The organism is Pantoea sp. X-Soil-OKNW-713, from assembly GCF_059730685.1.
In genome coordinates this window covers 518,377-576,047 of the sequence record NZ_AP035995.1, presented here as the reverse complement: position 1 = coordinate 576,047, position 57,671 = coordinate 518,377, and the positions used below count along the sequence as shown (strand labels likewise).

General features: G+C 53.7%; 53 protein-coding genes and 1 tRNA gene (2 of these 54 only partly in view). 25 read left to right on the top strand and 29 right to left on the bottom strand.

Annotated elements, in window-relative coordinates; translation table 11 throughout:
• The 5 genes in view from mlaB to mlaF are tightly spaced (at most 19 nt apart) and all read right to left on the bottom strand, a layout consistent with a single transcriptional unit that may run on beyond the window.
• A protein-coding gene (gene mlaB, locus AC6I8R_RS02565) for a lipid asymmetry maintenance protein MlaB (protein ID WP_021184250.1) crosses the window boundary here: on the bottom strand, nt 1-64 show its beginning. The gene continues 242 nt to the left of window position 1, outside the view; the window shows 64 of its 306 coding nt (coding positions 1-64); its start codon is at nt 62-64; its stop codon lies beyond the left edge, outside the window.
• Nucleotides 64-696 carry a phospholipid-binding protein MlaC gene (mlaC, locus tag AC6I8R_RS02560; protein WP_021184249.1) on the bottom strand — a complete coding sequence of 211 codons (633 nt, stop codon included), beginning with the start codon at nt 694-696 and terminating at the stop codon, nt 64-66. Before mlaC ends, mlaB begins: the two co-directional genes overlap by 1 nt.
• Before the next feature lie 19 nt (nt 697-715).
• Nucleotides 716-1,243: an outer membrane lipid asymmetry maintenance protein MlaD gene (mlaD, locus tag AC6I8R_RS02555; protein ID WP_021184248.1), complete on the bottom strand. Its 528-nt coding sequence runs from the start codon at nt 1,241-1,243 to the stop codon at nt 716-718.
• 4 nt (nt 1,244-1,247) lie between these two features.
• Nucleotides 1,248-2,030, bottom strand: coding sequence for a lipid asymmetry maintenance ABC transporter permease subunit MlaE (gene mlaE / locus AC6I8R_RS02550; protein ID WP_021184247.1), 783 nt, complete (start codon nt 2,028-2,030; stop codon nt 1,248-1,250).
• 4 nt (nt 2,031-2,034) lie between these two features.
• Entirely contained in the window at nt 2,035-2,850 is an 816-nt protein-coding gene (mlaF, locus tag AC6I8R_RS02545) for a phospholipid ABC transporter ATP-binding protein MlaF (RefSeq protein WP_021184246.1), read from the bottom strand.
• A gap of 226 nt (nt 2,851-3,076) precedes the next feature.
• On the opposite strand from mlaF, the gene AC6I8R_RS02540 reads away from it, so the two are divergent.
• The 11 genes from AC6I8R_RS02540 to npr all read left to right on the top strand — a co-directional run bounded on the left by AC6I8R_RS02540 (nt 3,077) and on the right by npr (nt 11,087).
• A complete protein-coding gene (locus tag AC6I8R_RS02540; protein ID WP_497831868.1) occupies nt 3,077-4,057 on the top strand; it encodes a calcium/sodium antiporter in 981 nt (326 codons plus the stop codon).
• Between the two features lie 16 nt (nt 4,058-4,073).
• Nucleotides 4,074-5,054, top strand: coding sequence for an arabinose-5-phosphate isomerase KdsD (gene kdsD, locus AC6I8R_RS02535; protein WP_021184244.1), 981 nt, complete (start codon nt 4,074-4,076; stop codon nt 5,052-5,054).
• 13 nt (nt 5,055-5,067) lie between these two features.
• Nucleotides 5,068-5,634, top strand: coding sequence for a 3-deoxy-manno-octulosonate-8-phosphatase KdsC (gene kdsC / locus AC6I8R_RS02530; RefSeq protein ID WP_021184243.1), 567 nt, complete (start codon nt 5,068-5,070; stop codon nt 5,632-5,634).
• A complete protein-coding gene (gene lptC, locus AC6I8R_RS02525; RefSeq protein WP_021184242.1) occupies nt 5,631-6,209 on the top strand; it encodes an LPS export ABC transporter periplasmic protein LptC in 579 nt (192 codons plus the stop codon). Before kdsC ends, lptC begins: the two co-directional genes overlap by 4 nt.
• On the top strand, nt 6,178-6,732 hold the full coding sequence (gene lptA / locus AC6I8R_RS02520; RefSeq protein ID WP_036626375.1) for a lipopolysaccharide ABC transporter substrate-binding protein LptA: 555 nt from the start codon (nt 6,178-6,180) through the stop codon (nt 6,730-6,732). The genes lptC and lptA overlap by 32 nt, the downstream gene beginning before the upstream one ends.
• A gap of 5 nt (nt 6,733-6,737) precedes the next feature.
• Nucleotides 6,738-7,463 (top strand): LPS export ABC transporter ATP-binding protein, encoded by a 726-nt coding sequence (lptB, locus tag AC6I8R_RS02515; RefSeq protein ID WP_021184240.1) that lies wholly within the window; start codon nt 6,738-6,740, stop codon nt 7,461-7,463.
• Nucleotides 7,464-7,511: 48 nt separating this feature from the next.
• Nucleotides 7,512-8,945 carry an RNA polymerase factor sigma-54 gene (rpoN, locus tag AC6I8R_RS02510; RefSeq protein ID WP_021184239.1) on the top strand — a complete coding sequence of 478 codons (1,434 nt, stop codon included), beginning with the start codon at nt 7,512-7,514 and terminating at the stop codon, nt 8,943-8,945.
• Between the two features lie 21 nt (nt 8,946-8,966).
• Entirely contained in the window at nt 8,967-9,254 is a 288-nt protein-coding gene (hpf, locus tag AC6I8R_RS02505) for a ribosome hibernation promoting factor (RefSeq protein WP_013507656.1), read from the top strand.
• Nucleotides 9,255-9,428: 174 nt separating this feature from the next.
• A complete protein-coding gene (gene ptsN, locus AC6I8R_RS02500; protein ID WP_415173157.1) occupies nt 9,429-9,911 on the top strand; it encodes a PTS IIA-like nitrogen regulatory protein PtsN in 483 nt (160 codons plus the stop codon).
• A 52-nt stretch (nt 9,912-9,963) separates the two neighbouring features.
• Nucleotides 9,964-10,818, top strand: coding sequence for an RNase adapter RapZ (gene rapZ, locus AC6I8R_RS02495; protein ID WP_013507654.1), 855 nt, complete (start codon nt 9,964-9,966; stop codon nt 10,816-10,818).
• Nucleotides 10,815-11,087 carry a PTS phosphocarrier protein NPr gene (gene npr, locus AC6I8R_RS02490; protein WP_013507653.1) on the top strand — a complete coding sequence of 91 codons (273 nt, stop codon included), beginning with the start codon at nt 10,815-10,817 and terminating at the stop codon, nt 11,085-11,087. The genes rapZ and npr overlap by 4 nt, the downstream gene beginning before the upstream one ends.
• 5 nt (nt 11,088-11,092) lie before the next feature.
• Here the strand turns inward: npr and mtgA are convergent, their stop codons facing one another.
• Nucleotides 11,093-11,815: a monofunctional biosynthetic peptidoglycan transglycosylase gene (gene mtgA / locus AC6I8R_RS02485; protein WP_497831867.1), complete on the bottom strand. Its 723-nt coding sequence runs from the start codon at nt 11,813-11,815 to the stop codon at nt 11,093-11,095.
• An 896-nt stretch (nt 11,816-12,711) separates the two neighbouring features.
• Entirely contained in the window at nt 12,712-15,045 is a 2,334-nt protein-coding gene (gene arcB / locus AC6I8R_RS02480) for an aerobic respiration two-component sensor histidine kinase ArcB (protein WP_021184235.1), read from the bottom strand.
• 902 nt (nt 15,046-15,947) lie between these two features.
• Here arcB and AC6I8R_RS02475 point away from each other — a divergent pair.
• Both AC6I8R_RS02475 and AC6I8R_RS02470 read left to right on the top strand, forming a co-directional pair.
• Complete coding sequence (locus AC6I8R_RS02475) at nt 15,948-21,479, top strand: glutamate synthase-related protein (protein WP_497831866.1); 5,532 nt, start codon at nt 15,948-15,950, stop codon at nt 21,477-21,479.
• A 63-nt stretch (nt 21,480-21,542) separates the two neighbouring features.
• Complete coding sequence (locus tag AC6I8R_RS02470; protein ID WP_021184233.1) at nt 21,543-23,300, top strand: sulfite reductase subunit alpha; 1,758 nt, start codon at nt 21,543-21,545, stop codon at nt 23,298-23,300.
• 38 nt (nt 23,301-23,338) lie between these two features.
• On the opposite strand, the gene sspB is transcribed toward AC6I8R_RS02470, so the two are convergent.
• The 6 genes from sspB to zapE form a co-directional block, all read right to left on the bottom strand.
• Nucleotides 23,339-23,824 (bottom strand): ClpXP protease specificity-enhancing factor, encoded by a 486-nt coding sequence (gene sspB, locus AC6I8R_RS02465; RefSeq protein WP_013507647.1) that lies wholly within the window; start codon nt 23,822-23,824, stop codon nt 23,339-23,341.
• Between the two features lie 3 nt (nt 23,825-23,827).
• A complete protein-coding gene (gene sspA / locus AC6I8R_RS02460) occupies nt 23,828-24,469 on the bottom strand; it encodes a stringent starvation protein SspA (protein WP_021184232.1) in 642 nt (213 codons plus the stop codon).
• Nucleotides 24,470-24,637: 168 nt separating this feature from the next.
• Entirely contained in the window at nt 24,638-24,772 is a 135-nt protein-coding gene (locus tag AC6I8R_RS02455) for a hypothetical protein (protein WP_021184231.1), read from the bottom strand.
• 24 nt (nt 24,773-24,796) lie between these two features.
• Nucleotides 24,797-25,189 carry a 30S ribosomal protein S9 gene (gene rpsI / locus AC6I8R_RS02450; protein ID WP_013507645.1) on the bottom strand — a complete coding sequence of 131 codons (393 nt, stop codon included), beginning with the start codon at nt 25,187-25,189 and terminating at the stop codon, nt 24,797-24,799.
• Between the two features lie 15 nt (nt 25,190-25,204).
• A complete protein-coding gene (rplM, locus tag AC6I8R_RS02445; protein WP_013507644.1) occupies nt 25,205-25,633 on the bottom strand; it encodes a 50S ribosomal protein L13 in 429 nt (142 codons plus the stop codon).
• A 235-nt stretch (nt 25,634-25,868) separates the two neighbouring features.
• Nucleotides 25,869-26,996, bottom strand: a complete 1,128-nt coding sequence (gene zapE, locus AC6I8R_RS02440; protein ID WP_415173136.1) for a cell division protein ZapE — start codon at nt 26,994-26,996, stop codon at nt 25,869-25,871.
• Nucleotides 26,997-27,180: 184 nt separating this feature from the next.
• On the opposite strand from zapE, the gene zapG reads away from it, so the two are divergent.
• From zapG to degS, 3 genes are all read left to right on the top strand, one after another.
• A complete protein-coding gene (zapG, locus tag AC6I8R_RS02435; protein WP_021184229.1) occupies nt 27,181-27,585 on the top strand; it encodes a Z-ring associated protein ZapG in 405 nt (134 codons plus the stop codon).
• Nucleotides 27,586-27,691: 106 nt separating this feature from the next.
• Nucleotides 27,692-29,062 (top strand): serine endoprotease DegQ, encoded by a 1,371-nt coding sequence (degQ, locus tag AC6I8R_RS02430; protein WP_036626367.1) that lies wholly within the window; start codon nt 27,692-27,694, stop codon nt 29,060-29,062.
• Nucleotides 29,063-29,148: 86 nt separating this feature from the next.
• A complete protein-coding gene (degS, locus tag AC6I8R_RS02425; RefSeq protein ID WP_021184227.1) occupies nt 29,149-30,210 on the top strand; it encodes an outer membrane-stress sensor serine endopeptidase DegS in 1,062 nt (353 codons plus the stop codon).
• 86 nt (nt 30,211-30,296) lie between these two features.
• Here the strand turns inward: degS and epmA are convergent, their stop codons facing one another.
• The 4 genes from epmA to efp all read right to left on the bottom strand — a co-directional run bounded on the left by epmA (nt 30,297) and on the right by efp (nt 32,464).
• Nucleotides 30,297-31,274 carry an elongation factor P--(R)-beta-lysine ligase gene (gene epmA, locus AC6I8R_RS02420; protein ID WP_021184226.1) on the bottom strand — a complete coding sequence of 326 codons (978 nt, stop codon included), beginning with the start codon at nt 31,272-31,274 and terminating at the stop codon, nt 30,297-30,299.
• A 199-nt stretch (nt 31,275-31,473) separates the two neighbouring features.
• Nucleotides 31,474-31,608 carry an entericidin A/B family lipoprotein gene (locus AC6I8R_RS02415; protein WP_021184225.1) on the bottom strand — a complete coding sequence of 45 codons (135 nt, stop codon included), beginning with the start codon at nt 31,606-31,608 and terminating at the stop codon, nt 31,474-31,476.
• Nucleotides 31,609-31,710: 102 nt separating this feature from the next.
• Nucleotides 31,711-31,842, bottom strand: a complete 132-nt coding sequence (locus AC6I8R_RS02410) for an entericidin A/B family lipoprotein (RefSeq protein WP_013507637.1) — start codon at nt 31,840-31,842, stop codon at nt 31,711-31,713.
• 55 nt (nt 31,843-31,897) lie between these two features.
• On the bottom strand, nt 31,898-32,464 hold the full coding sequence (gene efp / locus AC6I8R_RS02405) for an elongation factor P (RefSeq protein WP_021184224.1): 567 nt from the start codon (nt 32,462-32,464) through the stop codon (nt 31,898-31,900).
• 41 nt (nt 32,465-32,505) lie between these two features.
• On the opposite strand from efp, the gene epmB reads away from it, so the two are divergent.
• Nucleotides 32,506-33,534: an EF-P beta-lysylation protein EpmB gene (gene epmB / locus AC6I8R_RS02400; protein WP_021184223.1), complete on the top strand. Its 1,029-nt coding sequence runs from the start codon at nt 32,506-32,508 to the stop codon at nt 33,532-33,534.
• 100 nt (nt 33,535-33,634) lie between these two features.
• Here epmB and AC6I8R_RS02395 read toward each other — a convergent pair whose 3' ends face one another.
• The 4 genes from AC6I8R_RS02395 to AC6I8R_RS02380 form a co-directional block, all read right to left on the bottom strand.
• Nucleotides 33,635-33,982 carry a DUF4156 domain-containing protein gene (locus tag AC6I8R_RS02395; protein ID WP_021184222.1) on the bottom strand — a complete coding sequence of 116 codons (348 nt, stop codon included), beginning with the start codon at nt 33,980-33,982 and terminating at the stop codon, nt 33,635-33,637.
• A 194-nt stretch (nt 33,983-34,176) separates the two neighbouring features.
• Nucleotides 34,177-35,826 carry a chaperonin GroEL gene (gene groL, locus AC6I8R_RS02390; protein WP_021184221.1) on the bottom strand — a complete coding sequence of 550 codons (1,650 nt, stop codon included), beginning with the start codon at nt 35,824-35,826 and terminating at the stop codon, nt 34,177-34,179.
• Nucleotides 35,827-35,874: 48 nt separating this feature from the next.
• Nucleotides 35,875-36,168: a co-chaperone GroES gene (locus tag AC6I8R_RS02385; protein ID WP_021184220.1), complete on the bottom strand. Its 294-nt coding sequence runs from the start codon at nt 36,166-36,168 to the stop codon at nt 35,875-35,877.
• 196 nt (nt 36,169-36,364) lie between these two features.
• Nucleotides 36,365-36,817, bottom strand: coding sequence for an FxsA family protein (locus AC6I8R_RS02380; protein ID WP_021184219.1), 453 nt, complete (start codon nt 36,815-36,817; stop codon nt 36,365-36,367).
• A gap of 385 nt (nt 36,818-37,202) precedes the next feature.
• On the opposite strand from AC6I8R_RS02380, the gene aspA reads away from it, so the two are divergent.
• The 7 genes from aspA (at nt 37,203) to AC6I8R_RS02345 (ending at nt 43,497) form a co-directional block, all read left to right on the top strand.
• A complete protein-coding gene (gene aspA / locus AC6I8R_RS02375) occupies nt 37,203-38,639 on the top strand; it encodes an aspartate ammonia-lyase (RefSeq protein ID WP_021184217.1) in 1,437 nt (478 codons plus the stop codon).
• Between the two features lie 103 nt (nt 38,640-38,742).
• Entirely contained in the window at nt 38,743-40,044 is a 1,302-nt protein-coding gene (locus AC6I8R_RS02370; RefSeq protein WP_497831865.1) for an anaerobic C4-dicarboxylate transporter, read from the top strand.
• Between the two features lie 74 nt (nt 40,045-40,118).
• A complete protein-coding gene (gene cutA, locus AC6I8R_RS02365) occupies nt 40,119-40,442 on the top strand; it encodes a divalent cation tolerance protein CutA (protein WP_021184215.1) in 324 nt (107 codons plus the stop codon).
• Nucleotides 40,418-42,118 (top strand): protein-disulfide reductase DsbD, encoded by a 1,701-nt coding sequence (locus tag AC6I8R_RS02360; RefSeq protein WP_415173134.1) that lies wholly within the window; start codon nt 40,418-40,420, stop codon nt 42,116-42,118. The genes cutA and AC6I8R_RS02360 overlap by 25 nt, the downstream gene beginning before the upstream one ends.
• Nucleotides 42,119-42,183: 65 nt before the next feature.
• Nucleotides 42,184-42,762 (top strand): division control transcriptional repressor DicD, encoded by a 579-nt coding sequence (gene dicD / locus AC6I8R_RS02355; RefSeq protein ID WP_415173133.1) that lies wholly within the window; start codon nt 42,184-42,186, stop codon nt 42,760-42,762.
• Nucleotides 42,763-42,870: 108 nt separating this feature from the next.
• A tRNA-Phe gene (locus tag AC6I8R_RS02350) sits at nt 42,871-42,946 on the top strand.
• A 377-nt stretch (nt 42,947-43,323) separates the two neighbouring features.
• Nucleotides 43,324-43,497: a YlcI/YnfO family protein gene (locus AC6I8R_RS02345; protein WP_021184212.1), complete on the top strand. Its 174-nt coding sequence runs from the start codon at nt 43,324-43,326 to the stop codon at nt 43,495-43,497.
• A 168-nt stretch (nt 43,498-43,665) separates the two neighbouring features.
• On the opposite strand, the gene cydC is transcribed toward AC6I8R_RS02345, so the two are convergent.
• The 6 genes from cydC to kup form a co-directional block, all read right to left on the bottom strand.
• Nucleotides 43,666-45,309 carry a thiol reductant ABC exporter subunit CydC gene (gene cydC / locus AC6I8R_RS02340; RefSeq protein ID WP_415173132.1) on the bottom strand — a complete coding sequence of 548 codons (1,644 nt, stop codon included), beginning with the start codon at nt 45,307-45,309 and terminating at the stop codon, nt 43,666-43,668.
• A complete protein-coding gene (gene cydD, locus AC6I8R_RS02335) occupies nt 45,306-47,066 on the bottom strand; it encodes a thiol reductant ABC exporter subunit CydD (protein WP_415173131.1) in 1,761 nt (586 codons plus the stop codon). The genes cydC and cydD overlap by 4 nt, the downstream gene beginning before the upstream one ends.
• Before the next feature lie 7 nt (nt 47,067-47,073).
• Nucleotides 47,074-48,120 (bottom strand): cytochrome d ubiquinol oxidase subunit II, encoded by a 1,047-nt coding sequence (locus AC6I8R_RS02330; protein ID WP_021184209.1) that lies wholly within the window; start codon nt 48,118-48,120, stop codon nt 47,074-47,076.
• Between the two features lie 16 nt (nt 48,121-48,136).
• On the bottom strand, nt 48,137-49,579 hold the full coding sequence (locus tag AC6I8R_RS02325) for a cytochrome ubiquinol oxidase subunit I (RefSeq protein ID WP_021184208.1): 1,443 nt from the start codon (nt 49,577-49,579) through the stop codon (nt 48,137-48,139).
• A gap of 1,398 nt (nt 49,580-50,977) precedes the next feature.
• Nucleotides 50,978-51,589, bottom strand: a complete 612-nt coding sequence (locus tag AC6I8R_RS02320) for a DUF2913 family protein (RefSeq protein ID WP_021184207.1) — start codon at nt 51,587-51,589, stop codon at nt 50,978-50,980.
• A gap of 184 nt (nt 51,590-51,773) precedes the next feature.
• Nucleotides 51,774-53,639, bottom strand: coding sequence for a low affinity potassium transporter Kup (gene kup / locus AC6I8R_RS02315; protein WP_021184206.1), 1,866 nt, complete (start codon nt 53,637-53,639; stop codon nt 51,774-51,776).
• Between the two features lie 213 nt (nt 53,640-53,852).
• Between kup and AC6I8R_RS02310 the strand changes: the two genes are divergently transcribed.
• Entirely contained in the window at nt 53,853-55,280 is a 1,428-nt protein-coding gene (locus AC6I8R_RS02310; protein WP_497831864.1) for an alpha,alpha-trehalose-phosphate synthase (UDP-forming), read from the top strand.
• 125 nt (nt 55,281-55,405) lie between these two features.
• On the opposite strand, the gene AC6I8R_RS02305 is transcribed toward AC6I8R_RS02310, so the two are convergent.
• Both AC6I8R_RS02305 and AC6I8R_RS02300 read right to left on the bottom strand, forming a co-directional pair.
• A complete protein-coding gene (locus AC6I8R_RS02305; protein WP_021184204.1) occupies nt 55,406-56,683 on the bottom strand; it encodes a TonB-dependent receptor in 1,278 nt (425 codons plus the stop codon).
• A gap of 101 nt (nt 56,684-56,784) precedes the next feature.
• Nucleotides 56,785-57,671: the 3' portion of an FAD-binding oxidoreductase gene (locus tag AC6I8R_RS02300; protein WP_208724677.1), read on the bottom strand. The gene runs 505 nt beyond the window's last position; 887 of the gene's 1,392 nt are visible here — the last part of the coding sequence; the start codon falls outside the window, past its right edge — the gene reads right to left on this strand; it ends in the stop codon at nt 56,785-56,787.

Below are 57,671 nucleotides of genomic sequence, written 5' to 3'. Positions count from 1 at the left end.
GATCCAGTTTGCCGCTCAGGGCCAGTGTGCTGCCAGTGCGCTGCCAGCGTAATGGTTCGCTCATTATTGCTGCTTATCCAGAGAGATAGGCTGCGCTGCTGAGGCTTTCAACTGCGCGGTCAGACCATCAATACCTTTGGTGCGCAGCAGATCGCCCCACTCATTCTGTTTGGTGGTGATCATACTGATACCTTCAGCCACCATGTCATAGGCTTGCCAGTCACCGGTGCGGGTGTTCTTACGCCACTGGAAATCAAGGCGAACCGGCGGGCGACCATTAGGGTCAATAATTGTGACACGAATTGCCACGATATTGGCATCGCCAATCGGCTGTTCCGGTTGGATTTGGTAGGTCTGACCGTGATACAGGGCCAGAGCCTGACCGTAAGCCTGCGCCAGATAATCACCAAAAGCAGCAAAGTAAGCATCACGCTGCGCAGGGGTCGCATCACGATAGTAACGGCCCAGCACCAATGCACCGGCGTATTTGATCTGGACATACGGCAGCAATTCCTGGCGCACGATATCGCGCAGGTAGTTCGGGTCCTGCTTAATCTTCGGCTGTTCGTTTTTCAGGCGAGTAAAGGTTTTCGCCGCCGCTTCATCCATCAGTTTATAGGGATTGCTCTGGTCCGCGGCCGTAGCGGCCAGGGGAACGATGGCCAGCATGGCAATCATCAGTAAACGTTTTAACATCGTGTTGTACCTCTTGGGATTATTCCGTTACTGCGGGTGCGCTCTCAGCACCCTGTTGTTTATTATCGTTTTTATTGTCGCCGCTCTTATACAAGAACTGGCCAATTAAATCTTCCAGCACCAGCGCCGATTTGGTATCACGCAGCGTACCGCCATCTTTCAGCATCGCTGATCCGAGATCCGGGTCATCAAAGCCCAGATTCAACGCCAGGAACTGTTCACCCAGTAATCCCTGGGTGCGGATCGCCAGTGAACTGGTGTCCGGTATTTTGTCAGCGTATTGATCGCTGATCGCCATCGTCACGCGCGGCGACAGGGTTTTATCATCCAGAGAGATTTCGGTCACTCGACCAATCACCACGCCGCCAATCTTGACCGGCGAGCTGACTTTCAGGCCGCCGATATTATCGAACGTGGCATACAGCTTCCATGTAGGTTCAGTCCCCAGCGACTTCAGGTCAGCAACACGCAGGCTGAGAAACAGCATTGCCAGCAGAGCCAGCAGCATGAAGACGCCTACCCAAATTTCGTTTTTCTTGCTTTGCATTGCATCATTTCCCAAACATCAGTGCTGTCAGCACAAAATCCAATCCGAGTACCGCCAGTGAAGCGTGCACCACGGTACGCGTCGTCGCCCGACTGATCCCTTCCGAGGTCGGGATGGCATCATAGCCATTGAACAGCGCAATCCAGGTTACCGTAATGGCGAAGACTGCGCTTTTGATAATGCAGTTGATGACATCAGTACGGAAATCCACGGCATTTTGCATCGCGGACCAGAAGAACCCTGGATCGATCCCCTTCCAGCTGACGCCCACCAACGCGCCGCCCGCAATCCCCACAGCCGTAAAAATCAACGCCAGCAGCGGCATGCTGATAAAACCGGCCCAGAAACGCGGTGACACCACGCGGCGCAGCGGGTCGACTGCCATCATCTCCATGCTGGAGAGCTGCTCAGTCGCCTTCATCAGGCCAATTTCCGCCGTCAACGCCGATCCTGCACGCCCGGCAAACAACAAGGCGGTGACCACCGGGCCAAGTTCACGCAGCAGCGACAGCGCCACCAACATGCCAAGGCTGGTTTCCGCGCTGTAGGTGGTGAGAACCAGATAGCCCTGCAATCCCAGCACCATACCGATAAACAACCCGGAAACCATGATGATCAGCAGTGACATGACGCCCACGCTGTAGAGTTGCTTAATCAGCAATGGCGCGTGTTTGCGAAACGCCGGTTTACCCACCAGCGCATGAAACAACATCATTCCTGCGCGACCAAACGCCGCACAGGTGTTTATCCCCTGACGTCCAAGTGACGCCAGCGCCTGTAACAACATCAGTTTAGGTTCTCCCTGCTTGGGTCAAATCAGCCAGATAATCCCCGGCCGGAAAGCGGAACGGCACCGGGCCATCCGCATGCCCCTCAATAAACTGGCGCACGCGTGGATCTGCGTTTTGTCGCAATTCAGGCGCACTTCCCTGAGCAATAACTTTTTGCCCGGCAACAATATAGGCATGATCCGCAATGCTCAAGACCTCTGGCACATCGTGCGAAACCACAATGCAGGTTACGCCCAGCGAATGGTTTAACTCATCAATCAATTTTACCAGCACACCCATAGTGATCGGATCCTGACCAACAAAGGGTTCATCAAACATGATCAGATCCGGCTCCAGCGCAATCGCGCGCGCCAGCGCAGCACGCCGTGCCATACCGCCCGACAGTTCCGCCGGTTTGAGTTGTGCCGCGCCGCGCAGCCCCACCGCCTCCAGCTTCATCATCACCGTGCTGTGTAGCAGCTCCGGCGGTAATTGCGTATGCTCACGCAACGGCCAGGCGACATTGTCAAAGACGCTAAGATCGGTAAAAAGTGCCCCCGACTGGAACAACATGCTCATTTTTTTACGCACTTCATACAATCTGCTGCGCGACAATGAGGGAATGTTCTCATCGTGAAACCAGATTTCACCTTTATCCGGTTGCAGCTGACCACCAATCAGACGAAGTAATGTGGTTTTACCAATACCTGACGGCCCCATGATGGCGGTGACTTTGCCCGCCGGTACCGTTAAGGATATGTCGTCGAAGATGGTGCGATCTCCGCGCGAAAAGCTCACGCCACGAACCTCAACCAGATTCGCTTGTTGCTGGATCATCTTTACCTCTTAATGGGGATCGGGCGTTATCGTGTCCGGGGATGGTAGCCTGTAAGGCCGCAATGCACGAGAGTTTTACAGAAACTTACCCACCCGGTGTGGCGAAAACCGCCTTAAAATTTACTTTTGCCTCTCAGACAGTCAAAATCAGCGCCTGTTTCAATGCGCTAATGTTTTTACCCGTCGGTCAAGGTGTGCCGACACCCCCGGCCATCAAGGATTTTTCATGTTCGTAGCCACTGCCCTGCTGTTCATTGGATTGATTTTACTGGCTTACGGTGCTGACCGATTAGTTTTCAGTGCCGCGATCCTCAGTCGATCCTTTGGCATCCCGCCATTAATCATCGGTATGACGGTGGTCAGCATCGGCACTTCGCTTCCAGAATTGATCGTCTCTTTCTCCGCCGCGCAACATGGGCAGATGGATTTAGCAGTAGGCACAGCTCTGGGTTCGAACATCACCAATATTTTGCTAATACTGGGCGGCGCTGCGCTGCTGCACCCCTTAACCGTCCACTCCAATCTGATTCGTCGCGAACTCCCGTTAATGCTGCTGGTCTCACTGCTGAGCGGCATCATGTTGTTTGATAATCATCTTAGCCGCCTCGATGGTTTGGCTTTGTTGCTGATTGCGCTGGTTTATCTGTTGGTGGTGATCCGCATCGCGCGCCGGGCCGAACGCGAGAACAATGACACCCTGACGCGCGAACAATTAGCCGAGCTACCACGCGATGAAACCGGTAATACCGTGGCCTTCCTGTGGCTTGCCGTGGCGTTGCTGATCCTGCCTATGTCGACCCGGATGGTGATCGATAACGCGACGGTCTTTGCCGACTATTTCGGGGTGAGTGAACTGGTGATGGGCCTGACGCTGATCTCGGTAGGTACCAGCCTGCCAGAGCTGGCGACTGTGATTGCCGGGGCCATGAAAGGCGAGGACGATATCGCCATCGGCAACCTGATCGGTGCCAACATTTATAATCTGGCTATCGTACTGGGCCTGCCTGCGTTGATTCATCCGGGCAGTATTGATCCCCACGCGTTTGCCCGGGATTACTGGGTCATGTTGGGGGTTAGCGTGTTGTTCGCCCTGCTGTGCCTGCAACCGCGACGCCGAATTGGCCGGGCAGCAGGCACCTTGTTGTTAGCTGGATTTATCGTGTGGGTGTGCTGGCTGTGGCTTAGCCCCATGTTTACCCCAAGTTAATAAGGACAGACTGAGCATGTCACATCAGCGACTGGATTTTGACTTTCAACAGGCGGGCAAAGCGGTGCTGCGCATTGAGCGCGAAGGACTTGAGCAACTCGATCAATATATCAATGACGATTTCTCCCGCGCCTGCGAAATGATCTTTGCCTGTCGGGGCAAAGTGGTGGTGATGGGTATGGGCAAGTCCGGACATATCGGCAAAAAAATTGCCGCCACGTTCGCCAGCACCGGAACGCCAGCGTTCTTTGTTCATCCGGCGGAAGCCAGCCACGGTGACCTTGGCATGGTCAGCACCGATGATGTGGTGGTGGCCATTTCTAATAGCGGCGAATCCAACGAAATCCTCGCGCTAATCCCGGTTCTTAAGCGACAGAAAGTCCAGCTGATCTGTATCACCAGCCGCGCCGACAGCGCGATGGGACGTGCCGCCGATGTGCATCTGTGCGTCAAAGTGCCACAGGAAGCCTGTCCTCTTGGGCTGGCCCCAACCACCAGCACCACCGCAACGCTGGTGATGGGCGATGCGCTGGCCGTCGCGCTGCTGGAAGCACGCGGATTTACCCAGGAAGATTTTGCACTGTCCCATCCCGGTGGGGCTCTCGGACGTAAACTGCTGCTGCATGTCAGCGACATCATGCACAGCGGCGACGAGATCCCGCATGTCTCTCGGGATGCCTCACTGCGTGATGCGTTGCTGGAGATCACACGTAAAAATCTCGGCCTGACGGTGATCGTTGATGACTTGATGAAAATCGAAGGCATCTTTACCGACGGTGACTTGCGTCGGGTGTTTGATATGGGTATCGATTTCCAGTCAGCCAGCATCAAAGATGTGATGACACGCGGCGGTATTCGCGTACGTCCCAACCTGCTGGCCGTTGACGCCCTTAATCTGATGCAAAACAAAAACATCACTGCGCTGCTGGTGGCCGATGACGATCGCCTGCTCGGTGTGGTACATATGCATGACATGCTGCGCGCTGGCGTTGTCTGAACAGGAAAAGAACATGAGTGTTGAAACAGCTGCGATCGAGACCTGCTATGGTCCGGTGAGCGCAGAAGTGATGGCGCGCGCAGCGCAGATCCGCCTGCTGATTTGTGATGTGGACGGCGTAATGTCAGACGGCCTGATTTATATGGGCAACAGCGGCGAAGAACTGAAAGCTTTCAACGTGCGCGATGGCTATGGCATTCGTTGCCTGCTGACCTCCGGCATTGAAGTGGCTATTATTACCGGCCGCAATGCCAAACTGATGGAAGATCGCTGCAAAACCCTCGGCATTACGCATCTTTACCAGGGACAATCGGATAAGCTTTTGGCCTGGCGCGAACTCCTGGATAAACTGTCATTATCTGCGGAACAGGTGGCGTATATCGGTGATGACCTGATCGACTGGCCGGTAATGGCCCGCGTGGGTCTGAGTGTAGCGGTCGCCGATGCGCACCCGATTCTGTTGCCGCGCGCGCATTACGTCACCCGCATTGCCGGTGGCCGCGGTGCGGTACGTGAACTTTGCGATCTGATCTTAATGGCGCAGAACAAATTTGAGGATGCCAAAGGGCAATCAGTATGAGTAAAAGCAGGCGTTGGATAACGCTGATTCTGGCCCTAATCGCTCTGGTGCTGATTGGCTGGAATCTTACCAACCAGGATGAGAGCAAAGCGCCGGTTACCACCAACGACCAGGAGCCGACTTACACCAGTTCGACTTCTCACACCGTGGTGTACAATCCAGACGGTGCGCTGGCCTACAAACTGATTTCGGATAAAGTGACCTACTTTGCTGCCGATGAACTGAGCTGGTTCGATAATCCGGTGATGACCACTTACGACGTGAATAAAATTCCGACATGGTCTGTGCGCGCCGATAAGGCAAAGCTCACCAAAGATCGTATGCTTTATCTTTACGGCCACGTTGAAGTGAACACCCTGACGCAGGATTCGGAGCTGGAACGCATTAAAACCGATAATGCGGTGGTCAATCTCGTCACCCAGGATGTTACCTCAGACGATCAGGTCACCCTTTATGGCCGCAGTTTTAACTCTACTGGCATGAAGATGCGCGGCAACTTACGGACGAAAAATGCCCAGTTGATTGAAAAGGTCAAATCCTCCTATGAAATCCAAAATGAAAAACAACAGCCTTAAATTACTGCTGGTCAGCGCCCTGTTAGCCACCAGCTTGCCCGCTCTGGCATTAACCGGGGATTCTGACAAACCCGTGAATATCGATTCAGAGAATCAGTCGCTGGATCTGCAAGGCAATGTCGCTACCTTTACCGGCAACGTCATCGTGACTCAGGGATCGATCAAGATCACCGCCGACAAAGTCGTCGTCACTCGCCCGGGTGGTGACAGCAAAAAAACCATCGTTGATGCCTGGGGCAACCCGGCAACCTTTTATCAGATGCAGGACAACGGTAAGCCGGTACAGGGTCATGCGGCCAAATTGCACTATGAACTGGCGAATGACTTTGTTGAGCTGACGGGTAACGCCTACATTGAACAGTTGGATAGCAATATCAAAGGCGATCGCATCACCTATCTGGTGAAAGAACAGAAAATGCAGGCCTACAGTCAGGGCCAGAGCAAACGCGTGACCACCGTGCTGGTGCCGTCGCAGTTGCAGGACAAAAACGGTTCATCCCAGAGCCAAAAGAAGAGTAACTAATTTCTATGGCCACACTGATCGCTGAAAACCTGGCGAAAGCCTACAAAGGCCGCCGCGTGGTAGAAGACGTTAGCCTGCAAGTTAAATCCGGCGAAATTGTCGGATTGCTTGGCCCCAACGGGGCCGGTAAAACCACCACCTTCTACATGGTGGTCGGAATTGTGCCGCGCGATGCCGGTCGTATTGTGATTGATGATGAAGACATCAGCATTCTGCCGCTGCATGCGCGTGCACGTCGCGGCATTGGTTATCTGCCGCAGGAAGCCTCGATTTTCCGTCGCCTCAGCGTTTACGACAACCTGATGGCCGTATTGCAGATCCGTGACGATCTCAGCGAAGAGCAGCGTCAGGATCGAGCCAACGAACTGATGGAAGAGTTCCACATCGAACACCTGCGTGACAGCATGGGTCAGGCACTCTCCGGCGGTGAACGCCGTCGTGTCGAGATTGCCCGCGCGCTGGCTGCCAATCCTAAGTTTATCCTGCTGGATGAGCCTTTTGCCGGTGTTGACCCGATTTCCGTCATTGATATCAAGAAGATCATTGAACATCTGCGCGACAGTGGGTTGGGTGTGCTGATTACCGACCACAACGTACGCGAAACCCTTGCCGTTTGTGAACGCGCTTACATCGTCAGCCAGGGGCATCTGATTGCTCACGGCACACCCGATGAAATACTTGCAGATGAGCAGGTTAAGCGTGTTTATTTGGGCGAAGAGTTCAGACTCTGATAAGGTGTCGGAACCTCCGACGTTTGCTTAGGAAATTCAATCCGGATTATGAAGCAAGGTTTGCAACTCAGGCTCAGCCAACAGCTGGCGATGACACCCCAGTTGCAGCAGGCAATTCGCTTGCTGCAACTCTCTACGCTTGAACTCCAGCAGGAATTACAACTGGCGCTGGAAAGCAACCCATTGCTCGAACAATCAGAACTCCATGAAGAAGTAGACGCGCGCGAATATCAGGAAAGTGAAGCCCTCGACACCCGCGAGGCGCTGGAACAAAAGGACATGCCGGAAGAGCTGCCGCTCGATGCAACCTGGGATGAAATCTACACCGCCGGAACGCCTTCCGGTACGGGTACCGATTACCAGGATGATGAGCTGCCGGTCTATCAGGGCGAAACCACGCAGTCGTTGCAGGATTATCTGATGTGGCAGGTTGAGCTGACACCGTTCACCGATACCGACCGCGCCATTGCGACTTCGATTGTCGATGCCATTGACGACACCGGTTATCTCACCGTGACGCTCCAGGATATTTGCGACAGCATCGGTGATGAAGAACTGACGCTGGAAGAAGTGGAAGCGGTATTGAAACGCGTACAGCGTTTTGATCCGGTCGGCGTTGGCGCACGCGATTTGCGCGATTGCCTGCTGGTGCAGCTGTCCCAATATGCCGCCGATACGCCGATGCTGGCGGAAGCACGGTTGATTGTGAGCGATCATCTTGATCTGCTGGCCAATCACGATTTCCGTAGCCTGATGCGCATGACGCGTCTGAAAGAAGATGTGCTGAAAGAGGCAATGTTGCTGATTCAGTCGCTTGATCCGCGCCCAGGTCAGTCGGTCAACACCAGCGAGCCTGAGTATGTCATCCCGGATGTGCTGGTACGCAAGGTCGGCACCCGCTGGACAGTTGAGCTAAATGCCGACAGCGTACCGCGTCTCAAAATTAATCAGCACTACGCGGCGATGGGCGGTGCGGCGCGTAATGACAGCGACAGCCAGTTTATCCGCAGCAATTTACAGGAAGCCAAATGGCTGATTAAGAGCCTGGAGAGCCGTAACGACACGCTGCTGAAAGTGACTCGTTGTATTGTCGAGCAGCAGCAGGCGTTTTTTGAACAGGGCGAGGAGTACATGCGTCCGATGGTGCTGGCGGATATCGCCCAGGCCGTGGATATGCATGAATCCACCATTTCCCGTGTTACCACGCAGAAGTACTTGCATAGCCCGCGTGGCATCTTTGAACTGAAATATTTTTTCTCCAGTCATGTGAATACCGAAGGTGGCGGTGAAGCCTCCTCGACGGCAATTCGTGCGTTGGTGAAAAAATTGATCTCTGCGGAAAATCCCGCAAAACCCTTGAGCGACAGCAAACTGACCTCCATGTTATCTGAACAGGGCATCATGGTGGCCCGCCGTACGGTTGCTAAGTATCGCGAGTCTTTGTCCATCCCGCCCTCGAATCAGCGCAAGCAGCTGGTTTGAATGTATTGAGAAGGAAGACCTATGCAAATAAACCTTACCGGACTGAATGTAGAGATTACCGAGCCGCTGCGCGAATTTGTAAATAGCAAATTTGCCAAACTGGAACACTATTTTGATCGGATTAATCAGGTCTATATTGTTCTGAAAGTGGAAAAGGTAACGCAGATTGCTGATGCAACACTGCATGTGAACGGCGGTGAATTGCACGCGACATCGGAAGCGGAAGACATGTACGCGGCGATTGACGGATTGATCGACAAGCTTTCCCGTCAGTTGACCAAACATAAAGATAAACTGAAAAAACACTAACCTTCACGCTTGCAGAGTACTGATAGGTTCGGTACTCAGAGCACAGAATGGGGCGGGCTGACCGCCCCGTTTTGTCATCTGCGCAAGCGCCAACAGGAGACACTGCATTTTTCCCGTGATAAGGGGTAAAGTGGGTGATCCTCGCGGCTATGTGAACTCGCAAGTGAAACGATGATGAACAACGATCTGACACTGGAATTGAGCTCGGTCCTTACGCTGGACTGCACCCGCAGCGGCGTACACTGCCAGAGTAAAAAACGTGCGCTGGAAATAATCAGCGAACTGGCAGCCAAACAGCTCAATCTGCCTCACCAGACGCTTTTCGAAGCGATCCTCACCCGTGAACGCATGGGCAGTACCGGTATTGGCAATGGTATTGCCATTCCACATGGCAAACTGGAGGAGGACACGCTGCGCGCCGTAGGCGTGTTCATTAGCCTCGATCAACCTATCGCTTTTGACGCGGTGGATAACCAGCCTGTGGACCTGCTGTTTGCGCTACTGGTGCCCGCAGACCAGTGTAAAACCCATCTGCATACATTATCGCTGGTGGCAAAACGTCTGGCAGATAAAACCGTCTGTCGCCGTCTGCGCGCTGCGCAGAGCGATGAAGAACTCTATGCCATTATCACAGAAGCGCAGGAAGACCACTCTTAAGCGACAGATACTTTTACCGGCCAATGCGCCGGTTTAAAACGGGAGAAATGTGATGGTGCTGATGATCGTTAGCGGTCGGTCAGGCTCAGGAAAATCAGTCGCGTTGCGTGCGCTTGAGGACATGGGGTTTTACTGTGTCGATAACCTGCCAGTGGTATTGCTGCCAGAACTGGCCAATACCTTAAGCGAACGCAACATCTCTGCTGCCGTCAGTATCGACGTGCGCAATATGCCGGAATCACCGGAGATTTTCGAAACCGCGCTTAACAACCTGCCGGACTCGTTTTCGCCACAGTTGCTGTTCCTCGACGCCGATCGCAACACGCTGATCCGTCGCTACAGCGACACACGTCGCCTGCATCCACTCTCCAGTAAGAATTTGTCACTGGAAAGCGCGATTGATGAGGAGAGCGACCTACTTGAACCACTGCGTTCACGGGCCGACCTGATCATTGATACCTCCGAGATGTCGGTGCATGAGTTGGCTGAAATGCTACGCACCCGTCTGCTGGGTAAACGCGAACGCGAGCTGACGATGGTGTTTGAATCCTTTGGCTTCAAGCATGGTATTCCGATTGATGCCGATTATGTGTTTGATGTGCGTTTTCTGCCTAACCCACACTGGGACCCAAAACTGCGTCCGATGACCGGCCTTGATCGCCCGGTGGCCGCGTTCCTCGACCGGCATACTGAAGTGCACAACTTTATCTATCAGACACGCAGCTACCTTGAATTGTGGCTCCCCATGCTGGAAACCAATAATCGTAGCTATCTCACTGTCGCAATCGGTTGTACCGGTGGTAAGCATCGTTCGGTCTATATCGCCGAACAACTGGCCGACTATTTCCGTTCGCGCGGTAAAAATGTGCAATCCCGTCATCGCACCCTGGAAAAACGCAAATCATGACCGTGAAGCAAACCGTTGAGATTCGGAATAAATTGGGCATGCATGCGCGCCCGGCGATGAAGTTGTTTGAACTGGTGCAAAGTTTCGACGCAGAAGTGCTGCTGCGTAATGAAGCAGGAACGGAAGCGGAAGCCAGCAGCGTAATTGCGCTGCTGATGCTGGATTCCGCCAAAGGCGGCCATATTGAGATTGAAGCCAGCGGCCCGGAAGAAACCCAGGCGCTGGCAGCGGTGATTGAATTGTTTGAAGCCGGTTTTGATGAAGATTAACCGTTTCAGTGCAATTTGTAGCGGTTAAGGAAACCTTCCCCACCCAGTTGCCGCATCTGACGCATAATCCATTGCTGTCTCTGACGAATGTAACCTGAAGGGGCATCGGCGCGAAAACGGATCGGATTAGGCAATACCGCCGCCAGCAGCGCCGCTTCTGCTATGGTCAGGCGACTGGCGGGTTTGTGAAAATAGCGCTGGGATGCCTCTTCTACCCCAAACACACCGTTGCCAAATTCGGCGATATTCAGATAGACCGTAAGAATGCGTCGCTTGGTCCAGACCGTTTCGATTCCTACCGTCAATCCCGCTTCCAGCCCTTTACGAACCCAACTACGTCCATCCCACAAAAACAGGTTTTTCGCGGTTTGTTGTGATAGCGTCGAAGCACCACGCATCCGTTCATCGCCCTCGTTATCCAGCACCGACTGAATCGCGGCAACGTCAAATCCCCAGTGTTCTGGGAACTTTTGATCTTCAGAGGCAATGACCGCCAGCGCCATCCACGGTGAGATCTCATCCATGCTGACCCAATCCGAATGTGCCACATAGCCAAAATTGCCGTGCAGCCAGGCACCCAGCTGTCGTTCAACCATCACTGCGGAAAAAGGCACGGGCAAGAAGGAAAATAACAAAATCCCTGCCAGCCAAATACCCAGCCAGGCGAGAAGAAATTTTGCGATCCACACTTTTACACGTTGCCAAAGTTTCCCTTTATTCTTAGCCATCTAATTATCTCTTACCTGTTCCCTGTGTTAATCAATCACCAAGGTCACCATAGCATTCGATGATAGTCGAATACCAAGAACCGCTGTCTGACCAGTTGATTTATCGAACAAATTCATTGCCTGCGCAACCATCGTTCCTTTAATAGAGCCAAATACATCAAGCACTTCCGCTAAAAAGGAATCGGTTCCATGCTTAAATGCGTATTGGAAAAATTGCTGACAGACACTTCATTGAACGTGATCCAGATCACACAAAATGATTCACGATGCTTAACATTTAAATTTCACAGTGGTTGATTCCTCTCATTGATTATTGAGAGCATTCCGAAAAAAATGTGTAAATTATCCGCAAGGGCTTTGCGCTATCTTCGAATTCTGGTTAAGCAATTTGCCTACTTTTTGGTTTACATCCATCGTTAAAACCTGAATCTGGAACTTTCTATCGATGGTTTCCAAAACGTTTTGGATAACCCGCGCTACCAACCATGTTTCATGCCATATTTCATGCATTTACTACGAAAAAAAGCGAATTTTCCCTGACCAGGAGACTTTCGTCACACTTACGGGGTTTTTACGTCACTTCAGCGAGTTAAAACCCGACCAAAAACAGAACGACTGGTCAAAATTAATGCAATGAGTCAAAGAAATTAATTCCTTGCTTGACTGTGTCAGCAAATTAATGTTTTCTGTATTTAAACGCTGCTCAACATCACACAATTTAATGAATCTTGTCACAAGTGGTGACGAATTTGCTAAGGTGGTTTTGAAGCGTTAACCAATACCACGCTGTTGCTCAGGATAGACCTCAAATAATAGCAGCAGCGCCATTTTCCCTGGTGTTGGCGCAGTATTCGCGCACCCCGGTTTCGACTGGGGTCATTTTTTTCTGGTCCTTGTTACTTTTCCCGCGCTGCAACCCATTCACGTAAGACATTCACGTCATGCTGCCATTCTTGTTTTAATTCGTCGATCCACTCCTGAACGTTGTCCCACCACGCAGGCAATTCGGGTGACTGGATCTGTTTGGCCAGCTTTTGCAGATGCAGCAAACCGACCGAACCCGCTGCACCTTTGATTTTGTGACCCTCTTCGGCAATGCCTTTCTGGTCGCGCGCCATCATGTTCGAGTCAAGCACGTCGAGGTAGCCTGGCATCATCTTTTCAAACATCGTCAGGCTTTGCGTAATCAACCCAGGCCCCACCAGCTCGATATACTGTTCCAGCATAGGCACATCCAGCAGCGTCCGGTTTTTCTCCTCTGACGGTTCAGCCATCGGGGCGTCGGTTTCCGCCTGATAATCCCAGAACTTTTTGATCATCGCGGTCAGTGCAGGGACGGCCAGTGGTTTGCTCAGCACATCATCCATCCCGGCATCCAGATACTCTTTTTTATCTTTCAGCACGTTGGCGGTCAGAGCCACTAACGGTGGCAGCATCTCTCCGGCGTGTCGCTGATGAATGGCACGCGACACATCAAGGCCGGTCATATCCGGTAACTGGATATCCAGCAGCACCAAATCAAACTCCTGCGGGTCGAACATCTCCAGCGCGGCGGTGCCGGTCATCGCCACCTCCACGCTACAACCGAGCTTCTCCAGCACCGAACGCGCCACAATCACGTTCAGCTCAATATCCTCAACCAACAGGACATGCAACGCCGGCAGAGGCATCGCATCGTCCAGATTGTCGTCCTCAACCTCTTCCGCGACCCGTGGTGCCTTGATCTCGACGGTGAAGCAGGAACCCTGCCCCTGAACGCTACGTACCGTGATATCGCCGCCCATCGCCTGTGCCAGACGACGTGATACTGCCAGTCCAATCCCCGTGCCCGTGGCGGGTTTACCACCATGCTGATCTTTCACCTGATAATACATGGCGAAGATTTTGTCCTGTTCCTCTTGTGGGATCCCCATGCCGGAGTCTTCCACCTCAAAATGCAGCGTCTCATCCTGGTGATAGGCAACGCGTACCACGATCTCGCCCTGCTGGGTAAATTTCACCGCGTTACCAATCAGATTCCACAGGATCTGCCGCAGTCGGGTGCCATCCGCCGAAATTTTATGGGGCAGCGGCAGTTCAGGCGACATGACAAACTTTAGCCCTTTCGGCTGTGCCAGCAGACCAGAGAGGTTTTCCAGGTCCGCCAGGAAGCCGGTAAAGTCGAGCGGTTGGTTATCGAGTTGCACTTTACGTCGCTCGATTTTGTCCACCTCAATCACATCATTAAAGATGTTGCCCAGGGTGATGGCGGAGACGTGAATGGTTTTCAGGTACTTCAACTGCTCCTGATTGAGGTCGGTATCTAACAGAATGCGGCTCAGGCCAACAATGCCGTTAAGCGGCGTACGCAGCTCGTGGCTGATAGTTGAGATAAAGGTGGTTTTCTCACGGCTGGCGTTCTCCAGCGCGTCCTGATAGCGCTTACGCTCGGTAATATCACGTCCAAAGCCCATCAGGCCACTGCGTTTCCCAACGCGGTCGTAATAAGGCACTTTACGGATTTCGAAACAGGCTTTACGCCCATCGGGATATTGCAGCCACTGTTCGTAAGTCAGGGAGACATTGTGCCGGAATACTTTTTCATCCGTCTCCAGCACCTTGGTTGCGGCATCTTCGTCGTAAATATCGCGCGGCGTCAGGCCAATGAGCTGTTTCTCACTCAATCCGGTCAGTAGCTCCATCGCCCGGTTACACCCGGAGAATTGCTTGTCGATATTGCGGTAGAATACCAGATCCGGTGATGCATCAAGGAATGATCGCAGGAAGGAGGATTGCTGCTCCAGTTCAATCTGCGCCTGCTCACGCCGAGCCATCTCTTCGCGCAGCTTATCCATCACCTGCTCACGCGCCTGTTCGGCTTTAATACGGTCGGCAATCTCCTGGTTGAGCTGGGTAATGGTTTCTTTCATCTGCTGATTCAGCTCAAGATCGCGCGTGCGCATCTCTTCCAGCTTATCCACCAGGCGGGAGAGACGCTGACGCGACTCCTCCAGTTGATCAACCACGACCGAGAGGAAATAGACCGCCCAGGGGGTAATCAGCAGACCAAAGAACACCGAACGCACCACATCAATGCTCTCAACATGACCGCGCAGGACCATAGTGACGGCCATCTGGACCACCATCGCCAGCACCACCAGCGCCGAAGCCAACAGTAGCGAAAAGCGAACCAGCCCCAGTTTGACCATTAAATCAACGTAGTACTGCGCTAAAAGACGAATCTGTTTCATTACCCGCTCCCTGAACGAAATCTGGCTCATGATAGCGCAATTATCCGCGCTCCGCGCTGGTTGCCCATACCCAATCGCTGAGGTTATGCCCCGTTATGGTGCATTGCCGGACTATTTCGCCGACGTTCCCGCCATTATGCTGAAAGCGCTTGACTAATTCCGCCAACTGAATAATCTGGAGGGCCGCGCTTTTGCGGCCCATTTCTCAGCACCTCGTGCGAATCAATACCCTGGCAGCCATATCGTCCGATGGTTGCTGTTCCTTTTTGCATATCCATTCAACTTAAGCGCTGTTTTAAGCACGCCTCTGATGATTAATTTTACTAATGACGACCCCTGGTCTGATTCAAATATGACGCCATAAGAAAAACAGATACATCCTGTGCACGAAGTGGCCCAAACAGCATTTTATGCTGAAAACATTTCCTTCCCCAGCATGGTGCAGAGATTTGATGGCTGCACCACAGTGAGACGGCTCACACTTCCTGCGGGATTACGCGGGGGTACACTGTCAACTTTTTCACCAAATTAATAATAAAAATCATAAACTTAAGTGACAAAAAAGCATATTACCCTCAATAAAGCTGGCTATTTGACCTGAGTACGCTTTCCCGATAAGTTGGAATTCCGCTGGATGCTTTCCTGTCGGGCCAGTGTCTCGGCATATCTATGCAGCAAGAAGACTCCCTCTAGATGCAAGTTATCTCCAGTTAAGAGACCCGGATTAAAGAGCAGCTCATCAAGGACGTCCATACTATGTCTTGAGAGGAATTGCTCGGTGTTGCGACGCCCGCTCATTGCCGAGCGGAGCAGAAATTGATACAGCGCCTGTGAGCTGACTCAGCAGTGCTCTGTACTTGAAATAATGCAGGTAATGTCAAAAGCAGTTTAAGGAGACCTCAATGTCCACTCAAAAACCTAATCCCTATGGCTTGTATGATCCAACAGCGGGCAGTGATAGCTGTGGTGTAGGTTTCATTACCCGTAAGGACGGCGAGCAGACTCATGAGATCCTGCAAATGGCACACAGTGCGCTGTGCACCGTGCCGCACCGTGGCGGGATGTCAGCTGAAGGCGTGGGCGATGGCGCAGGCGTCAACGTCGACCTTTCTCTGCACTTCTTCCGGAAAATCACCGGTCAGCCGCTGGAAGCGGGCCGTTTTGGCGTGGGTAACTTCTTCGTTCCGAAAGATGCCGAACTGCGTGCCAACGCCGAGCGTCTGGTGGAAGAAACGCTGGCAGCCTATAACTTCCCGGTGCTGGTAAAACGCGACATGCCGCTGGACGGTAGCGTAACGCGCCCGGCCGCCCTGCAATTCCAGCTGCCGATTGTGCAGTGGGTGTTTGCTGCGCCACAGGACATCACCAGCCAGAACGAATTTGAGCAACGCATCTATCGTGCGCTGCTGGACATTGAAGCGCAGGCCTTTACTGAAAGCGAATTTGGCGGTCTGTATCCGCTGTCGCTCTCCTCGCGCACTCAGGTATTTAAAGCACGCCTGAATTCCAACGAAGTGATCCCATACTTCAAAGATTTGACCGACCCGGACCATCAGGTGCGTGGGTTGTTCTTCCATACCCGTTTCTCCACCAACACCGACCCGCACACCACGATGGCGCAACCGTTCCGTCTGATGGCGCATAACGGTGAATTGAACACAGACCGTAAAAACCGCATTGCCGAATCAGCGCTGGCGCTGGCACGCGGCAAAAAAATTGTGCGTCCGAAAGGCCAGTCAGACAGCTCACGTCTCGACCAGAGCATCCACAGCCGCCTGATGGAAGATAATCTCGACCTGATCAATGCCGTCGTCTCCATGATGCCGCCAGCATGGGAGAACGACTCCTCGCTCTCCACTGAAGTGCGCGCCATGCTGGAATACTTCTCATTGTATGAAGAGAAGAACGATGGCCCGGCAGCACTGATCTTCGGTAACGGCGAAGTGATCGGCGCACGTCTGGACCGCCTCGGCCTGCGTCCTCTGCGTTCTGTGGAAACGGCTGAATATATCGGTGCTATGTCCGAAGCGGGCCAGATTGCCTTCCCGCCAGAAAGCGTACTGCGTCGTGGCCGTATCGAAGCGGGCGGCATGCTGTATTACGATCACCGTGAAAAACGCTCCTACACCACCGTAGAAGCACTGGAAAAACTGGCAACTGAGAAAGATTACCCTGCCCTGCTGAGCGCGGCGCGTGTCGACCTGAAAGAACTGCCGGAGATCCCGGCAGAGAAACTGGGTTCACCGCTGCGTTATGGTGGCGACCTCAAAACCTATCAGCGTTTTGTGGCCTACTACTACAACCAGGAAAGCTTCAAATTCATGATGGACCCGATGCTGCAAACCGGCGCTGAGAAAATCTCTGCGATGGGTTACGGCAATGCCATCAACGGCTTGTCCGATCATGAAGGCGGCATGGCGCACTACTTCTCGCAGCGCTTTGCGCAGGTGACGAACCCACCGCTCGATTCAATCCGTGAAGCGGATGGCATGACGCTGCGCGTGGCTCTGGGTGCCAAACCGCATCTGGGCCGCAGCAAAGGCCAACAGATCATCGTTCCGACGCCTATCCTGACGCACCTTGATATGCTGCGTCTGCGTGAGCAGAAAGTTGCGCCTTATCAGCGTTTTGAGATGCTGTACGAGCCGGTAATCGGTAAAGATATCGTCAGCCGTGCAGCCAACGCTGCCGCACTGGAAAAAGCCATCGACGATCTGGCTCAGAAGGTCGTGGACTTTGCTCGTCAGCAGGGCGGAATCGCGGTGCTGACTGACCGCCATATCTCCTCTACCCATGCGGCGATCCCGATGTTGTTGATGGTATCCGCCATCAACCAGCGTCTGGTGCAGGAAGGCCTGCGTCTGGATGTCTCGCTGGTGGTCGAAAGTGGTCAGAGCATCTCTTCTCACCACATTGCCGCAGCACTCGGCTTCGGTGCCTCCGCTATTTATCCGCTCGGCGTGCAAATGCGTGCTGAAGAGAAATTCGGCGAAGGTGAAGAAGGCAACAAAGCCTTTAAACGCTATGCCAAAGCCGCAGAAAAAGCGCTGATGAAAACCATGGGCAAAGTGGGCCTGTGTACCGTGGAAAGCTACAGCTGTGGTGAATTCTTCGAACCGAACTTCCTCGATACCGAAGACCCGGTGCTGAAGAAATATTTCCCGAACATTAAAACCCCGGTTGGCGGCGCAGGCTTCCCGGCTATCGCCCAGATGGCGGTGGACTGGCATCAAAGCGCGCTGAAAATCCAGGGTGAAGCGGAAGTCCCGTTACTCGGCCTGTTTAAAGAGCGCGCCGAGGGTGCTGGCCATTCCTATGGCACCATCGCTGTCCGTACTTTTATTGATATGACGGAACAGCCGATTCGCTTCGCGGATAAAGCCCGCGAAGAGGACAACTTTATCCGTCTGATGACGCTGGCGAAACTGGACAATGCGTTCAACATCAAAGCGGAAGCGTTCAAAGACAGCAGCTTCGAACGTATCCCGAATGATGTCATCGACAGCTTTACTATCACGCCGGATTACCGCCAGTTCTCCAGCCTGATGTATGCCGAGCGTAAACGTCGTCCGGCGGCGCTGCGTGATATCCTCGCGCTGCCATGTGATTTGACCCACGTCGACAGCGAAGCAGAGTTTGGTCGCAAACTGGGCCGCTACTCGCTGGTGAACAATGGCTTCGCCACCCGTGGTCTGCAATGCGAAGCGGTTAACGGCAGCCTGAACCAGTTTACGCTGCGTCTGGTTGATGCCATTGCCGGTCTGAAACCAGAAAGCGAGCGTCTGGCTGCGCTGGCGCGTGCGCTGAAAACCCGTTTTGCCGATGAAATCGAAAAAAGCGAAGTCGTGAATGGTGCGCTGAGTGTCACCGCTTACGGCAAAGCGGCTGACTACCTGTCACGCCTCTTCACCGCGCTGCCTTCGCTGCCGCTGGAAGAGATTCAGCCTGCACACGAAATCACCCGTACCTTTGCCTCTGGCGCGATGAGCCACGGCGCATTGGTCGCCCCGGCGCATGAAGCCGTCGCACACGGCACCAACATGGTGGGCGGGATGAGTAACTGCGGTGAAGGTGGTGAACACTATTCACGTCACGGCACCATCCGCGCCTCACGCATCAAACAGTTGGCATCTGGTCGCTTCGGCGTCTGGGCAGCTTACCTCGCCGATCCGATGCTGGAAGAGCTGGAGATCAAGATTGGCCAGGGCGCAAAACCAGGCGAAGGCGGTCAGTTACCGGCACCGAAAGTTACGGTAGAAATCGCCGCAGCGCGTGGCGGTACGCCGGGTGTGGAGCTGGTTTCTCCACCGCCGCATCACGACACTTATTCTATCGAAGATTTGGCACAGCTGATTCACGACTGTAAAGCCGCACGCGTGCGCGTCATCGTTAAACTGGTGTCTTCCGAAGGTATCGGCACCATCGCGGTTGGCGTAGCGAAAGCCGGTGCTGACGTCATTAACGTCGCCGGTAATACCGGTGGCACCGGTGCGGCATCGGTTACCAGCCTGAAATACACCGGCCGCGTGGCGGAAATCGGCATCGCCGAGGTGCATCAGGCGCTGTGTGCCAACGGCCTGCGTGACAAAGTACAACTGCGTTGCTCTGGCGCGCAGCAAACCGGCAGCGACGTGATCAAATCCGCCCTGCTCGGTGGCGACAGCTTCGAGTTCGGTACGACCGCGCTGATGATGCTGAAATGCGTAATGGCGAAAAACTGTAACGTCAAATGCCCGGCCGGTCTGACGACCAACGCCGAAGCCTTTGATGGCGATCCGCGTCAGTTGGCCCAGTACTTCATCAACGTGGCACAGGAAGTACGTGAGTTCCTCGCACGCCTCGGCCTGCGTTCACTGCGTGAAGCACGCGGCCGTTCAGATCTGCTGCACCTGATGGATCACCCGCTGGAAGTCGGCAAACTGGACCTGCGCGCCATGCTGACCGTCGTACCAGAGCAGAAAATCGCTAAACCCGTCTATCTGGAAAAAGATTTCGAACTGGACAACGGCTGGGTTGAAGAGCTGAAAGATCAGCTGGTCGCGAAAGGCAGTCGTGAGATCGCGCTTGGCGCAGGCATCACGCTGAACAACCGTAACAAGAGCGTCGGTGGTCAGTTGGCCATTGATATCGAACGTATGCTGAACCATGAACTGTCAGCCGAACAAAAAGCCGCTATCCCGGCGGTGCTGAAAGATGACCGTGGCCGCCACTACCTGGCACCGGCCACCGTGCAGATCCAAACCTCCGGCTCTGCCGGCCAGTCGTTCGGTGCATTCTGCAACGACGGTATGCAGATGAAGCACTACGGCACCTGTAACGATGGCGTCGGTAAAGGTCAGTGTGGCGGCGAGTTGGTGGTGATGTCACCGGGCGGCGGCGCACAGGATAGCGATGGCAACGTACTGATCGGTAACTTTGCCCTGTTTGGTGCCACCGGTGGACGTCTGTTCGTACAAGGCCAGGCGGGTGACCGTTTCGCCGTACGTAACTCTGGCGCAACCGCCGTTGTTGAAGGCGTGGGTGACTTCTGCTGTGAATACATGACCAACGGTGCCATTCTCAACCTCGGTACTTTCGGTAAAGGCTTTGGTAATGGCATGAGCGGCGGCTTTGCCTACCAGTATGACCCGTACGGCTCACTGGCGGCACACGCCGCCGGAGACTCGGTGCTGTTTGGCTCCATCGCTGATGAAGACGAAATGGCGAAAGTGCACAAACAAGCGGTGCTGACCATGCTGAACTGGCATCTGGAAGCCACTAACTCACCGCGTGCCGCATGGTTGCTGGCAAACTGGGAAACCGAGTGCCACCACTTTGTGTATGTCATGCCACGTTCGCTGTTGCTCTATCAGGACGGTGGTGAGATTCTGAAGGCGAAATCGCGTAAGGATCTGCTGGAAGAACTGTCAACCTCGCTGGCTGCGCATCAGGTCGCGAAGTTCAAATCAGCCTGGCGTGCGGGCAAAACCATCGCTGATGGCGCGGTGCCGGCTTACGGTGCTACCGATACGCTTGAAATGTTCGTGCTGCTCAACAACTATACCGTGCTGAGCTTCGCGCAGCAGTTGGCACTGAGCAAGCTGCCGAAAGGCACTTCAGTAGAAGACCCGGCGGTTGAGAAAGCGGTACGTAACCTGCTGATGACAGAAGATTTCTCGTTGGTAAGCAAGCTGCAACGTCATGCACGCTCTGCTATCGAGAACTACAACGATGATGAACTGGCGAGCCTGATCGCGTCCAAACGTATGTCGGATTACAAAGCCGCGCTGACGCAACGCAACATCCGTTCGATGGACAGCCTGGCTACCTATGGCTGGATCATCTATCAGGATGCCTGTAACCGTGAGGTGCTGGGTCATCTGCCTGATTTTGAAGAGTTGTTTGCCCGTGCGGCATTGCCAGAAATCGCGGCGGCTGTCGGAAAATTATCCTGATAGCTGAATCAACAGATTTGTGTATTACTGACTGAATATGAACGGGATTGAGTAAAAGTACCCATGAAGATTCCTTACATTCCTGAAGATGCACCGTTTAACGGTGATCAGAAATACTGGCTGGCGGGTTTTCTCGCCGGTCTCCACTCACGCCTGTTGGTGTTAGAAGATAAGCAGCAGGCCGCCCCTGCGGCCGGTGCTGCAACGACAACCCAACTGCATATCCTGTTCGGTTCACAGACGGGCAACGCGGAAGCGTTGGCCCAGACCGCAGCGAAAGCCGCGCGTGCCAAAGGCCTGGTGCCTGTGGTGCAGGCGTTGGGTGAGGTGGATATCGATCTCTTCGCCACCATGCGTCATGTGCTGATCGTCACCTCTACCTACGGTGAAGGTGAAATGCCGGACAACGCTCAGCTGTTCTGGCAGGCCATTTCTGCCAGCACCGCGCCGCGTCTGGAGCAGATGCACTTCGCCGTACTGGCGATCGGCGACACCGGCTATGACGGTTTCTGCCAGGCCGGTAAATTCATCGATATGCGCCTCGAACAGTTGGGTGCGAAGCGTGTGGTTGATCGTATTGACTGCGATATCGATTACGAAGAGCCATCCAGTACATGGATCGGTGGAGCCATGCCGCAGTTTGCCGCCAGCGCGGGCAGCAGCGGTACGGTGCTGGAAAGCGCACCGGAAGCACCGGTCATTCCGGGCAGCAACAAACAGAATCCTTATGCTGCGGCATTGGTGACCAACAAACGTCTTTCTGGCGAGCAGTCCGGCAAAGATATCCGTCACTTCGAGTTTGACCTGACGGACAGCGGGCTAAAGTACGAAGCAGGCGACGCACTGGGCGTAATCCCAGTGAATGACCCTGCGCTGGTGACGCTGCTGCTGACCCAGTTGAATGCAGACTATGAAACCCCAGTGCCGGGCTTCGAGCGTAATCTTGGTGATTTGCTGACTTACCAGTTTGAAATCTCTGAGCCGTCGCGCAAACTGATTGAGTGGGTCGGCCAGAACACCACTAACCAGGAATTGCGCCACGTCCTGCAACACGACGACAAAGATACCCTCGGCGTGTGGCTGTGGGGCAAAGATACGCTGGACCTGCTGCAACTGGAGTTGACGCGCAGCCTGTCGGTGCCGGAATTTGTCGCGATGCTGCGCCCGCTGCAACACCGTGCTTACTCCATCTCCTCCAGCTCGAAAGCCCATCCGAATCAGGTGCATCTGACCATCGCTTCAGTGCGTTACCACAGTGGTGGCCGCGCCCGTAACGGTGTCTGCTCTACCTATCTGGCTGAGCGTGTACGTCGCGGCGAAAAACCGGCAATCTTTATTTCGCCCAATAAAGCGTTCCGCGTCCCTGCCAACAATAAGGCACCGCTGATCATGGTGGGGCCGGGTACCGGTATTGCACCGTTCCGTGCCTTCTTGCAGGAGCGCCAGGCCACCGGTGCCGAAGGCAAAAACTGGTTGTTCTTTGGTGACCAGCATCAGGAACACGATTACATCTACCAGGATGAGCTGAACGAGTGGCAACAAAGCGGTCTGCTGACTCACCTTGATCTGGCGTTCTCGCGCGATCAGGAAGAGAAGATTTACGTGCAGAATCGTATGCTGGAGAAAGGTGCTGAGCTTTATGCCTGGTTGCAGGACGGTGCTTACTTCTACGTGTGTGGTGATGCATCACGCATGGCGAAAGATGTCGATGCGGCGCTGTATGAAGTGGTACGCCAGTTTGGCGGCCTGTCCAGCGAACGTGCGGCAGCTTATGTCGATCAGTTGAAGAAAGATAAACGCTATCTGCGTGACGTCTACTAAGACGCAGGCATAAAAAAACGGGCCATCTGGCCCGTTTTTTATTTCACCACACGCAGTGAAGGTCGACCACCACGCGGCGGCGGCTCATCATCTGGCGGAGTTTCATCGTCAGTCGAATCATCAGGACGATCGCCATCAATCACCGACATCATGGTTTCTTCCTGACCTTCCAGTTCATCCTGCGCAGCCAGTTCATAGGCCGGTTCTGGTTCGAACATGGTGCCAGCGCCGTTTTCACGGGCGTAGATAGCCAGAATCGCCGCCATCGGTACTGAGACCTGACGCGGCACGCCACCGAAGCGGGCGTTGAACTGGACATGATCGTTGCCCAGCTCCAGGTTACCTACCGCACGCGGAGCGATGTTCAGCACAATCTGACCATCACGCGCGTACTCCAGCGGCACCTGCACGCCAGGCAGATTAATGTCGACCACCAAATGCGGCGTTAACTGGTTATCAAGCAACCAGTCATAGAACGCACGCAGCAGGTAGGGACGACGGGCCGTTAGTTGCGACATTTCCATAGATTAGCCCCGGGCTTGAAGGCGCATTTCACGTTCTGCTTCGGTCAGTGAAGCGAGGAAAGAGTCACGTTCAAATACGCGGGTCATGTAGCCTTTCAGCTCTTTAGAACCTGCGCCAGCCAGCTCAACACCCATAGACGGCAAACGCCACAGCAGCGGCGCCAGATAGCAATCAACCAGGCTGAACTCTTCGCTCATAAAGAACGGCGTACGTGAGAACAGCGGTGCAATCGCCAGCAGCTCTTCACGCAGTTGTTTACGCGCGGCATCGGCTTCTGCACCGGTGCGGGTTTCAATGATACGCATCAGGCTGTACCAATCCTGCTCAATGCGGTGCATCATCAGGCGGCTTTCACCACGGGCAACCGGATAGACAGGCATCAGCGGCGGATGCGGGAAACGCTCATCAAGGTATTCCATGATGATGCGAGATTCATACAGCGTCAGTTCACGATCTACCAGCGTTGGTACTGTGCGGTACGGGTTGAGGTCAATCAGATCCTGCGGCAGGTTATCCGTTTCAACCTGCTCGATCTCCACGCTGACGCCCTTCTCAGCCAGTACAATACGTACCTGATGGCTGAAAATGTCAGTCGGACCAGAAAACAGCGTCATTACCGAACGTTTGTTGGCAGCGACAGCCATGAAAACCTCCAAGTTTGTTCACAAAAAAATACTGCGAATAGCCAACCACACGGCGACTCACCTGCTTATCAGATTCGCACACAGCCAGCGTTTGCGGCATTTTTCGCCCATCCTGGCGGAAAAAACATCCACAACGCTCCGGCTCGCGGGCGCAAAGTGACAGTCAGTTTACCAGATTTTAAGCAGCTTGTGGGGCGTGGAAAGTGATTTGCAGGCAAAATGCGGGCAAAGCTCGCGTTTTTGTGGCGGCAATTCCTGTCCGGAAAAAGCAAAAAACCCGCCGAAGCGGGTTTTTTGTGCCAACTGACACTGCCGAAGCAGCAACAATTAACGTTTGGAGAACTGCGGACGACGGCGTGCTTTACGCAGACCGACTTTCTTACGTTCAACCTGACGCGCATCACGGGTAACGAAGCCCGCTTTACGCAGTTCAGAACGCAGAGACTCGTCGTACTCCATCAGAGCGCGGGTGATACCGTGACGGATCGCACCTGCCTGACCAGAGATACCACCACCTTTAACGGTGATGTACAGGTCCAGTTTACCAACCAGATCAACCAGCTCCAGCGGCTGACGCACGACCATGCGTGCAGTCTCGCGACCGAAGTACTGCTCCAGAGAGCGCTGGTTAATTACGATGTTACCGCTACCCGGCTTGATAAAGACGCGAGCGGATGAGCTTTTGCGGCGACCAGTGCCGTAGTTTTGAGTTTCAGCCATTGCCTGTAATCCCGATTAAATGTCAAGAACTTGCGGTTGCTGCGCCGCATGGTTGTGCTCGTTGCCTGCGTAAACTTTCAGTTTACGGTACATAGCACGACCCAGCGGGCCTTTCGGCAGCATGCCTTTAACCGCGATTTCAATCACACGCTCAGGACGGCGGGCAATCATCTCTTCGAAGGTCGCCTGCTTGATACCACCGATGTGACCAGTGTGGTGATAGTAAATCTTGTCGTTACGCTTGTTGCCAGTTACAGCAACTTTTTCTGCGTTCAGAACGATGATGTAATCACCGGTATCAACGTGCGGAGTGTATTCCGCTTTGTGCTTACCACGCAGACGGCGCGCCAGTTCAGTCGCCAGGCGACCCAAGGTTTTGCCAGTTGCGTCAACAACATACCAGTCACGTTGGACGGTTTCTGGTTTAGCTGTAAAAGTTTTCATTGAAAAGCTTACCCAAATAAAGTTACACGTTGGTGAAATCCCAAACGCCAAGTTAACGATTGAGGCTCACACGACCATTTCGCCCAGCAAGCCCACCCCCTCAGGTAGAGTTACCGGATCACAAAGGTTCCTGGGAAGAAAAACCTTTGCCGTAACGTGGGGTCGCAAGATTATAGAGAAGTCGACCACAAAGATCGAACCTTTTTACGCCCCACGTCAGGTTTTTTGCGTTGCATCAGGGTAAATGCGGCAGGCGCAGGTATTCTTCGCTCTGCATCTCCTGCAAACGCGACAGGCAGCGTTGATATTCAAACTTCAAACGCGTGCCCTGATAAATCTCAAACAACGAGGTTTCTGCCGCCACCACCAGTTTCACATGACGTTCGTAGAACTCATCCACCAACGCGAGGAAGCGGCGAGCCTGGTCTTCCGTCTTGTAAATCATCACCGGCACATCATACAGCAAAACGCTGTGGAAGCGGCGCGACAGCTCGATATAGTCATGCTGGCTGCGTCCTTCGCCACAGAGCGTCAGGAAATCAATCGCCAACACGCCATCCTGTACCCCCAGCGTCGGCATCTGACGATGGTTAATCTCCAGCACCGGCGCGTCACTGCGCGGTTTACCCGACAGGGCACGGAACATGCGCTCCATTTCCGCATGCGTCTCGTCGTTGAGCGGGAAGCTCCACAAATGCGCCGACGTCAGGGTACGCAGACGATAATCGATTCCGGCATCAACGTTCATCACGTCACAATGACGCTTAATTTGCTCAATCGCCGGCAGAAAGCGCGCACGTTGCAAACCATTACGGTAGAGATCATCGGGTGGGATGTTCGAGGTAGCGACCAGCGCAATACCCCGTTCAAACAGCGCTTCCATCAAGGTGCCGAGCAGCATGGCGTCGGTGATATCGGAAACAAAAAATTCGTCAAAGCACAGAATGTCGGTTTCAGCCTTGAAGCGATCGGCAACAATCAACAGCGGGTCACTGTGCCCCTGCAATTGCGTCAATTCTTCATGGACACGCAGCATGAAACGGTGAAAGTGCAGGCGTAATTTGCGATCGCCAGGAATAGACTGAAAAAACAGGTCCATCACCCAGGTTTTGCCGCGTCCTACCCCGCCCCACATATACAGGCCGCGCACCGGCGCTTCTTTACTGCTTTTTTCTTTATTCATCAGCTTAGAAAGACGACCAAACAAGCCTTTACTGGCTGGCGGCATGGTTTGCTGGCGCACGACCAATCCTTGCTGAATGGCATCTAAGCGGGTAATCGCTTCCCGTTGTACGTCATCCGGGCGAAATTCACCCTGTGACAGCGCTTGCTCATAGCGCGCAAGCGGAGATGAGGTTTGCATGGTTCTCTCAGAGTCCCTGAAAAAGTCCGATTCACAAGTCGGTTGTCGAAAATTAGGCCGCTCTACACTAAGCGATGCCGCTCCAGAGTTCCACTTCCAATCGATTAACGGGTATAGTGGCTGTTATTGAAGTTGAAGCAGAAGCAATGCCCTACGAAGCAACGGAAATTACACGGGAGTCATTATGACCTGGGAATACGGGCTGATTGGTTTAGTGATTGGCATTATTGTCGGCGCAGTCGCAATGCGTTTTGGCAACAAGAAACTGCGCGAACAGCGCACCATGCAGTACGAACTGGAAAAATCCAAAGCAGAGCTGGCGGATTATCGTGAAGAGCTGACCAACCATTTTGCACGCAGTGCAGAATTGCTGGATAACATGGCGCGTGATTACCGCCAGCTGTATCAGCATATGGCGAAAGGTTCTAACGACCTGTTGCCAAATCTGCCGGGCGAGAAAAACCCGTTTGCTTACCAGCTAACGGAAGCCGAAGCGGATAACGATCAGGCACCGGTGCAGATCCCGCGTGATTACTCCGAAGGCGCATCCGGCCTGTTACGTGGCGGCGATCGCGCACCGCGTAATTAATCTTTTGGGGCACAGCAACGCTGTGCCCTTTTTGTTTGTCGAACCCTTACCCCAAACAACTGTCACACTTTTTTAATCCCCTTTTCGCAGCGAGAGCGTTGTAGCAATGAAAAAACAAGCACGACTGTTAAGCGCATTAGCCTTGAGCATTGGGATGAGTCTGGCCGCCACCCCGGCTGCACTGGCGACTCTCCCGGCGCAAATCCAGGGACAGCCACTGCCGAGCCTGGCACCGATGCTGGAAAAAGTGTTGCCTGCCGTGGTCAGCGTCCACGTAGAGGGCACCGAAACCGCGGCTCAGGGTCAGGATTTACCTGAACCGCTGAAACGCTTCTTTGGCCAGATGCCGGGACAAAATCAACCACAGCCTTTTGAAGGCCTGGGTTCGGGTGTCATTATCGACGCCGCGAAAGGCTATATCCTGACCAATAACCATGTCGTCAACGGCGCAGACAAAATCAGCGTTCAACTGAGCGACGGCAGCGAATATGACGCCAAACTGATCGGCCATGACGAGCAGACGGATATTGCGTTGATTCAGGTACAGGGCGCGAAAAACCTGACGCAGGTAAAAATCGCCGATTCCGACACACTGAAAGTCGGTGATTTCGCGGTCGCCATTGGTAACCCGTTTGGCCTTGGTCAAACCGCCACCTCGGGCATTATTTCAGCGTTGGGCCGTAGCGGCCTGAATCTGGAAGGGTTGGAAAACTTTATTCAGACCGATGCCGCGATTAACCGGGGCAACTCCGGTGGTGCGTTGGTTAACCTGAATGGCGAGCTGATCGGTATCAACACCGCGATTCTGGCCTCCAGCGGCGGCAATATCGGTATCGGCTTTGCCATTCCCAGCAATATGGCGATGAACCTGGCTCAGCAGCTGATTCAGTTTGGCGAAGTCAAACGTGGACAGTTGGGCATTAAAGGCACGGAAATGACCGCCGATATGGCGAAAGCCTTCAATGTCGATGCACAACGCGGCGCATTCGTTTCCGAAGTGCTGCCAAAGTCAGCGGCGGAGAAAGCCGGGATCAAGGCGGGCGATATTATCACTTCCGTGAACGACAAACCGATTACCAGCTTTGCCGAATTGCGGGTAAAAATCGGCACCACGCCACCGGGTCAGCAAGTCAAATTGGGGCTGCTGCGTGACGGTAAGCCAATCAGCGTCAACGTCACGCTGGATCAGAGCGCGCAAACCACCGCCAGCGCTCAGCTTCTCTCCCCGGCCCTCCAGGGCGCCACCCTCAGTGATGGCACCACCAAGACCGGTGATAAAGGCGTGAAAGTCGACACCATCGAAAAAGGCACACCAGCGGAACAGGTTGGTCTGCAAAAAGATGATGTGATCGTTGGCGTGAACCGTAACCGGGTGGAAAGCCTGGCGGAAATGCGCAAAGTGCTGGAGACAAAACCGCCTGTGCTGGCGTTGAATGTAGTGCGCGGCGACGAAAGTATCTACCTGCTCTTGCGATAATCATCTCAACAGACGGACAAGCAGGTGTTTGTCCGTCTTTCTCATGTTATTCTGCCCTGCGATCTTATCCGGCTTAAACTAACACCATGTTTCTTAAACTTTTGCGTTCTGTGGTGATGGGCCTGATCGTTGCGGGCATTTTGCTGGCAGCGATCCCTACACTCCGCATGGGCACCAGTGCCCTGATTGAACATGACAGCAGCAATGATGAAGCACCCTTCAGCTTTAACCAGGGTGTGCGTCGTGCTGTGCCTGCGGTGGTCAACGTCTATAACCGTAGCGCGCATGGCAACAACAATCGCGGTATCACCACGCTGGGTTCCGGCGTGATTATGAACGGAAAAGGCTACATTCTTACCAACAAACACGTCATCAATAACGCTGACCAGATTATCGTCGCGTTACAGGATGGCCGTTTCTTTGAAGCGACGCTGGTCGGTTCCGATGCCATGACCGACCTGGCGGTGCTGAAAATCAGTGCCACCAATCTGCCGGTGATCCCGATTAACGCTAAACGCGTGCCCCACATTGGCGACGTGGTGATGGCTATCGGCAACCCTTACAACCTCGGACAGACCGTGACGCAGGGCATCATTAGCGCCACCGGTCGCGTCGGCCTCAGTTCTTCCGGCCGCCAGAACTTCCTGCAAACCGATGCCTCGATCAACCAGGGCAACTCAGGTGGCGCACTGATCAACTCGCTGGGCGAACTGATGGGGATCAACACCCTGACGTTTGATAAAAGCAACGATGGCGAGACGCCGGAAGGGATTGGTTTTGCCATTCCGACGGCGCTGGCGACTAAAATCATGGATAAACTGATTCGTGATGGTCGGGTGATCCGTGGATATATCGGCATTACCGGACGTGAACTGCCACCGTTACATGGTCAGGGCAGCAGCCTGGATCGCGTGCAGGGCATTATTGTCAGCGAAGTGACGCCGGGTGGTCCTGCCGATCGGGCCGGGATTCAGGCTAACGATGTCCTGCTTAGCGTCAATGGTAAACCAGCGGTTTCCGCACAGGAAACTATGGACCAGGTAGCGGAGATTCGCCCCGGATCTGTGATTGATGTGCAGGTGCTGCGCAACGAGCAGAAGATGAGTCTGCCGGTGACTATCGAGGAATTCCCGCAAAGCGGTAATTGATGGTTGTAGCGGTGCGATTTATCGCGCGTTTATTTCGGCGTTGCGCACGACATTACGCGATAAATCCCGCCGCTACGGATCGTCTACTAGCAGCGGTCGACCGGGAAAGCGATCACTTCGCTCAACGAGTTGGCTTTCAGCGCCAGCATAATCAAACGGTCCACGCCCAACGCCACGCCTGAACAGGCCGGCATCCCGTGCTTCAACGCATCCAGCAGGTTGGTATCGATCGGATGCTGTGGCAGTCCACGCGCCGCGCGACGGCGGTTATCCTGCTCAAACCGCTGACGTTGTTCACGGCTGTCGGTTAACTCACGGAAACCGTTCGCCAACTCGACCCCTTTGTAATACACCTCAAAACGCTCCGCGACGCGGTGATCTTCGGTACTGATCTCTGCCAGTGCCGCCTGGCTGGCCGGGAAGTGATAAACGAAGGTTGGCTTATCGATGCCAATCTTAGGTTCAACACCCAGCATAAACAGCAGTTGCAATAAGGTGTCGCGATCGTCTTCATCACGCGCCAGCTCGCCATCGCCCAACTTCTCCGCCGCTTCGCGCAGTTGCGCTTTATCAGCAGATAACGGGTCCAGCTCCAGATGACGAATAAATGCCTGCTGGTACGAAAGGGACTCCGCGCTATCGCACTCCAGCACTTGTTGCAGCAGATCATCAACCTCATTCATCAGCCGGTACATATCGTAATGGGGACGATACCACTCCAGCATGGTGAATTCAGGGTTGTGGTGGCGTCCGGCTTCCTCATTGCGGAAGCTCCGACCCAGCTGATAAATCGGACCGCTGCCCGCTGCCAGCAGGCGTTTCATATGGTATTCCGGGCTGGTCATCAGCCAGAGATCGCGACCTTCGCTGGCACCTGGGCCAACAAAACGCGTCTGGAAAGGCACCAGATGGATGTCAGTGATAGTCGCCTGGCTCATCGCCGGGGTATCGACCTCCAGCACGCCGCGATCGGCAAAGAAACGTCTGATTTCCGCCATGATAGCGGCACGTTTCAACAAATTGGCAATGGGTGCGCTCGGCTGCCAGCTTGCCGTTTCGCTCATGTTGATGACTCCTTATACAGATAAGGGGTGGAAGTCTACCCGTATTGGCGATGACAGACAACGCCGCCACGCTTACAGCCCCAATATCACCATAGGGTCAGGCGGTTTAACAGCAGCAACGACAGGAGGAGGGAATGTTTGGGATAAAGTCGGGATATGAGAAAAGCCGGTACGAAACGTGTTCCGCACCGGTCACACATTACTGCGTGCTGCGTTGAATCGCCTTGCCACCTGCTTCTACATCTTCCCCTACACCACGGGTGGTGTTGCAGGCAGAAAGCAGAGAGGAAAGCACCAGTACCGAGAAAATCGCGACAATACTTTTCTTTAACATAACAATATCCTTTTTGGTTGCAGTAAAAGTACAGCTTTTAAAGCATAGTCCCTAAACGCAACGCTGCTGTGTCGGGCACAGAAAAAGGAGATGTGTAGGCGCTTACTTGGCCGCTCGTGAAATTGCGCCACCCAAATGGGAGACATCTTCACCGAAGCCGTGGAAGGTGTTGCAGGCACTCAATGCCGAGGAGACCAGCAACGCAAAGGCGACGAATTTTGCCAGCTTTTTCATTATTCTGAACTCACTTAGAAAAAAGGCGCATCGAAGGATGCGCCTGATTTGACGATTATTTTACGCGAGAAACGTATTCGCCAGAGCGGGTATCCACTTTTACCACTTCGCCAATCTGCACGAACAACGGCACTTTAACTACGGCGCCAGTTGCCAGCGTAGCCGGCTTACCACCCGTACCTGCGGTATCACCTTTCAGGCCTGGATCGGTTTCGATAACTTCAGCTTCGATGAAGTTCGGCGGCTGAACAGCAATGGCTTTGTTGTTCCACAGGGTAACGATACAATCGGCGTTATCCTGCAACCACTTCTGCACGTCGTCCAGCACCTTAGCTTCAACCTGATACTGCTCGAAGCTTTCCGGGTGCATGAAGTAGAAGAAGTCACCGTCGTTGTATGAGTATTGCAGGGTCATATCAACCACGTCTGCGCCTTCGGCAGAGTCAGTTGATTTGAAGGTTTTCTCAACGCGAGAACCGGTCAGCAGACGACGCATTTTTACGCGTGCAAACGCCTGGCCTTTACCCGGCTTAACGAATTCACTTGATTCGATGGCATACGGTTCGCCTTCGAACATGATTTTAAGACCGGAACGAAAATCGTTGCTAAGATAAGTCGCCATAAAGGCCCTCTGTAAATATTGAACTGGTAATAGCCAAAAAAATGGCACACATTGTAACCCTAAATCCCCCTTCCAGAGAAGATTGGTTGCAGCAACTTGCTGATGTTGTCACCGATCCCGCTGAATTACTGCAACTTTTAGCTCTCGAGCACCATGCCGAATTGGCTGAAGGCACTGAAGCAAGGCGACTTTTTGCCCTGCGCGTGCCGCGAGCGTTCATTCAGCGCATGAAAATCGGCGATGCGCAGGACCCGCTACTGTTGCAAGTGTTAACCAGCCGTCAGGAATTCAATGATGCGCCCGGTTACAGCACCGACCCGCTGGATGAACAAAGCAGCGTGGTGCCGGGTTTACTGCATAAGTATAGAAACCGTGCGCTGTTGTTGGTAAAAGGCGGCTGTGCCGTCAATTGCCGCTACTGCTTCCGTCGTCACTTCCCTTATCAGGACAATCAGGGCAATAAGCGTAACTGGCAGGCCGCCATTGACTACATTGCCGATCACCCCGAACTGGACGAGATCATTTTCTCCGGTGGTGATCCGCTGATGGCGAAAGATCATGAGCTGGCATGGTTGATTGCAGCGCTGGAGAGAATCCCGCATCTGAAACGTCTACGCATTCACAGTCGTCTGCCAGTGGTGATTCCGGCCCGCATCACCGAGGGATTGTGCCAGCTACTGGCGAATACCCGTTTGCAGGTGCTGCTGGTGAGCCATATCAACCATGCGCAGGAGATCGATGAGGAATTGCGCTACGGTATGCAAATGCTGAAGCGAGCAGGTGTCACGCTGCTGAACCAGAGCGTGCTGCTGCGCGGCGTTAACGATAATGCGGAACAGCTGGCCGATCTCAGCAACGCGCTCTTTGATGCTGGCATTCTGCCTTATTACCTGCACGTACTGGATAAGGTGCAAGGCGCAGCGCACTTCTTTGTCCCGGACGATGAAGCGCGTGCGCTGGTGCGCGAATTGCTGACGATGGTGTCGGGATATATGGTGCCGAAGCTGGCACGAGAAATCGGCGGAGAACCGAGTAAAACACCACTCGATTTGCAGTTACGACAGGAATAGATAACAACCAACCGTAGCGGCGCGATTTATCGCACAATCTCGTGCGCTTTGCCGGAAAAAACCTGCGCGATAAATCGCGCCGCTACGGGATACTATGCCGTTATGGGCACTTATAAACCTGGCCGGTCATTTTGCTGTCGAGCGGGGCAAACGCAGACAGCAGGTTCTGCGTCGGGCTGGTCGCGCCATAAATGGTGTTGCCGCCCATTTCTGCCGCACGGTTGCGCAGATCGTTGGCCGCGCCGCGCAGTGAACTGCCTTCACCGCCGGAACCACTCAACCAGTTACTCTGTGAACCGGTGACATTTCCCAGAAGCTGACATTCGCTGCCCGGTTGCTGATCGACGAAAGTTACGCGCTCGCCGCCAGCACTCAGTTGATTTGAGCTGCTGCAACCCGCCAGCAGTAAGCTACCGACTGCCAGTCCGAGCAAGAGGTTAATCCGCATTGTATTCCCCATTTATTATCATCAGTGTCGGGCGGCAGCGTAGCAGAAAAGCGCATATTTTTTCTGAACATTCATTGCCCTAACCCGCGAAGCCGAAGTATTGCGCCCTTACTTATACCCTTTCGCCAGCAAAAGAAAAACCCCTGACCGTTGCCGATCAGGGGTTCTCAGATGACTTAAGCAGTCAACGGCGATTACATCATGCCGCCCATACCGCCCATGCCACCCATGCCGCCAGCGCCAGCACCTAAGTCAGGTGCATCGCCTTTCGGCAGGTCAGTGACCATACATTCGGTGGTGATCATCAGGCCAGCCACAGAAGCCGCGTACTGCAAAGCAGAACGGGTTACTTTGGTCGGATCCAGGATACCGAAGTCGATCATGTTGCCGTATTCTTCAGTCTGCGCGTTGTAACCGTAGTTACCGTCGCCCGCTTTCACGTTGTTGGCAACCACAGACGGTTCTTCACCGGCGTTAGATACGATCTGACGCAGCGGTGCTTCCATTGCGCGCAGCGCAACTTTGATACCGACGTTCTGATCTTCGTTCTGGCCTTTCAGCTCAGTCAGTTTCGCAGCAACACGCACCAGCGCCACGCCACCACCAGCAACCACGCCTTCTTCTACCGCAGCACGGGTTGCGTGCAGGGCATCTTCAACGCGGGCTTTCTTCTCTTTCATTTCAACTTCAGTTGCTGCGCCAACTTTCAGTACGGCCACGCCGCCTGCCAGTTTCGCTACGCGCTCCTGCAGTTTTTCTTTGTCGTAGTCAGAGGTCGCTTCTTCGATCTGCTGACGAATCTGGGTCACGCGACCAGAGATAGCACCTTCGTCGCCCACACCGTCGATGATGGTGGTGGTGTCTTTGTTGATTACGACGCGTTTTGCCTGGCCCAGGTCTTCCAGAGCTGCTTTTTCCAGCTCCATACCGATCTCTTCAGAGATAACGGTACCGCCAGTCAGGATAGCGATATCCTGAAGCATCGCTTTACGACGGTCGCCGAAGCCCGGTGCTTTAACCGCAGCCACTTTCACGATACCGCGCATGGTGTTAACCACCAGCGTCGCCAGCGCTTCGCCTTCCACGTCTTCTGCGATGATCAGCAGCGGTTTGCCAGCTTTAGCAACGGCTTCCAGCACCGGCAGCATTTCGCGGATGTTAGAGATTTTCTTGTCAGCCAGCAGGATGAACGGGCTTTCCAGCTCAACAGCACCGGTTTCCGGCTTGTTGATGAAGTACGGAGAGAGGTAACCGCGGTCAAACTGCATACCTTCAACCACATCCAGCTCGTCTTGCAGACCGGTACCTTCTTCAACGGTGATAACGCCTTCTTTACCCACTTTTTCCATCGCCTGAGCGATCAGGGTACCGACGCTTTCATCGGAGTTGGCAGAAATAGTACCAACCTGAGCAATAGCTTTAGAGTCAGAGCACGGAACTGACAGCGCTTTCAGCTGTTCAACAGCGGCGACAACGGCTTTGTCGATACCGCGCTTCAGGTCCATCGGGTTCATGCCAGCCGCAACAGCTTTCAGACCTTCGTTAACGATAGCCTGTGCCAGTACGGTTGCGGTGGTGGTGCCGTCGCCTGCTGCGTCGTTCGCTTTAGAGGCCACTTCTTTCACCATCTGCGCACCCATGTTTTCGAACTTGTCTTCCAGCTCGATTTCACGCGCTACAGAAACACCATCTTTAGTGATGGTCGGTGCACCAAAAGATTTATCCAGAACCACGTTACGGCCTTTCGGGCCCAGGGTAACTTTTACTGCATCTGCCAGTACGTTCACGCCACGCAACATTTTTACGCGTGCGTCATTACCGAATTTTACGTCTTTAGCTGCCATTTCAAATATCCCTTAAATTCGTTTCGTTCAGTGAATTACGCGTAAAAATTACGCTTCGACAATCGCCAGAATGTCGTTTTCAGAGATGATCAGAACTTCTTCGTTGTCGATCTTCTCAGTTTTTGCGCCGTAACCTTCGTTGAAAATCACCACGTCGCCCACTTTAACGTCCAGTGGCAGGATGTTGCCGTTTTCCAGGATACGGCCTTTACCTACTGCAACCACTTCGCCGCGAGTAGATTTGCCTGCCGCAGAACCGGTCAGAACGATGCCGCCAGCTGATTTTGCTTCAACTTCTTTACGCTTGACGATCACGCGATCATGTAACGGACGAATTGACATGTGATAGCTCTCCTTTAGAAAGTCCAATCATTCAGTTTTAGGGGTTGAACGCCGGGCTTCATGGCTTCCGGCCTCGTGGTGGAAGAGATTAGGGCTAATAAGAAGGCTTTCAAGGGGGAAAACAGAAAAAATTTTCGTTTTTGTAACAGACGACGAAAAACCCAGCAAAAAGGCGGCTCACGCCGCCTTGAGAAAATCACTGGTCTTTGTCGTGACCGATACGATCGTTATTTTTGCGCTCGTATTCGCCATCAACGGTAAAGCCACTGTCCGGACCTGCTCCCGGCCCACGCCAGACGCGCAGATGCGGCATCAGCTTCAGCGTCAGGTGCTTTTGCACCGGTGGCAGCAGCAACAACAGCCCAAGAAAATCGGTAAAAAAGCCGGGAAGCAGCAGCAAAAAACCGGAGATGATCAGCGAAACGCTTTTGATCATCTCTGCCGCCGGGCTTTCATTACGCGCCATTTTCTCCTGCATCAGCATGAAGTTTCTTACGCCCTGATTTTTCACCAGCGAGACACCAATACATGAGGTGAAAATCACCAGCAGCATGGTGAGCAGAACGCCCAGCACATGCGCGACCTTGATGAAAAGCGTGATTTCAATCCAGGCCAGAACAAAAAAAATCACAAACGGTAACCAGCGCACCGATATCTCCTGTGAGTTGTGGCTGCCTCGCTTCAGGCCAGACAGCAGAATGGGATGGTCAAAGGGACCGTAATGAAAGAGATGGTCATTCCGGGGAGTGATTTCAACCGATCCTGCCAAATTTTTCCGGCTGACTTAAAATTGTGAGAAACATCACATATCGTTATTAGCGTAGCGCCAGCAAAAGCCCGTAAAGTGATCTGTGCACAGGCTTTTCTGTAATGACAGAATATGATCGTGCTCGCCAGACCGAAGATGGATAAAATGTCGGCGCTGGTATTCCACGACAATATAATTGCATCACCTGCATGTGACTCGCCGCCCTCCTCTGATCGCCTCAGAGTGCGTCCGGCAGCCACTCAGCAGCCATAATAAGAAGGTAATCATGGCGAACAACATTCGTATCGAAGAAGACCTGTTAGGCATGCGTGAAGTTCCGGCCGACGCCTACTATGGTGTTCACACTCTGCGTGCGATTGAGAACTTCTATATTAGTAATAGCAAAATCAGCGACATACCTGAATTCGTTCGCGGTATGGTGATGGTGAAGAAAGCAGCCGCCCTGGCAAACAAAGAGCTGCAAACAATTCCCCGCAATATTGCTAACACCATTATTCAGGCCTGTGATGAGGTACTGAACAACGGTAAGTGCATGGATCAATTCCCGGTTGACGTCTATCAGGGCGGCGCGGGTACCTCGGTCAACATGAACACCAACGAAGTGCTGGCTAACATCGGTCTGGAGCTGATGGGTCACCACAAAGGTGAATATCAATACCTCAACCCGAACGACCATGTGAACAAGTGTCAGTCCACCAATGACGCGTATCCCACCGGCTTCCGTATCGCCGTTTATACCTCGATTCTCAAACTGATCGACGCCATCAACCAACTGGGTGAAGGCTTCCAGCGCAAAGCGGTGGAATTCGAGAACATCCTGAAGATGGGCCGCACCCAGTTGCAGGATGCGGTACCAATGACACTTGGTCAGGAATTCCACGCCTTCAACGTGTTGTTGAACGAGGAGACGCGTAGCATTCTGCGCACCGCAGAACTGCTACTGGAAGTGAACCTCGGTGCGACCGCGATTGGTACGCGTCTCAACACGCCGGACGGCTACCAACATCTGGCGGTACAACGTCTGGCTGAAGTCAGCAACCTGCCAGTGGTCCCGGCGGAAGACCTGATTGAAGCCACTTCCGACTGCGGTGCCTACGTGATGGTGCATTCATCGCTGAAACGCCTGGCGGTGAAACTGTCGAAAATCTGTAACGACCTGCGCCTGCTCTCCTCAGGTCCACGCGCAGGTCTGAACGAGATCAACCTGCCGGAATTGCAGGCAGGTTCTTCCATCATGCCCGCCAAAGTTAACCCGGTGGTGCCGGAAGTGGTGAACCAGGTGTGCTTCAAGGTCATCGGCAACGACACTACGGTGACGATGGCCGCCGAAGCCGGGCAGTTGCAGCTTAACGTGATGGAGCCGGTAATCGGCCAGGCGCTGTTTGAATCCATCAGCATCCTGACTAACGCCTGCTACAACCTGCTGGAGAAATGCGTCAACGGCATCACCGCCAACAAAGCGGTGTGTGAAGCCTACGTGTTCAACTCGATCGGTATCGTCACCTATCTCAACCCGTACATTGGTCACCACAACGGTGACATCGTCGGTAAGATTTGTGCCGAAACCGGCAAGAGCGTACGTGAAGTGGTGTTGGAGCGTGGCCTGCTGACCGAAGCCGAGCTGGACGACATCTTCTCCATTCAGAACCTGATGTTCCCGGCCTACAAAGCCAAACGCTACACCGACGAAAACGAACAATAACCCGTTCTGGATCACGTTGTCGCAAGCACGCCCGTATAGAATGCGGGCGTGTTTTTTTTTGGCGACTACAACTAAGGAATGTCGCATTTCAGGGAGTGAAAAGATGGTCGTGGTTGAATTAATGATCGTGTTGCTGGCGATCTGGTTGGGTGCCCGTCTGGGCGGCATCGGCATTGGTTTTGCCGGTGGGCTGGGTGTGCTGGTCCTGACGCTATTTTGCGGCATGAAACCGGGCGCGATTCCTTTTGATGTGATTGAAATCATCATGGCGGTGATCGCCGCCATTGCGGCCATGCAAGTGGCGGGTGGTATGGATTATCTCGTCAGTCTCGCTGAACGCCTGCTGCGCCGCCATCCACGTTACGTCACCTTCCTCGCTCCCCTGGTCACTTATGTGATGACATTGCTGGCCGGTACTGGCCATACCGCTTTTTCCACTCTGCCGGTGATCGCCGAAGTCGCCAAAGAACAAGGTGTGCGGCCTTCACGCCCACTCTCCATCGCCGTCGTGGCGTCGCAAATTGCCATCACCGCCTCACCGATCTCCGCTGCGGTGGTGTTTTTCGCCTCGCTGCTGGAACCACGCGGAGTAAGTTATCTGGCCCTGCTCGGCGTAGCGCTGCCCTCAACCATGCTGGCGATCTTCTGTGCCGCCATCGTCACCAATTTCCTCGGTAAGGAATTGAAAGACGACGACGTTTATCAGGCCCGGTTGGCAAAGGGTGAAGTGACGTTACGTGGCGCCCAGGTGTTTAATCTCAAGCCGGGAGCCAAACGCTCGGTGGCGCTGTTCCTTGTCGGCATTGCGGCGGTGGTGCTGTATGCCACCGCGATCAGCGATAGCGTCGGTTTGATCGCCAACCCGGTACTGCCGCGCAACGAAGCCATCGTGGTGTTTATGCTCACTATCGCGACGCTTATCTGCCTGACCTGCAAAATCGATACCGGTGAAATTCTCAGCGCCAGTACCTTCAAGTCCGGCATGAGCGCCTGTATCTGCGTCATGGGTGTGGCCTGGTTAGGGGATACCTTTGTGAAAGCGCATCTTGGCGCGATCCAGACGCTGGCCGGGGATATGCTGCAAAGCTACCCGTGGTTGCTGGCGCTGGTGCTGTTCTTTGCTGCCACCCTGCTCTATTCACAAGCCGCAACCACCAAAGCGCTAATGCCCGCGGCGCTATTGCTGGGCGTATCACCCCATGCGGCAATTGCCTCATTCGCTGCGGTTTCCGCCCTGTTTGTACTGCCTACCTACCCGACGTTGTTGGCGGCGGTAGAGATGGACGACACTGGCTCAACACGCATCGGTAAGTATGTGTTTAATCATTCGTTTATGGTACCCGGCGTGCTGGCGATTGTGCTGTCGGTGCTGTTTGGTTTCCTGCTGGGTGGCCTGATCCTGTAGCCTGGTTACAACCTGTAAACCCTGCGTTTATCTGGTCGTGTTATCATCACCCCTTTCGTCAGCGGAGCCTTCTGATGCACACCCATTCAGCAGTTATTGTGTTGTGCACTGCCCCGGACCAGACTTGTGCCGAGCAACTGGCCGCCAGTGCGCTGGCCGCGAAGCTGGCCGCCTGCGTTACGCTACTGCCCGGTGCCACATCGTTTTATGTCTGGGAAGGAAAACTGGAGCAGTCCAGTGAAGTCCAGATGTTACTGAAAAGCGATACACAACATCAGCAGGCGCTAATGGATCTGCTTAAAGCGGCGCATCCTTATGATGTGCCGGAACTACTGGCGTTGCCGGTACAACATGGAGACAGTGAATACTTGTCATGGCTGCACGCATCTCTCGCCTGATCGGCCTCTGCCTGGCGCTGTTTATCAGCCTGTCGGCTCAGGCATCAATCTTTTCGCCCAATAACAACAGCCGCTTCGTACCGGTTGACCAGGCTTTCGGCTTCGATTTTAGCCAGCAAGGCAATCAATTAACGTTGAGCTGGAAAGTGAAATCCGGCTATTACCTTTATCGCCAGAAAATCCAGGTTACGCCGCAAAAAGCGCAAATAGCGCCGCTGGCATTGCCGCCAGGACAAGCGCACGAGGATGAGTTCTACGGTAAAAGTGAAATCTATCCGCAGGATTTACAACTGCCGGTCATCATCCATCAGGCCGATCAAGGGGCCACTCTGACGGTAACCTATCAGGGATGTGCCGCCGCGGGCTTTTGTTATCCACCCGAAACCCGCTCCGTCCCACTTAACGCCGTCGCCACTAATAACGCCGCGCCCGCGGTAAGCGCTCAACCGGACAACCGCAGCACCCCGCTGCCGTTCTCGCCGTTGTGGGCGTTGCTGATTGGCATTGGTGTTGCCTTTACCCCCTGTGTACTGCCGATGTATCCGTTGATCTCCAGCATTATCCTTGGCGGCCCGCGACGCTTTTCCCTCGGTCGTCTGTTCGCGCTGGCGATGGTCTACGTACAGGGTATGGCGCTGACCTACACCTTGCTTGGCGTGGTGGTTGCGGCTGCGGGGCTACGCTTTCAGGCGGCGTTGCAGCATCCCTATGTATTGATTGGCCTCTCGGTGCTGTTCATCGCTCTGGCGCTGTCGATGTTTGGCCTGTTCACCCTGCAACTGCCCGCCAGTCTGCAAACACGTCTGACGCTGTGGAGTAACCGCCATCAGGGAGGATCGTTGCCAGGCGTATTTGCGATGGGTGCGCTGGCGGGTTTGATCTGTTCCCCCTGCACCACCGCGCCGCTCAGCGCGATCCTGTTGTATATCGCCCAGAGCGGCAATCTGCTGGCCGGTGCGGGTACCCTGTGGCTGTACGCTTTTGGTATGGGTTTACCACTGATTGCCGTGACGCTGTTCGGCAACAAACTGCTGCCGAAAAGCGGCCCGTGGATGCATAGCGTCAAAGAGGGTTTTGGTTTTGTGATCCTCGCACTGCCGGTTTTCCTGTTGGAACGCGTAATAGGCGATCTTTGGGGCATGCGCCTCTGGAGCCTGCTCGGCGTGGCGTTCTTTGCCTGGGCGTTTCGCCTTAGCCTGGGGCTACAGGGCAAAGGACGTGTGGTACAGGTGGTGATGTTGGTGGCTGCGGTGGTGGCGGCGCGTCCATTGCAGGACTGGGCGTTTGGTGTCGATAACCCGGTGCAAACCGTCGCCCATCTGCCCTTCCAGCCGATTGCCAGCAGCCAGCAGCTCGATACGGCGCTACAACAGGCACAGGGGCGCATGACTATGGTCGACCTGTACGCCGACTGGTGCGTCGCCTGCAAAGAGTTTGAGAAGTACACCTTCAGCGACGCACAGGTGCGCAGCGCCCTGAGCCAGGTGCAACTGTTGCAGGCGAACGTCACCGCCAACAACGCTCAGGATAACGCCCTGTTGCAGCATTTACAGGTACTGGGCCTGCCGACCATTCTGTTCTTCGACGCGCAAGGTAAAGAGATTCCTGACTCGCGCGTGACCGGTTTCCTTAACGCCGACGAATTCCGCGCGCATTTGCACAATCTGCCGCGTTAAACGACACTGGAGCAAGACACACCCCGTCCGATTACCGGACGGGCCGCATACCAGAGGAGAGTCACTTGCAACGTGAACAGATACTCGAGCATGCGTTGAATGTGCTTGAACAACGCGGCCTCGCCGCCACCACGTCCCTGCAACAACTGGCCGGAGACAGCGAACTGGCACCCCAACAGCTGGAACGCTTCTGGCCGGACCGCGATGCCCTGCTGTATGACGCCCTGCGCTATCACGGCCAGCAGATTGATAGCTGGCGACGCCAGATTCAACTCAACGAACGTCTGAGCGGCGCAGAGAAGCTGCTGGCGCGCTATGAGGTACTGGCGGAACATGTCAGCAAAGGTCGCTTCCCCGGTTGCCTGTTTATCGCCGCCTGTAGCTTCTATCCGCAGCCGGATCAACCCGTCCATCAACTGGCAGAACAGCAAAAACGCGCCTCCTGGCAATTTACCCACGATATTCTGGTTAATCTTGAGCTGGATAACCCGACAATGGTGGCAGATCAGATGGAATTGATTCTGGAGGGTTGCCTGAGCAAGCTGCTGGTGAAGCGCAACGTGCAGGATGTTGCGATGGCGCGTGGTCTGGCCGAAGATGTGCTTAGCATCGCGCTGTGCCGTAAAAATGGGGCACTCGCGTAGCCATTTTGGCGGTTCTGCATGAAAAGCAGGCAATCAATCACGTTTCCCGCGGTTTTTTCGCGAAAGCCGTTGACGACCGTGAGCCATTAGGGTTTAATGCGCCCCGTTGCCCGAATAGCTCAGTCGGTAGAGCAGGGGATTGAAAATCCCCGTGTCCCTGGTTCGATTCCGGGTTCGGGCACCAAAATTCAGAGAACCCAGCCAATGGCTGGGTTTTTGCTTTTTGGCTTCCGGTCGTTTTTACATTAACTAACGCTTTGTAAATGAAATGCCCTTCCTTTCAGTACCCATATTCTGAAAATTTTTATAGCATTATTATCGCTTCCGTAATATTCGTGACTCAACATCTCGCTGGGAATAATCCCAATATCCGCGCATTGAAATAACTACGGAGTCACCCATTTTCTGGTAATCTGGTATTTCACATCAGGAAAATTATACGGTTCGGAAAAGTATCAAAGTTCACCTGCCGATCGCTTTTCTACAGAAACCGCCTGAGAGAAATATTATTCTACCTTTCAGCCACCTTTATAGATTTTGATAATTTTACAGGGGACAAATATGGACAAAATGACAAATTCCAAAACCCGTCGCAAACACATCCGCTTCTCTCATACGCTGCTCGACCAGATTGAAGAAAGCATGAACAGTGAAAACAGCCAGAATTTCTCGGCCTGGGTCGTGGATGCCTGTCGTCTTAAGGTGCGGGAGATTCAAAAGAATTTTAAAAGATAAAATTATTCTTTAAATATCTCGGGTATTTCACCCACCATGCAACTGACAAAAGAAACAATAAGACATAACGTATTGGCGAGAGATAAAAGAACTTTTCTGCGATATTCGCATGGATAAAAAAAGGTCTGTTATGGAAAATAACTTTCTCATAACAGACCTTCTATTTTATTAACCTTCCAGCACCAGCCGACTGTCTGCCAGAATTAATGGCTGAATTTGGTGTGTCACCAATAACGTCGTTTTTCCTTTCACCAATTCTTTTAGCGCATTCAGTACCATGTCGGTATTGGTGGCATCTAATCCTTCTGTCGGTTCATCTAATAAGATGACGGGAGCATGCGACAGAAAGGCTCTGGCGATGGCGATCCTGCGTGCCTGACCACCGGAAAGCCGGGTACCGAGTTCCCCGACCAACGTATCCAACCCCGCAGGAAAAGCACGAACTTCCTCTGCCAGTGACGCCTGAGTGAGAGCCTGCCATAAGGCTGCATCATCCGCATCAGGGGATACCAGCCGCAGGTTGTCCCGGATGGAGGCATTAAACAGATACGTTTTTTGTCCAACCACCGAGATAATCTGTCGCAGTACCTCATCCGATAAGCTTTTTACCGCATGACCACCAATCAACACCTCGCCTTTATCACAATCCCAAAAACCCTGTATCAGGTTAAGAATCGTGGTTTTACCTGCCCCACTGGGCCCCAGCAACGCCAGGCACTGACCTTGCGCAACCCGAAAGCTGAGTGAGTCCAGCACAACGGGTTGTTCTGGTGCATAACGCATGGTGACCGCGGAAAAGGTCAGATCGAAGGTTGCAGGCATTTCACTGCGCGTGGGCAAGACCACGGCCGGGGTAAGTTCCGCCATGGAAAAAATCCGCCGCGCCGCTTCGCGAGTGACGCCCAGCGCGGCAAATGCCGTGGGCAATGCCGCCACCGCTTCCGTGCTGGCAAGTACCGCAAATAACAACATGACGATGTCATTGCCGGCGATACCGCCGGCATGTCCCGCACCGACCAGCAGGATAAAGGCACCAAACATACCCAACTGGCCTGCCAGGGCCGACAATGCGCTACCTGACGCCCCGGTCCACGCCTGCTGACGTTGCGCGGCAATCAACTTTTGTGACAGCAGGGACAAATGTCCGGCCTGTCGGGCAACAGCCCCCGCCACTTGTAACTCGCCAAGGCCGCGAATCAGATCGGTCGATGCAGCCTGAATCGCCGCGCGTAATCCCGCGACCGCATGACCACTTGCCCGAGTGCGGGACGCTACCGCCAGCGGCACAATCACCCCCGCGAGCAACAGCATCACGCCATCAATAACGGCGACACCCGGAGAGAACCAAAAAAGCACGCCCAGGATGGCGACCGATGAGATCAGCCCGGCAATCGCCGGAGCCAGAATTCTCAGGTAAAAATTGTCGAGGCTATCAATATCGGCCCTCAGACGCGCCAGCACATCACCGTCACGGAAACCCTGTAAACGGGCGGGAGCCAACGGCTCAAGACGTTGATAAAACCAGACACGCAGCACTGACAGCAGCCGTAACGTTGCATCGTGCGTCACCAGGCGCTCAAGGTAGCGAGCGAAGGTACGCAACACCGCCAGGCCACGAATAGCGGCAGCCGGTGTGAAGAACTCCAGCGTCAGTGCCCCGACACCGGCCAGCGCCATCGACGCGATAAACCAACCCGACAGCGCCAGCAGCGTGACGTTAGACAGGATGACGACGACAGACAGACCGATACCGAGCGCCATCCGCCACCGCCAGGGACGCGCCAGCCTTAAGAGATGACGTAAGTCGTTCATGCGGTTGCTCCTTTCTGAAGCCGTTCAAGCTCGGCAAACACACCGCCACTTTGCAGCAGATCCTGGGGCTTGCCTGACTCGATCACCCTGCCCTGCGCCAGCACCAAAACCTTGTCGGCCATCGCCGCCACGTCGGTATCGTGAGTAATCACTAACCGAGCTGAATCGGGCAGCGCCTCGGCCAACGCGACCATCATCTGCCGCGCCGTGTGGCTGTCCAGCGCCGCCGTCGGCTCATCAAGGATGAGCACTGGTGGTGCGGTCAGCACAGCTCGCGCCATCGCCACGCGCTGGATTTGACCACCAGAAAGGCCCTGGCCGCCATCGCCAACCTGGGTGGCGTAGCTGGTGGGTAACGCGTCGATAAAGGGCGCAGCCTGAGCCAGTCGCGCAGCCGCATACAGTTCGTGGTTCCCGGCTTCGGGATGTGCGAGGCAAATATTATCGGCTATCGAACCGGCAAACAGCGTAGGCCGCTGTGGCAGCCAGCCGATTTGCTTTTGCCAGGTGGGTAAATCCAACCCGGAGAGATCCTGTCCATCAATCAGAATCCGCCCGTTTGCCGGGGTAATAAAGCGCAACAGCAGCCTGGCAAGGGTGGTTTTGCCTGCACCACTCGAGCCAACAATAGCCAGCGTTTCACCCCGGCGCAGCGTAAAGGAGATGTCCTCAATGCCGCCGCCTTCCTGATGCTGATAACTCACCCCTTCAACACGAATCTCCTGCGGCGCACCAACCGGTGTCACCGTGTTGGGTGCCGTTGCAGGCGGCTCGGTATTCAGGATAGCTAACAGCCCTTCGGTCGCGCCCAGCGCATCCATACGGGCGTGATAATGTGCCCCCAGATCGCGCAGAGGACGAAAGAACTCAGGGGCAAGCAGCAGCGCGAACAAACCTGGCAGGAAGGCCAGTTCACCGTAATACAGACGGAAGCCGACATAGACCGCCACCATCGCGGTACTGATGGTGGCGAAAAATTCCAGCACCAGCGAGGACAGAAACGCCACGCGCAGCACCTTCATCGTCGTCTGACGGTAGTTTTCGGAAATCACCGCGATGATCTGCGCCTGTCTGCGGGCCGCATTGGATTGGCGCAGGGTTGTCAGGCCAGAAATCACATCGAAGAAATGCGCACTCATCAGGCTGAGCTTATGCCACTGCCGGAGGTTCATTTTTTCGGCACCCTTGCCGACCAGGATCATAAATAACGGAACCAGGGGGGCCGTTATCAACATAATCAGCCCGGAAACCCAATCGGCGGGGAACAGCGCCACCAGGATCGCCAGAGGCACGATACCGATGATGATTTTTTGCGGAAGAAAGGCGGAGAAATAGGTTTCGATCGCTTCGACACCTTCACCCAGCGAACTGGCGATGCTGCCGGTGCGCTGTTGCTGGCTCCATGTCGGACCCAGTGCCGCGATACGTTCCAGTAACGTTCCCCGCAACGTCTGTCGAATGCGCGCAGCGCTCTCGAAAGCGAAGCCCTGGCGCAGCATGTCCAGACCTGCACGCAGGATCATCACGACAGGCAATAGCCAAAGTTCGGGGAACAGTTCGGTCAATCCTTTGCCGCCGATGACAACCCGGTCGATCAACCATGCCAGCAGCCAGCACTGGACAATCATCATGATGGCATTCAGCGTTGCCATGGTGACGGACAGGGAGAAAAGCGCGCCTGCCTGGCGACGCTGGCTGGAGAGCCAACGTTCCGCCAGGCGAGCGGCTGCCCCACTAAGGGGAGGACGAGCCGACATGATGCGTTTAGTGTCCGTAACCAACCAGTTTGGAGATGCGTCCCCGGAAGACCCAAATCTGGTACCAGTTATACATAATCATGACTGGTACAAACCCACCCATTGTCAGGGTGAAGGTGATCAGGGAAACCTGCGGGCTGGCACCGGCCCAGATGGTCCAGGTATTCGGAACGATCCACGGGAACATGGTAATCAACATACCAAAGCCCAGAATCAGCGCCGCACCGTTGAACCACATAATCGCCGCAAAATCTTTGTCTTTCAGGGTGTCACGACGCACCTGCTCAATGCAGAACAGCGCGATAAGACCAAACAGGCCCCAAATCCAGAAGTGCGGGCCAAACCACTTCGCACGCGCCCAGTCAAAAATCGCCGCACTCCACACCCAGGTGATCACCACCGCAGCAATCGCTAACCAGAAAATGGTCGCAGTCCAGCGGGCAGCATCCTGACGGATAGGCTCTGACTTCTCAAAACGCGCACGCACAAACAGCACACCGGAGAAGGTCATGGCAACGCAGGAGGAAATGCCGGTCCAGATGGAGAAAGGCGAAATAAAGTTAAACGCCCCGCCCGCATAATGCGGCACGCCCTGCGCCGGGGTATCCAGCGCAAATCCCTGCAATACGGCACCGACACACATGCCGCCAAAGAAGGTCACGGTCAGACTGGCGACACCAAACACCCCGTCTGAGAAGCGCTGCCAGAACGGCGACGCCAGGTGACGGAACTCCAGCGCCACAGCACGGGACATAATGCCCCATAACACCAGCGCCATCGGCACCATCAGGTAGCTAAAAGCCGAACCGTAAACGAACGGGAAAGTACCAAACATGATCCCCCCGGCCACAATCAGCCAGGTTTCGTTGGCATCCCAGGTGCCGGCCATCGCCGCCATAATTGCGCCGCGTTCGTCATGATCTCTTACGAAGAGCGAGAAAATCCCCGCCCCAAGGTCTGCGCCATCCAGCGCAATGTATAACAACACGCTGACGCCAAAAGCCAGCCACCAGGCAATCGTCAGAAATTGCTGGGTATGAGTAAGCATATCCATGGGTTTATTCTCCGCGTCAGACCGGTCTTACGTATTCAGGATGGTCAGCATGACCGCCTGGCGGCAGGTCGAGCTGGCCGATATGCTCATGGCCTTCACCCGGCAGCTTGCTGGTCAAATCAGGACCCTGACGAACAACTTTTGCCAGGAACCAGATCGTACCGGCAACCACCGCTGACTCGAAGATGGCAAAGCCAACCAGCCAGAAGATTGCCAGGCCAAGCGTCATCGCGCTCATACCGTCCTCAGTACGCATCAGTCCGTTAACAATCCACGGCTGACGACCAATTTCACGCGTCCACCAACCTGCGATTACCGCGATATAAGGCAGCACCACCATCACAACCGCGATAAACAGGAACAACGTATTACGTGGGGCCAGTTCCACCGTCATACGACGGCGCGCCATCAGCCAGATACCCCACAGGCTGACCAGCAGGATTGCACCACCCGCTCCGGCCATCGCGCGGAACGCATAGAAAGGCAGCACCACCGGCGGCTGTTCGTCTTTCGGGAAGCTGTTCAGGCCTTTCACCGGGCCATTCCAGGTTTTGGTTTCAATCAGGCTGAGTGCATGCGGGATGGAAATCGACCAGGCCAGCCCATTTCCTTCGGCATTCGGCCAACCGATGATATGCCAGGCGCTGTTGACGTTACCTGCTGCATCATAGGTGTCGTAGTGCCCTTCCATCGCTGCCAGTGCCGCAGGTTTGTTTTCGAGAGTATTCTCGCCCAGCACATCACCCATATAGATTTGTGCAGCAGAAACCACGGCCAGCAACACCAGCGCATATTTCAGCGGTCGCAGGAAAAGCTCCACATTGCGGCGTTTCAGTACGAACCAGGCACAGGTCGCGACCACGAAGCAGAGCGACAGCTCGAAGCTGGCCAGCAACATGTGAGGAAACGCGCTTTTGACATTCGGATTGAGGAGCGCGGCTACCCAATCGGTCACATGAAAGATGCCATTCTTGTATTCGACACCGGTTGGCGTCTGCATCCAGGAGTTAGCGACCAGAATCCACATCGCTGAAAGCGTTGAGGAGAGGGCGACGTTGAAGGTCGCGAAAAGATGCATCCCACGGCTGATCTTGCCCCAGCCAAAAATCATCAGTCCGATAAAACCGGCTTCATACATAAAGGCGGTGATGGTCTCATATCCCAACACCTGGCCAAAGAATGGCCCGGCAGCTTGAGAAAAGCGGCCATACAGGATACCAAAAGCCATTTCCATCGTAACACCCGTTGCCACACCGGCTCCGAAGTTGACGATGAACAGCTTTTCGAAAAAACGACACAAGCGGTACCACTTTTCATCATTTTTTCTGACCCACATCAGTTCAGAAATGAACAGCAGCGCAGCCAGACCAATGGTCAGTGGTGGGTAAATGATATGTACTGATGAGATTAACGCGAAGTCGATTCGCGTAATCAGCGATGTGAGATCGTTACTTAACATGACTATCTTCTTTTCTATTAAGTGACCAGATTAGCCAGCGACAACCGAACGCTCTTCCCCTTACATGGCAGGTGAAGTGGTAAGAGTCAGAACGGGGAGTGTAGAAAAAGGTGTCGCACCATCGGATTAGTCTACACGCCAAAACATCCTGGTTAGCACATATCCCTGCTAAACACATTAGAAACAGGATAATATCCGACAGCATGTACATGGCATGTTGAGCCTGGCCAGTTGGCCATGCTTACAACCAGGCAATTGCCGACGAAGCTTAAAAATAAGCGCAACAGTACTCGACGGTAAGCTAATTACCGTTAAGACCTGAAATTTGCTTATTTGAGATAATCCAGGTTTCGAGACGCTTATATTGTCGATAAAGCACAATATAGGAGCTGTGTAGTCCGAATGAGGGTCAGTATATTCCCCCCCACCCGCATATTGTCAAGAAAAATGTGGGTAAATCGTTTTTCTGTTGCAAGAGATCTTATATTCATTCACAAGAAACAAAAAATGAACCAATCAACCAACCAACTGTAACCAAAAGAAAATCAAACATTGAAACAGTTGACTATTCTAAGTCAAATTGCGGCTGATTCGGCAATAAAAAATACGCAAATAATCACAAAATAATAATTTAAATCAACAAGTTAACGCGATTGTGATTTTTCAGCGTTAACCAAAAAATGACTAATAAGGATGTTTATAAAAATTCGAACCGCTTCGGGATAATAATAATTTCCAATGTGTACGATAACGTTTAATCAATATAAAGGAACATAAAATTCACAAAAAAAACGATATCCGCATTATCATAATGGTCATATCAATAACCTTTCAGTCGATAATTAACAACAAAAATAACCAATGAGTAACATTTATAATTTACCAACCGATCCTTTATTTTCTGACGATAAAATATCCGGCCTGTCGTGGGTGAGTTGTCATGAAAAAGGGTTCATGCTTCACATGAACCCTTTTTTTACCCCAGCGCACGATTAGCTCATCCATTACGGTTGAGGTTGGTGACAGTCAACCCGGTGAACTAAGGCCACCATAGCAGCGCCTGGGCCACATAGATGAGACAAGCCAGCACGATTTTCGAACATAAACTGCGATGGGTAAAATGCTTCAAAATCACGCATAAAATAACGAACAGCATTCGTAGCATTTCGCGCAGATGTAACAGGTGAAAGATTGTCATAACATTTCCACGAATGACCAAAGCAGTTATGACTATACCTTAGTTTAGTTTGCGTGGAATGAATATCCGGCCAGGATTGATGAACTGTCTAGGTTGGTCTTTTAGGGGGTTACGGAAAGCAATCGTATTTACACCCATTCGTAGCGGCGCGATTTATCGCGTTAAAGCAGTATCAATCATATGAAAATATAATTAGCGAATTATTGATTCAATGGCCTATGCACCACTAACCGATAAAGAGAAGGTATCTGGTGATCAGCACAGTTTTCTGTGCACCATCCGTAACGATTAAGGATATTTTCCAGTCGTGCCGTGTTTCCTGTCAGCCGCACCATTAAAGGCGCAATTTGCTTGCCGTCTTCATTAAATGAGACATCCAGCGAGCTACGTGACAAATAAATCGCATCCATCACCGGATTAGCGCTGAACCTATTACGCCCGGACCATTCCCGATCATTGAGATGATGAAAGGTAAAATCCATCTGCTTAGCCGTTTCAATGGCATAGGTCAGTCTGAACAGGTCATTTTGCTCCAGTAATACGCCATTGCAGGTACGCCAGAGATATTCAAGCTTATCGCGCAATTCAGACCTTGCGCCAAGAGTTCGCCCCTGTTTCAGTAACCAGTGAATATCCGGCGCGACCTCACGGGGGAAACGATGTTGTTTCAGTGCCGTGGAGAGCCAGCGAATCAGAAAAATATTTTCCTGCGATACCGAACCTACTAATCCATCCAGTCTGGCAACATGCAGAGCCACCAATGCACACCATGCTAAATGTCCGGTTTTCTCTGTCAACGGTTCAGTTCTCACAGCAACATCTCCATGTCATTAACTGCCACTCCAGCGGATTCAAGTGAAATACAATTTTGGCAGAATGTAAACCTCACACATTCACCTTTCTGATGTGTCCTGCCTTTATTAAAGGCATTATTAAAGAATAATCTGAGATTTCATTTAAAAAACCTTTCTGCCAGAACGTCTTTGTCTCTTCATATCAAAACTCCCTCTGCCCGCCTAACTCAATCACCCTGTTGGCAGGGATCATAAATTGTTCATGAGCACGCAACGCATTGCGCTGGAAGAAATGGAAAATCGCCCCCTTCGCCCGTGCCAACCCGCGACGCTTTTTCATCACCAGCGTGTCGTGGGAAGTAAAGAACGAGGCTTCCTGTAGCGAGCAACCAAAGCCTTCCAGGCCGCACAAATGCAAAATCTCCTGCATTGAGGGCACCTCATGCCAGCCATAGGAAGCCGTCACCTGCCAAAATGAGGGGGAAAGTTGCTGCATGCTGATGCGCTTCTGGTTATGCACCCTGGGCGTGTCGATGGTGCGGATATGTAAAAGTACGGTGCGTTGATGCAACACGCGGTTATGTTTGAGGTTATGCAGCAGCGCCTGCGGGATTTCATACTCCTTGCGGGCGAGAAAGATCGCGGTGCCACCGACCCTCATCGGCGGTGCGGCTTCCAGCGAACTGATCATCGCCTTCAGTCCCACCGGGTCATCTGCCAGTCGGCGAATCAGCAGTGAGCGCTCACTACTCCAGATCAGCATCAACACCAGCATCGTCATCGCCAGCAGAACCGGCACCCAACCGCCGGAGAGCAGTTTCATCAAATTAGCGCTAAACAGCGGGACATCAATGGTCAACATACACACAAGGAACACCACCGCCAGGGGCAACGGCCAGCGCCAATTTTTGAACGCCACCACGCTTGCCAGACAGGCCGTCAGCACCATAGTGCCGGTCACCACGATGCCATACGCCGACGACAGCGCAGAAGATTGGCGGAAAGAGATAATAATGACGGTCACGGCGGCAAACAGCAGCCAGTTAACCACCGGAATATAGATTTGCCCGGACTCGGTCGATGAGGTGTAGACAATACGTACCGGCGGCAGAAATCCCTGGCGAATCGCCTGATGCGTCAGGGTATAGACGCCAGAGATCACCGACTGCGCCGCAATCACGGTCGATAGCGTGGCAAGGACAATCAGCGGAATCTGCGCCCAGCCTGGAGCCAGCAGGTAAAAAGGATTGCGCACAGCATCCGCATCCGTCAGCACCAACGCTCCCTGACCAAAGTAGTTCAGCACCAACGCTGGCATCGCAATAATCAGCCATGCCAGCCGAATTGGCGCTTTCCCCAGATGTCCCATATCCGCATACAACGCTTCGGCCCCGGTCACGGCCAACACCACCATACCTAACGCCGCGAACGACAGCGCTTTGTGGCTGTTAAGAAACTCCAGCGCGTACCAGGGGTTCAGCGCTTGCAGCACACCCGGATGCATAACAATCCCACGGATACCCAGCGCAGCGAGGGTGAGAAACCACACCAGCATCACCGGGCCAAACACCAGACTGACCCGCTCGGTGCCATGTTTTTGGATAATAAACAGTAACGTCAGGATGACCACCGACAGCGGCACAATCACATGGTCCAGTGCGGGTGCCACCACTTCGATCCCTTCAATCGCCGACAACACTGAAATGGCTGGTGTGATCACGCCATCACCATAAAAGAATGCGCCACCAATCAACCCGGCCAACACGATAAAATGCCCGGCACGACCGGTAACATGCTGACGAGCCAGAGACATCAACGTCAGAATCCCACCCTCGCCGTCGTGATCGGCACGCATCACAAAGCAGACGTATTTCACGGTGACGATCAGCGTCAGCGCCCAAAAAATCAGCGAGAGAAACCCCATCACGGCAGTAGAGGTCATGCCGCCGTTGGGTAATATCGAAAGGCATTCGCGCAGCGTATACAACGGGCTGGTGCCGATATCACCAAACACGATACCGGCCGCTGCCAGCATACCTGCCGGGAGAGACTGCTTTGTTGAAGCCATAAGAGAAGCATCCTTTCACAGGGGGGTTACGGACAGCAAAGCGAATGAGCATATTATAGCTGCTGCCCCTGCCGCTGATGCGGAGAGTAACGCGCACAACCTCCCGTTTTTGCCTGATTTTTATATCCGCCCGCCATCTTTTTACGCCTTTTTTATATGCCGATGGCTTAAATCAAATGGAACGATTTTCATCGTGATCAAAGGGAAAATGCTATGTCAGGCTTAATTCTGGTTTCGCACAATCTGTCCCGGGCTTCGACGTTATCCGCCCTGTATGAAAGCATTCTGTCGCGCAATGGTGGGCTTTGGGTAAGTTGGGATGGCAAAACTAATGCCCTCGCAGCAGATATGCCACGTCCCCTGACCTTCCGCCAGGGGCATAAATTTGACACCCTCACCTTTCCGCTCACCCGAGGTGAACGGGAACAGGGTTACCAAAACTATGTTCACCAGGGCCTGTGGCCGATGTTCCATCAACGCCCGGATCTGGCGCGCTTCAGTCAGGATGACCTGAGTCAATATCGGAAATTCAATGAGGCTTACGCCCGAGCGATTGCCGAATACGCGATGCCTGACGATGTCATCTGGATCCAGGACTATCACCTGATACCCAGCGTCAGGCTGATGCGTGACGCCGGTTTGACCAACCGTATCGGCCTGTTCTTCCATCAACCGTTTCCCGCCGGTCAGGGATTTACCGCCATCCCGGACTGGCAATGGCTGGCTGAGTCGTTGCTGTGTTGCGATCTGATTGGTTTTCAGACCAGCCAGGACATGAACAACTTTCTGCTGTGGGTGGAGAGCGCATTTCGTTGCGAACGTCTCGGTGGCACGCTGTTTCGCATTCACGGTCACCTGCTCAGAACCGGTGTCTATCCGGTCGGGATCGATCTGGAAGATGCGCACTGCCTGTTAGCCAGCAACAGTTGCAGTTATATGGAAGAACAGTGTCGCGCCACGCTGCCGCAAAACACGATCCTCAGCGGAGGGCACCTCGACGATAGCGCCGGTCTGCCTTACCGCATCAGCGCCGTTGAGGTCCTGCTACGCAACCATCCGGATTACGTCGGCAACATGATGTTGTTACAACTGGCCTCGCCATTGGCCGGTTATGCGCCACGCACCGCCGGGTTAAGCCATGACCTCGAGAGCATCTGTGGCGAGATGAACGGCGTACATGGCACGCTGGAGTGGTGCCCCGTCAGTTATCTGACCAAATCATACAGCCGTGAGGAGCAGGCAGGCATTTATCGCGCATCCCGCGTCGCGCTGGTGACGCCACTGATGGCAGGTATGAGCCTGATGGCAAAGATGTATGTGGCGGTGCAGGATCCGGTCAACCCTGGCGTGCTGATCCTGTCGCAGTTTGCCGGGGCGTCGGAACATATGGATGGCGCGTTGATCGTCAATCCTTATGACCCGGATGCCATCGCCGACGCCATCCATACCGCGTTGCGAATTCCGCTCAGTGAACGTCAGAATCGCCATGCACGGTTGATGAAAGGCATCCACCGTCAGGATTGCCACGGGTGGGCAGCCGGTTTTTTGGCTGATCTGCGTGAACCGGAAAAGGATGAAACGCTGGCGATGGCGGGCAGCTTGCTGCTGACGGCCGGAATGGGGAGAAGGGTGAGATATTAATTACCAATGACAACCCTGACGTAGCGGCGCGATTTATCGCGCGATTTACCTCCGCTGCCAAAAAAAGCGCGATAAATCGCGCCGCTACGAAAATAAAACGGGAGGCCGCAAAGCCCCCCGAGGATTTAAAAATCGTATTGCAGGCTTAAACGGTTCTGCCAGAAGTGAGAATCATACAGCGGGGATGTCTGCACCCCGGCGAAATCGGTCAGGCTCAGGCCCTTCAGCACGCCACTGAAACTCCAGGTGAAATACACCAGATATTCCGACTGGTTGATGCTGGCCGACGCCGGTGACGGTTTCAGATCCATAAATGAATACTGCGTCCCGAGCGACAGGTTTTCATTCATTACATAGTTCAGGTTGGTCATATAGGCGTTGCCGCTGCCGAGATCCTGGGTACTGGTAAAGAACGGCTGCGCAAAGTAAGGACCGGACGAGGTGTTGTGCGCGTATGGGGTGACCAACGAACCGTTGTTCCAGCTATTGCCGCTGGCGGCAATGTGGTCATAACCCAGTTTCCAGCTCAGGGCTGGGGTAAAGGTCAGCGCCAGTTGAGCACCGTAAGAGGTACTGTTGACTTCACCGGCGAGCGCTTTGCCAAGGCTGGTGCCACGAATAAACTGCACGCCCAGGTCCGGCTGGAACAGCGTATCCTGCCATTGCAAATGACTCTCGCCATACACCAGACGGGTGTAATCGGCGTACTCCTGATACCACAACTGGCCGGTGAGTTTTTTACCGTCCCACTGCGTGCCGCGACCACCGCCCAACGCCCACATGCCGTTGGTGCGTTCATCAACATCGGTATACGCCGTGGTATTAAGGAACTGATCGTCACCCCACGGTTTATAACGCCAGACTTTAGTGGCATGCAGATAATTGGTGCTGTCGCCGTAATTCGCATCAACGCCACGGAACAGAATTGGCGTAATACGCCAGTCGTAATCACCGACAAAAGGAATATTGATTCGTTGATCACCGGCCGTTATTTTAAAATCATCCTGCTGCCAGCTTAAATAAGCTTCACCGACGTTGGTTTGATTATCGCCAATATCGCTGATGGTATTTGCTTCATCCGGATGATCGATACCACGCAGGAAAATACCGCTGACGCCAGCACGGAAACCATAAAACGGCGCGGTTTCATATTTGATGCTGCCACCGTAGCTCACGGTATCCTGATTAAACCCTTTGGAGAAATAAGCGTTATGCGTCGAATAATACAGCGTACGCAAACTACCGCTCACGGTGCCACAGGTGAAGATATCGGTAAAACTATTTACGCCACTCGCACCGTACTGACAATCGCTGATATTGCTCTGTGTTGCCGCCAGTGCAGCCGGAGCAAGCGGGAAAAACAGCGCAGCAAGACACGCACCACTCAGTGTTTTTAATTGCATAGTCCCAAGCCTCGTCACTTTTTAAAAGAGCAAAGCATGGCCACCCGCACAATAAATGTGCGGTGGTGGCTCGCTTTGCTGTAAAAAAGTTTTATTATTGATTAATTATTTACACCGGTTATTTTCACATCCGGCAATGTATCGCGCACTTCCCAGCCACGTAATTTGCCGGGATTAAGTAAATTATACGGATCGCAGGCGCGTTTCATAGCAACAACATCCGCCCGCACCATGCCCTGTTTACCATCTTCAATATGAATAACGTGCGGGTTATTTATTTTCACACCGTTATCACGGTAAATTTGCATAATATCATTCAGGCGATCTTCATCGCTAAAACGCACCAGCGGCAGGCCGCTACAGGTTAAGGTGCCGTTCATATCGCGCAGAAATTCAATATGCGACATCACTTCATCTGATAATTGCGCTTCCATCGCCAACGCCTGCTGATGATAATTTTCCGCTGCATAGGCGGTTTGCAGGTAGGTCAGGGTTTTATCCACTTTCAGCGCCTGAAGCGTGGTGTGGTTCCAGCAATATTCAATCAGCGAATGGCCGTGGTTCTCACCCTCGGCAAAGTGCAGCGCGCTGCGGCCACCATGCTGCGTCAGCAATGATGGCAGCAGACGGTCGCTCTCCACGCCGACCACCGAAATCACGCCGTGTTGTCCCGCCACCTCCGCGTCAGCAAGATCGGTGAAGTAATCCAGTACCGGCGCAGCCATCACCGCCACCTGACGCTTCACCAGCCCCGGCGATTTTGCCAGGGCATCAGCAAAGGCCATCGCCGCCGGAAAACTGGTAAAGGTGTCGAGACGTTCGATCCAGTCATGACGCGGAGCCAGCGCCAGCTCGATTTCCAGCACGATGCCGTTACTGCCGTAAGCGTGGTGCAGCAGCAAGGCGTCCGGTGCCTGAAGCGTCAGGATGCGCGGCGTCTCTTCCATGGTCATCAGCTTCACCGACAACACATTGCCAGGTGCTGCCA

What these genes read in the sequence shown, in the direction of transcription:
- AC6I8R_RS02370 (WP_497831865.1), top strand. Translation starts at nt 38,743, where the DNA reads ATGGTCGTGGTTGAATTAATGATCGTGTTGCTGGCGATCTGGTTGGGT.
- rpoN (WP_021184239.1), top strand. Translation starts at nt 7,512, where the DNA reads ATGAAGCAAGGTTTGCAACTCAGGCTCAGCCAACAGCTGGCGATGACA.
- kdsC (WP_021184243.1), top strand. Translation starts at nt 5,068, where the DNA reads ATGAGTGTTGAAACAGCTGCGATCGAGACCTGCTATGGTCCGGTGAGC.
- arcB (WP_021184235.1), bottom strand. Translation starts at nt 15,045, where the DNA reads ATGAAACAGATTCGTCTTTTAGCGCAGTACTACGTTGATTTAATGGTC.
- kdsD (WP_021184244.1), top strand. Translation starts at nt 4,074, where the DNA reads ATGTCACATCAGCGACTGGATTTTGACTTTCAACAGGCGGGCAAAGCG.
- AC6I8R_RS02415 (WP_021184225.1), bottom strand. Translation starts at nt 31,608, where the DNA reads ATGTTAAAGAAAAGTATTGTCGCGATTTTCTCGGTACTGGTGCTTTCC.
- sspB (WP_013507647.1), bottom strand. Translation starts at nt 23,824, where the DNA reads ATGGAAATGTCGCAACTAACGGCCCGTCGTCCCTACCTGCTGCGTGCG.
- AC6I8R_RS02540 (WP_497831868.1), top strand. Translation starts at nt 3,077, where the DNA reads ATGTTCGTAGCCACTGCCCTGCTGTTCATTGGATTGATTTTACTGGCT.
- AC6I8R_RS02305 (WP_021184204.1), bottom strand. Translation starts at nt 56,683, where the DNA reads ATGCAATTAAAAACACTGAGTGGTGCGTGTCTTGCTGCGCTGTTTTTC.
- ptsN (WP_415173157.1), top strand. Translation starts at nt 9,429, where the DNA reads ATGAACAACGATCTGACACTGGAATTGAGCTCGGTCCTTACGCTGGAC.
- AC6I8R_RS02330 (WP_021184209.1), bottom strand. Translation starts at nt 48,120, where the DNA reads ATGGATATGCTTACTCATACCCAGCAATTTCTGACGATTGCCTGGTGG.
- AC6I8R_RS02360 (WP_415173134.1), top strand. Translation starts at nt 40,418, where the DNA reads ATGGCTGCACGCATCTCTCGCCTGATCGGCCTCTGCCTGGCGCTGTTT.
- AC6I8R_RS02325 (WP_021184208.1), bottom strand. Translation starts at nt 49,579, where the DNA reads ATGTTAAGTAACGATCTCACATCGCTGATTACGCGAATCGACTTCGCG.
- lptA (WP_036626375.1), top strand. Translation starts at nt 6,178, where the DNA reads ATGAAATCCAAAATGAAAAACAACAGCCTTAAATTACTGCTGGTCAGC.
- rpsI (WP_013507645.1), bottom strand. Translation starts at nt 25,189, where the DNA reads ATGGCTGAAACTCAAAACTACGGCACTGGTCGCCGCAAAAGCTCATCC.
- degQ (WP_036626367.1), top strand. Translation starts at nt 27,692, where the DNA reads ATGAAAAAACAAGCACGACTGTTAAGCGCATTAGCCTTGAGCATTGGG.
- AC6I8R_RS02385 (WP_021184220.1), bottom strand. Translation starts at nt 36,168, where the DNA reads ATGTCAATTCGTCCGTTACATGATCGCGTGATCGTCAAGCGTAAAGAA.
- mlaD (WP_021184248.1), bottom strand. Translation starts at nt 1,243, where the DNA reads ATGCAAAGCAAGAAAAACGAAATTTGGGTAGGCGTCTTCATGCTGCTG.
- groL (WP_021184221.1), bottom strand. Translation starts at nt 35,826, where the DNA reads ATGGCAGCTAAAGACGTAAAATTCGGTAATGACGCACGCGTAAAAATG.
- zapE (WP_415173136.1), bottom strand. Translation starts at nt 26,996, where the DNA reads ATGCAAACCTCATCTCCGCTTGCGCGCTATGAGCAAGCGCTGTCACAG.
- mlaE (WP_021184247.1), bottom strand. Translation starts at nt 2,030, where the DNA reads ATGTTGTTACAGGCGCTGGCGTCACTTGGACGTCAGGGGATAAACACC.
- AC6I8R_RS02345 (WP_021184212.1), top strand. Translation starts at nt 43,324, where the DNA reads ATGGACAAAATGACAAATTCCAAAACCCGTCGCAAACACATCCGCTTC.
- sspA (WP_021184232.1), bottom strand. Translation starts at nt 24,469, where the DNA reads ATGGCTGTCGCTGCCAACAAACGTTCGGTAATGACGCTGTTTTCTGGT.
- mlaC (WP_021184249.1), bottom strand. Translation starts at nt 696, where the DNA reads ATGTTAAAACGTTTACTGATGATTGCCATGCTGGCCATCGTTCCCCTG.
- npr (WP_013507653.1), top strand. Translation starts at nt 10,815, where the DNA reads ATGACCGTGAAGCAAACCGTTGAGATTCGGAATAAATTGGGCATGCAT.
- zapG (WP_021184229.1), top strand. Translation starts at nt 27,181, where the DNA reads ATGACCTGGGAATACGGGCTGATTGGTTTAGTGATTGGCATTATTGTC.
- cydD (WP_415173131.1), bottom strand. Translation starts at nt 47,066, where the DNA reads ATGTCGGCTCGTCCTCCCCTTAGTGGGGCAGCCGCTCGCCTGGCGGAA.
- mtgA (WP_497831867.1), bottom strand. Translation starts at nt 11,815, where the DNA reads ATGGCTAAGAATAAAGGGAAACTTTGGCAACGTGTAAAAGTGTGGATC.
- efp (WP_021184224.1), bottom strand. Translation starts at nt 32,464, where the DNA reads ATGGCGACTTATCTTAGCAACGATTTTCGTTCCGGTCTTAAAATCATG.
- lptC (WP_021184242.1), top strand. Translation starts at nt 5,631, where the DNA reads ATGAGTAAAAGCAGGCGTTGGATAACGCTGATTCTGGCCCTAATCGCT.
- AC6I8R_RS02410 (WP_013507637.1), bottom strand. Translation starts at nt 31,842, where the DNA reads ATGAAAAAGCTGGCAAAATTCGTCGCCTTTGCGTTGCTGGTCTCCTCG.
- kup (WP_021184206.1), bottom strand. Translation starts at nt 53,639, where the DNA reads ATGGCTTCAACAAAGCAGTCTCTCCCGGCAGGTATGCTGGCAGCGGCC.
- lptB (WP_021184240.1), top strand. Translation starts at nt 6,738, where the DNA reads ATGGCCACACTGATCGCTGAAAACCTGGCGAAAGCCTACAAAGGCCGC.
- AC6I8R_RS02395 (WP_021184222.1), bottom strand. Translation starts at nt 33,982, where the DNA reads ATGCGGATTAACCTCTTGCTCGGACTGGCAGTCGGTAGCTTACTGCTG.
- AC6I8R_RS02470 (WP_021184233.1), top strand. Translation starts at nt 21,543, where the DNA reads ATGAAGATTCCTTACATTCCTGAAGATGCACCGTTTAACGGTGATCAG.
- rplM (WP_013507644.1), bottom strand. Translation starts at nt 25,633, where the DNA reads ATGAAAACTTTTACAGCTAAACCAGAAACCGTCCAACGTGACTGGTAT.
- cutA (WP_021184215.1), top strand. Translation starts at nt 40,119, where the DNA reads ATGCACACCCATTCAGCAGTTATTGTGTTGTGCACTGCCCCGGACCAG.
- epmA (WP_021184226.1), bottom strand. Translation starts at nt 31,274, where the DNA reads ATGAGCGAAACGGCAAGCTGGCAGCCGAGCGCACCCATTGCCAATTTG.
- cydC (WP_415173132.1), bottom strand. Translation starts at nt 45,309, where the DNA reads ATGAACGACTTACGTCATCTCTTAAGGCTGGCGCGTCCCTGGCGGTGG.
- rapZ (WP_013507654.1), top strand. Translation starts at nt 9,964, where the DNA reads ATGGTGCTGATGATCGTTAGCGGTCGGTCAGGCTCAGGAAAATCAGTC.
- aspA (WP_021184217.1), top strand. Translation starts at nt 37,203, where the DNA reads ATGGCGAACAACATTCGTATCGAAGAAGACCTGTTAGGCATGCGTGAA.
- hpf (WP_013507656.1), top strand. Translation starts at nt 8,967, where the DNA reads ATGCAAATAAACCTTACCGGACTGAATGTAGAGATTACCGAGCCGCTG.
- mlaF (WP_021184246.1), bottom strand. Translation starts at nt 2,850, where the DNA reads ATGATCCAGCAACAAGCGAATCTGGTTGAGGTTCGTGGCGTGAGCTTT.
- AC6I8R_RS02310 (WP_497831864.1), top strand. Translation starts at nt 53,853, where the DNA reads ATGTCAGGCTTAATTCTGGTTTCGCACAATCTGTCCCGGGCTTCGACG.
- degS (WP_021184227.1), top strand. Translation starts at nt 29,149, where the DNA reads ATGTTTCTTAAACTTTTGCGTTCTGTGGTGATGGGCCTGATCGTTGCG.
- epmB (WP_021184223.1), top strand. Translation starts at nt 32,506, where the DNA reads ATGGCACACATTGTAACCCTAAATCCCCCTTCCAGAGAAGATTGGTTG.
- AC6I8R_RS02475 (WP_497831866.1), top strand. Translation starts at nt 15,948, where the DNA reads ATGTCCACTCAAAAACCTAATCCCTATGGCTTGTATGATCCAACAGCG.